General features: G+C 69.6%; 55 protein-coding genes, 1 tRNA gene and 1 other RNA gene (1 of these 57 only partly in view). 12 read left to right on the top strand and 45 right to left on the bottom strand.

Annotated elements, in window-relative coordinates; genetic code table 11:
• On the bottom strand, nt 1-2,586 hold the 5' portion of the coding sequence (locus tag QM582_RS15305; RefSeq protein ID WP_415085813.1) for an NAD-glutamate dehydrogenase. 2,088 nt of this gene lie to the left of the window's left edge; only the first 2,586 of its 4,674 coding nucleotides appear in the window; the start codon lies at nt 2,584-2,586; the stop codon falls past the left edge of the window.
• A gap of 217 nt (nt 2,587-2,803) precedes the next feature.
• Between QM582_RS15305 and QM582_RS15300 the strand changes: the two genes are divergently transcribed.
• Entirely contained in the window at nt 2,804-3,289 is a 486-nt protein-coding gene (locus QM582_RS15300; protein ID WP_415085812.1) for a DUF2505 domain-containing protein, read from the top strand.
• 90 nt (nt 3,290-3,379) lie between these two features.
• On the opposite strand, the gene QM582_RS15295 is transcribed toward QM582_RS15300, so the two are convergent.
• Nucleotides 3,380-4,504 (bottom strand): TIGR04053 family radical SAM/SPASM domain-containing protein, encoded by a 1,125-nt coding sequence (locus QM582_RS15295; protein WP_415085810.1) that lies wholly within the window; start codon nt 4,502-4,504, stop codon nt 3,380-3,382.
• A gap of 187 nt (nt 4,505-4,691) precedes the next feature.
• Between QM582_RS15295 and QM582_RS15290 the strand changes: the two genes are divergently transcribed.
• From QM582_RS15290 to QM582_RS15275, 4 genes are all read left to right on the top strand, one after another.
• Nucleotides 4,692-5,915, top strand: a complete 1,224-nt coding sequence (locus QM582_RS15290) for an MFS transporter (RefSeq protein WP_415085808.1) — start codon at nt 4,692-4,694, stop codon at nt 5,913-5,915.
• Entirely contained in the window at nt 5,890-6,627 is a 738-nt protein-coding gene (locus QM582_RS15285) for a MerR family transcriptional regulator (RefSeq protein ID WP_415085806.1), read from the top strand. Before QM582_RS15290 ends, QM582_RS15285 begins: the two co-directional genes overlap by 26 nt.
• Before the next feature lie 88 nt (nt 6,628-6,715).
• Nucleotides 6,716-7,774: an ArsR family transcriptional regulator gene (locus tag QM582_RS15280; protein WP_415085805.1), complete on the top strand. Its 1,059-nt coding sequence runs from the start codon at nt 6,716-6,718 to the stop codon at nt 7,772-7,774.
• A gap of 1 nt (nt 7,775) precedes the next feature.
• Nucleotides 7,776-8,603 carry a hypothetical protein gene (locus QM582_RS15275; RefSeq protein ID WP_415085803.1) on the top strand — a complete coding sequence of 276 codons (828 nt, stop codon included), beginning with the start codon at nt 7,776-7,778 and terminating at the stop codon, nt 8,601-8,603.
• Between the two features lie 391 nt (nt 8,604-8,994).
• On the opposite strand, the gene pruA is transcribed toward QM582_RS15275, so the two are convergent.
• From pruA to QM582_RS15245, 6 genes are all read right to left on the bottom strand, one after another.
• A complete protein-coding gene (gene pruA / locus QM582_RS15270) occupies nt 8,995-10,593 on the bottom strand; it encodes an L-glutamate gamma-semialdehyde dehydrogenase (RefSeq protein WP_415085802.1) in 1,599 nt (532 codons plus the stop codon).
• Between the two features lie 117 nt (nt 10,594-10,710).
• A complete protein-coding gene (locus tag QM582_RS15265) occupies nt 10,711-11,514 on the bottom strand; it encodes a Ku protein (protein ID WP_415085800.1) in 804 nt (267 codons plus the stop codon).
• A 181-nt stretch (nt 11,515-11,695) separates the two neighbouring features.
• The gene (locus tag QM582_RS15260; protein WP_415085798.1) at nt 11,696-11,935 is read right to left on the bottom strand and encodes a hypothetical protein; all 240 of its coding nucleotides are present in this window, start codon (nt 11,933-11,935) and stop codon (nt 11,696-11,698) included.
• A gap of 321 nt (nt 11,936-12,256) precedes the next feature.
• Nucleotides 12,257-12,832, bottom strand: coding sequence for a hypothetical protein (locus QM582_RS15255; RefSeq protein WP_415085796.1), 576 nt, complete (start codon nt 12,830-12,832; stop codon nt 12,257-12,259).
• 966 nt (nt 12,833-13,798) lie between these two features.
• Entirely contained in the window at nt 13,799-14,338 is a 540-nt protein-coding gene (locus QM582_RS15250; protein WP_415085795.1) for a DUF6912 family protein, read from the bottom strand.
• Nucleotides 14,338-15,594 carry a wax ester/triacylglycerol synthase domain-containing protein gene (locus QM582_RS15245; protein WP_415085793.1) on the bottom strand — a complete coding sequence of 419 codons (1,257 nt, stop codon included), beginning with the start codon at nt 15,592-15,594 and terminating at the stop codon, nt 14,338-14,340. The genes QM582_RS15250 and QM582_RS15245 overlap by 1 nt, the downstream gene beginning before the upstream one ends.
• 178 nt (nt 15,595-15,772) lie before the next feature.
• On the opposite strand from QM582_RS15245, the gene QM582_RS15240 reads away from it, so the two are divergent.
• Complete coding sequence (locus tag QM582_RS15240) at nt 15,773-16,264, top strand: Rv3235 family protein (RefSeq protein WP_415085791.1); 492 nt, start codon at nt 15,773-15,775, stop codon at nt 16,262-16,264.
• A gap of 111 nt (nt 16,265-16,375) precedes the next feature.
• Here QM582_RS15240 and secA read toward each other — a convergent pair whose 3' ends face one another.
• From secA to QM582_RS15220, 4 genes are all read right to left on the bottom strand, one after another.
• Nucleotides 16,376-19,171: a preprotein translocase subunit SecA gene (gene secA / locus QM582_RS15235; protein ID WP_415085817.1), complete on the bottom strand. Its 2,796-nt coding sequence runs from the start codon at nt 19,169-19,171 to the stop codon at nt 16,376-16,378.
• 266 nt (nt 19,172-19,437) lie between these two features.
• Nucleotides 19,438-20,832, bottom strand: a complete 1,395-nt coding sequence (locus QM582_RS15230; RefSeq protein ID WP_415085789.1) for a GntP family permease — start codon at nt 20,830-20,832, stop codon at nt 19,438-19,440.
• A 72-nt stretch (nt 20,833-20,904) separates the two neighbouring features.
• Nucleotides 20,905-22,539, bottom strand: a complete 1,635-nt coding sequence (locus QM582_RS15225; protein ID WP_415085787.1) for an N-acyl-D-amino-acid deacylase family protein — start codon at nt 22,537-22,539, stop codon at nt 20,905-20,907.
• Between the two features lie 9 nt (nt 22,540-22,548).
• Nucleotides 22,549-23,916, bottom strand: a complete 1,368-nt coding sequence (locus QM582_RS15220) for an amino acid deaminase (RefSeq protein ID WP_415085785.1) — start codon at nt 23,914-23,916, stop codon at nt 22,549-22,551.
• Nucleotides 23,917-24,011: 95 nt separating this feature from the next.
• Between QM582_RS15220 and QM582_RS15215 the strand changes: the two genes are divergently transcribed.
• Both QM582_RS15215 and QM582_RS15210 read left to right on the top strand, forming a co-directional pair.
• Nucleotides 24,012-24,776 (top strand): IclR family transcriptional regulator, encoded by a 765-nt coding sequence (locus QM582_RS15215; RefSeq protein ID WP_415085784.1) that lies wholly within the window; start codon nt 24,012-24,014, stop codon nt 24,774-24,776.
• A complete protein-coding gene (locus QM582_RS15210; RefSeq protein WP_415085782.1) occupies nt 24,773-25,174 on the top strand; it encodes a RidA family protein in 402 nt (133 codons plus the stop codon). The genes QM582_RS15215 and QM582_RS15210 overlap by 4 nt, the downstream gene beginning before the upstream one ends.
• A gap of 183 nt (nt 25,175-25,357) precedes the next feature.
• Here QM582_RS15210 and QM582_RS15205 read toward each other — a convergent pair whose 3' ends face one another.
• The 4 genes from QM582_RS15205 to QM582_RS15190 form a co-directional block, all read right to left on the bottom strand.
• The gene (locus QM582_RS15205; RefSeq protein WP_415085780.1) at nt 25,358-26,563 is read right to left on the bottom strand and encodes a winged helix-turn-helix domain-containing protein; all 1,206 of its coding nucleotides are present in this window, start codon (nt 26,561-26,563) and stop codon (nt 25,358-25,360) included.
• Between the two features lie 239 nt (nt 26,564-26,802).
• On the bottom strand, nt 26,803-27,516 hold the full coding sequence (locus tag QM582_RS15200) for a transposase (protein WP_415085778.1): 714 nt from the start codon (nt 27,514-27,516) through the stop codon (nt 26,803-26,805).
• Nucleotides 27,517-27,909: 393 nt separating this feature from the next.
• Entirely contained in the window at nt 27,910-28,248 is a 339-nt protein-coding gene (locus QM582_RS15195) for a P-II family nitrogen regulator (RefSeq protein ID WP_415085776.1), read from the bottom strand.
• A complete protein-coding gene (locus QM582_RS15190) occupies nt 28,245-29,612 on the bottom strand; it encodes an ammonium transporter (RefSeq protein WP_415085774.1) in 1,368 nt (455 codons plus the stop codon). Before QM582_RS15190 ends, QM582_RS15195 begins: the two co-directional genes overlap by 4 nt.
• Nucleotides 29,613-29,860: 248 nt before the next feature.
• Between QM582_RS15190 and hpf the strand changes: the two genes are divergently transcribed.
• Entirely contained in the window at nt 29,861-30,487 is a 627-nt protein-coding gene (gene hpf, locus QM582_RS15185) for a ribosome hibernation-promoting factor, HPF/YfiA family (protein WP_415085772.1), read from the top strand.
• A gap of 139 nt (nt 30,488-30,626) precedes the next feature.
• Here the strand turns inward: hpf and QM582_RS15180 are convergent, their stop codons facing one another.
• From QM582_RS15180 to QM582_RS15160, 5 genes are all read right to left on the bottom strand, one after another.
• Nucleotides 30,627-31,304, bottom strand: coding sequence for a ComF family protein (locus QM582_RS15180; protein WP_415085770.1), 678 nt, complete (start codon nt 31,302-31,304; stop codon nt 30,627-30,629).
• An 85-nt stretch (nt 31,305-31,389) separates the two neighbouring features.
• Nucleotides 31,390-33,093 (bottom strand): LpqB family beta-propeller domain-containing protein, encoded by a 1,704-nt coding sequence (locus tag QM582_RS15175; protein ID WP_415085768.1) that lies wholly within the window; start codon nt 33,091-33,093, stop codon nt 31,390-31,392.
• The gene (gene mtrB / locus QM582_RS15170) at nt 33,090-34,637 is read right to left on the bottom strand and encodes an MtrAB system histidine kinase MtrB (protein ID WP_415085766.1); all 1,548 of its coding nucleotides are present in this window, start codon (nt 34,635-34,637) and stop codon (nt 33,090-33,092) included. Before mtrB ends, QM582_RS15175 begins: the two co-directional genes overlap by 4 nt.
• Nucleotides 34,634-35,329 carry an MtrAB system response regulator MtrA gene (mtrA, locus tag QM582_RS15165; RefSeq protein ID WP_415085764.1) on the bottom strand — a complete coding sequence of 232 codons (696 nt, stop codon included), beginning with the start codon at nt 35,327-35,329 and terminating at the stop codon, nt 34,634-34,636. Before mtrA ends, mtrB begins: the two co-directional genes overlap by 4 nt.
• A gap of 174 nt (nt 35,330-35,503) precedes the next feature.
• On the bottom strand, nt 35,504-36,064 hold the full coding sequence (locus QM582_RS15160; RefSeq protein WP_415085762.1) for a YqgE/AlgH family protein: 561 nt from the start codon (nt 36,062-36,064) through the stop codon (nt 35,504-35,506).
• Nucleotides 36,065-36,160: 96 nt separating this feature from the next.
• Between QM582_RS15160 and QM582_RS15155 the strand changes: the two genes are divergently transcribed.
• Entirely contained in the window at nt 36,161-37,036 is an 876-nt protein-coding gene (locus tag QM582_RS15155; protein WP_415085760.1) for an aminoglycoside phosphotransferase family protein, read from the top strand.
• Between the two features lie 202 nt (nt 37,037-37,238).
• Here the strand turns inward: QM582_RS15155 and ssrA are convergent.
• Together ssrA and QM582_RS15145 are read right to left on the bottom strand one after the other, a co-directional pair.
• Nucleotides 37,239-37,608, bottom strand: a transfer-messenger RNA (tmRNA) gene (gene ssrA, locus QM582_RS15150).
• A gap of 51 nt (nt 37,609-37,659) precedes the next feature.
• Nucleotides 37,660-38,274 (bottom strand): DUF1707 and DUF4870 domain-containing protein, encoded by a 615-nt coding sequence (locus tag QM582_RS15145; RefSeq protein ID WP_415085759.1) that lies wholly within the window; start codon nt 38,272-38,274, stop codon nt 37,660-37,662.
• Between the two features lie 204 nt (nt 38,275-38,478).
• On the opposite strand from QM582_RS15145, the gene QM582_RS15140 reads away from it, so the two are divergent.
• Nucleotides 38,479-39,243 (top strand): maleylpyruvate isomerase family mycothiol-dependent enzyme, encoded by a 765-nt coding sequence (locus QM582_RS15140; RefSeq protein ID WP_415085758.1) that lies wholly within the window; start codon nt 38,479-38,481, stop codon nt 39,241-39,243.
• A 49-nt stretch (nt 39,244-39,292) separates the two neighbouring features.
• On the opposite strand, the gene smpB is transcribed toward QM582_RS15140, so the two are convergent.
• From smpB to QM582_RS15045, 19 genes are all read right to left on the bottom strand, one after another.
• Nucleotides 39,293-39,763, bottom strand: coding sequence for an SsrA-binding protein SmpB (gene smpB / locus QM582_RS15135; RefSeq protein ID WP_415085756.1), 471 nt, complete (start codon nt 39,761-39,763; stop codon nt 39,293-39,295).
• A 63-nt stretch (nt 39,764-39,826) separates the two neighbouring features.
• Nucleotides 39,827-41,170 carry a peptidoglycan DD-metalloendopeptidase family protein gene (locus QM582_RS15130; protein ID WP_415085754.1) on the bottom strand — a complete coding sequence of 448 codons (1,344 nt, stop codon included), beginning with the start codon at nt 41,168-41,170 and terminating at the stop codon, nt 39,827-39,829.
• 48 nt (nt 41,171-41,218) lie between these two features.
• The gene (ftsX, locus tag QM582_RS15125) at nt 41,219-42,121 is read right to left on the bottom strand and encodes a permease-like cell division protein FtsX (RefSeq protein ID WP_415085752.1); all 903 of its coding nucleotides are present in this window, start codon (nt 42,119-42,121) and stop codon (nt 41,219-41,221) included.
• Nucleotides 42,122-42,176: 55 nt separating this feature from the next.
• Entirely contained in the window at nt 42,177-42,860 is a 684-nt protein-coding gene (gene ftsE / locus QM582_RS15120) for a cell division ATP-binding protein FtsE (RefSeq protein ID WP_415085751.1), read from the bottom strand.
• 258 nt (nt 42,861-43,118) lie between these two features.
• Nucleotides 43,119-44,228, bottom strand: coding sequence for a peptide chain release factor 2 (prfB, locus tag QM582_RS15115; RefSeq protein ID WP_415085749.1), 1,110 nt, complete (start codon nt 44,226-44,228; stop codon nt 43,119-43,121).
• 57 nt (nt 44,229-44,285) lie between these two features.
• The gene (locus QM582_RS15110; RefSeq protein ID WP_415085747.1) at nt 44,286-46,577 is read right to left on the bottom strand and encodes an excinuclease ABC subunit UvrA; all 2,292 of its coding nucleotides are present in this window, start codon (nt 46,575-46,577) and stop codon (nt 44,286-44,288) included.
• 11 nt (nt 46,578-46,588) lie between these two features.
• Nucleotides 46,589-47,563: an adenosine deaminase gene (locus QM582_RS15105; RefSeq protein WP_415085746.1), complete on the bottom strand. Its 975-nt coding sequence runs from the start codon at nt 47,561-47,563 to the stop codon at nt 46,589-46,591.
• A gap of 60 nt (nt 47,564-47,623) precedes the next feature.
• Nucleotides 47,624-47,977, bottom strand: a complete 354-nt coding sequence (locus QM582_RS15100; protein WP_415085744.1) for a TfoX/Sxy family protein — start codon at nt 47,975-47,977, stop codon at nt 47,624-47,626.
• 3 nt (nt 47,978-47,980) lie between these two features.
• Nucleotides 47,981-48,352 (bottom strand): nuclear transport factor 2 family protein, encoded by a 372-nt coding sequence (locus tag QM582_RS15095; protein WP_415085742.1) that lies wholly within the window; start codon nt 48,350-48,352, stop codon nt 47,981-47,983.
• The gene (locus QM582_RS15090; RefSeq protein WP_415085740.1) at nt 48,349-48,813 is read right to left on the bottom strand and encodes an SRPBCC family protein; all 465 of its coding nucleotides are present in this window, start codon (nt 48,811-48,813) and stop codon (nt 48,349-48,351) included. The genes QM582_RS15095 and QM582_RS15090 overlap by 4 nt, the downstream gene beginning before the upstream one ends.
• The gene (locus QM582_RS15085; RefSeq protein ID WP_415085738.1) at nt 48,806-49,141 is read right to left on the bottom strand and encodes an ArsR/SmtB family transcription factor; all 336 of its coding nucleotides are present in this window, start codon (nt 49,139-49,141) and stop codon (nt 48,806-48,808) included. The genes QM582_RS15090 and QM582_RS15085 overlap by 8 nt, the downstream gene beginning before the upstream one ends.
• A 233-nt stretch (nt 49,142-49,374) precedes the next feature.
• A complete protein-coding gene (locus QM582_RS15080) occupies nt 49,375-49,656 on the bottom strand; it encodes a hypothetical protein (RefSeq protein ID WP_415085737.1) in 282 nt (93 codons plus the stop codon).
• 139 nt (nt 49,657-49,795) lie between these two features.
• Complete coding sequence (locus QM582_RS15075; protein WP_415085736.1) at nt 49,796-50,467, bottom strand: 2'-5' RNA ligase family protein; 672 nt, start codon at nt 50,465-50,467, stop codon at nt 49,796-49,798.
• Between the two features lie 160 nt (nt 50,468-50,627).
• On the bottom strand, nt 50,628-51,767 hold the full coding sequence (locus tag QM582_RS15070; protein ID WP_415085735.1) for an NADH:flavin oxidoreductase/NADH oxidase: 1,140 nt from the start codon (nt 51,765-51,767) through the stop codon (nt 50,628-50,630).
• Nucleotides 51,768-51,957: 190 nt separating this feature from the next.
• Nucleotides 51,958-52,323 (bottom strand): winged helix-turn-helix transcriptional regulator, encoded by a 366-nt coding sequence (locus QM582_RS15065; protein ID WP_415085733.1) that lies wholly within the window; start codon nt 52,321-52,323, stop codon nt 51,958-51,960.
• Nucleotides 52,324-52,420: 97 nt separating this feature from the next.
• The gene (locus QM582_RS15060; RefSeq protein WP_415085732.1) at nt 52,421-52,834 is read right to left on the bottom strand and encodes a VOC family protein; all 414 of its coding nucleotides are present in this window, start codon (nt 52,832-52,834) and stop codon (nt 52,421-52,423) included.
• A 61-nt stretch (nt 52,835-52,895) separates the two neighbouring features.
• Nucleotides 52,896-53,321 (bottom strand): helix-turn-helix domain-containing protein, encoded by a 426-nt coding sequence (locus tag QM582_RS15055; protein ID WP_415085730.1) that lies wholly within the window; start codon nt 53,319-53,321, stop codon nt 52,896-52,898.
• Nucleotides 53,322-53,386: 65 nt separating this feature from the next.
• Nucleotides 53,387-54,178: a 2,3-bisphosphoglycerate-dependent phosphoglycerate mutase gene (locus QM582_RS15050; protein WP_415085728.1), complete on the bottom strand. Its 792-nt coding sequence runs from the start codon at nt 54,176-54,178 to the stop codon at nt 53,387-53,389.
• A gap of 1 nt (nt 54,179) precedes the next feature.
• Entirely contained in the window at nt 54,180-54,530 is a 351-nt protein-coding gene (locus tag QM582_RS15045) for a MerR family transcriptional regulator (protein ID WP_415085727.1), read from the bottom strand.
• A gap of 60 nt (nt 54,531-54,590) precedes the next feature.
• On the opposite strand from QM582_RS15045, the gene QM582_RS15040 reads away from it, so the two are divergent.
• Nucleotides 54,591-55,211 (top strand): RBBP9/YdeN family alpha/beta hydrolase, encoded by a 621-nt coding sequence (locus tag QM582_RS15040; protein ID WP_415085726.1) that lies wholly within the window; start codon nt 54,591-54,593, stop codon nt 55,209-55,211.
• Here QM582_RS15040 and QM582_RS15035 read toward each other — a convergent pair.
• From QM582_RS15035 to QM582_RS15025, 3 genes are all read right to left on the bottom strand, one after another.
• Nucleotides 55,201-56,043 (bottom strand): NAD-dependent epimerase/dehydratase family protein, encoded by an 843-nt coding sequence (locus QM582_RS15035; RefSeq protein WP_415085724.1) that lies wholly within the window; start codon nt 56,041-56,043, stop codon nt 55,201-55,203. The two genes, QM582_RS15040 and QM582_RS15035, sit on opposite strands and share 11 nt — an antisense overlap.
• A gap of 47 nt (nt 56,044-56,090) precedes the next feature.
• A tRNA-Val gene (locus QM582_RS15030) sits at nt 56,091-56,167 on the bottom strand.
• A gap of 28 nt (nt 56,168-56,195) precedes the next feature.
• Entirely contained in the window at nt 56,196-56,618 is a 423-nt protein-coding gene (locus QM582_RS15025) for a DUF3052 domain-containing protein (RefSeq protein ID WP_415085722.1), read from the bottom strand.
• Between the last annotated feature and the right edge of the window lie 139 nt (nt 56,619-56,757).

Raw genomic sequence — 56,757 nt, 5'->3', positions numbered from 1 at the left:
CACCACCAGGTAGGGGTCGTCGCCGTCCCAGCGGACCACGTCCGCCGGCGGCACCACCTCACCGGCGACGATGTTGTCGGTCACGGTGAGCAGGGACGCGATGAAGACCTGGTAGCAGGCCACCCCCTCGGCCAGCCAGGCAGCCCGGTCGACGCCGGGGTCGGGCAGGTGCTGCGGCACGAAGCCGCCCTTGGCGCCGGACGGCACGATCACGCTGTTCTTCACCATCTGCGCCTTGACCAGGCCGAGCACCTCGGTGCGGAAGTCCTCTCGGCGGTCCGACCAGCGCAACCCGCCGCGGGCGACGCTGCCGAACCGCAGATGGACGCCCTGCACCCGCGGCGAGTAGACGAAGATCTCGAACATCGGCCGCGGCTCCGGCAGCAGCGCCAGCTCGCGGGGCAGCACCTTGAAGGCGTGCGCCGGGGCGTCCGGCTGGAACGCGTTGGTGCGGATCATCGCCCGCAGCACCGCCAGGAACAGCCGCAGGATGCGGTCGGCGTCCAGGCTGGCCACCTCGGCCAGCTGCTGTTCGATCCGCGCGAAGGCCTCCTCGACGGCGGCCGCCCGGGCGTCGGAGTCGGGGAACCCCTGGGCCGGGTCGAATTTGGTCCGGAAGGCGGTCACCAGGGCGGCGGCGATCTCCGGGTTGTCGTTCAGCGCCGCCGCCACGTACGGCTGGCTGTACGGAATGCCGGCCTGCACCAGGTAGCGCGAGATCGCCCGCAGCCAGGCGATCTCCTGCCAGGCCAGCCCGCCGGTGGTGACCAGCCGGTTGAACTTCCCCGATTCGGCCTTGCCCCGGTAGGTGGCGTCGAAGGTGTCGACGAAGCGTTCCTGCAGTTCGGCGCTCCAGTCCTCGCCGGCGTCCAGGTCACCGGCCAGTTTCAGGCCGAAGTCGTACAGATACACGGTCCGTCCGCGCAGCTGCAGCTCGTAGGGCCGCTCGTCGAGCACCTCGACGCCCAGCACCGACAGGTGCGGCATCGCGTCGGCCAGCGACATGTGCCGGTACGACATCACCTTGAACCGGATGTCGGCGGGATCGGACGGCCAGACCGGGCTGTACACCTGGTAGGCCAGATCGTCGTCGTCGGCCAGCCCGTTGGCCAGCACCAGGTCCTCCACGCCGACCTGGGCGGAGTATTCCTCCTTGTAGGCGTCGCTGAACTCGACCCCGCGGGCCTCACTGGCCAGGTCCCGGGCGGCGCTCTCGAATTCGTCGTCCCAGCTCCGGGTGGCGGCCTCGATCCGGGACTCCAGCGCGGCCTCGTCCAGGTCGGCGAGCAGCGGGTCGCCGTCCGGACGCTTCACCACGAAGAACAGCCGGGCCAGCACCGATTCGGTGACTCGGGCCTGGTGTTCGACCGACTCGCCGCCCAGCTCCTCCAGCAGGATCCGCTGGATGGCCTCCCGGACGTCGGTGGTGTAGCGGTCCCGGGGCAGGTAGACCTGCACCGAGACGAACCGGCCGTAGCAGCCGCGCCGGACGAACACCCGGACCACCCGGCGGTCCTTGAACTGGGCCTCCTGGGCGATCACCGGCAGCAACTCGGCGGTGCTGGCCTGGAACAGCTCGTCGCGCGGGTAGCTGTCGATCACCTGCCGGATCGCCGAACCGCCGTGGCTGTGCGGGTCGAAGCCGGACGCGGTGAGCAGCCGTTGCGCCTTGCGGGCCAGCAGCGGGATCTCCCAGACGCTCTCGCTGTAGGCGGCCGCCGCGAACAGGCCCAGGAAGCGGCGCTCCCCGACCAGCCGGCCGGTGGCGTCGTAGCGCCGGACGCCGACGTAGTCGAGATAGGCGGGCCGGTGCACCGGGGAGCGGCGGGAGTCCTTGGTCAGCACGATCAGCGCCCGGTCGCCGTCGATCGGGACGGCCCGGAACTCGTCCGCGGCGGGCTCTCCGCGCAGGATGCCCAGCCCGGTGCCGGGAACCGGCCGGTAGTCGCCGTCGGCGTCGCAGTCGGCCTCCCGGTAGCCCAGCAGCACGAAATTGCCGTCCTTGAGCCACTGCAGCAGGTCGGTCACCTCGCGGACGTCGTGCGGGCTGACCGGCTGCGGATTGTCGTTGATCAGGTCGATGGTCTCGGCCAGCCGCTGTTGCATCGGCTGCCAGTCGTCGACGGCCGCATGGACCGCCTCCAGCCCGCCGCTGAGCGCGTCGCGCAGCGGGTCGGCGAGTTCCTCGGCGGACCGGCCCAGCGGCGGGAACACCTCGACGCAGATCCACGATTCGGCGATCCGTCCGGCCCCGGTGGCCAGCCCGGTCATCGTGCCGTCGCCGTCGCGGGACACCTCGTACTGCGGATGGAACAGCGAGCGGATGCTCCAGCCGCCCCGGGTGATGTCCATGCTGACGGTGTCGACCAGGAACGGCCGATCGTCGGTGACGATCAGGATGACGGTCGAGGCGCCCGGGCGTCCGGCGTCCGGCAGCTGCACCCGCACCTTGCTCTCACCGGGCCTGCGGACCCGGCCCAGCCCCAGGTGGGCGGCGATCAGGCCGGCCACCTGGCCGGGATCGAGGGCGCCCAGCTCGCCGTCGGGAAGATGCCGGACGTAGTTCTCAGCGAACCCTTCCGGCAACCCACCGGATTGCGAATCTTTGAGCAGATCAACCAGCCGACCGGTCAAACTGTTGATCCAGTCTGACTTGGACGGATTTATTGCGGCCACATCGCCTCCTTGCCGGGACCACGTCATCGTGATCCCCACACTGTAGTAGGCGGTTGCGGCGCTGTCCCCTGCCCCCTCCGCCATCCGGCCACAGCATCGGCGAGCCGGCTACGGCACAATGGCCGGCATGCAGATCCAGGCCCGCAACGACTTCGCCGCGGACACCGTGACCACTCACGCCATGCTCACCGACCCGGCCTTCCTGACCGCCGTCTGCGTCGCCTCCGGCGACCTGGCCTACCGGGTGGACGGCGTCCCCGAGCGCACCGCGGTGGAGCGCCGGTTGGAGTCGCCGTCCGCCGTCCGCGGCCTGCTCGGCGACACCCTGACCCTGCTGCAGGACATCCGCTGGAACCCGGCCGGCCCGGACGGCGGCCGCACCGGGCGGCTGGAACTGACCGTGCAGGGCATGCCGGCCCGCGCCGAGCTCGCCATCGACCTGCGCCCCGGCGGACGCGGCACCCAGGTCGACTTCACCGGCGAGTTCACCATCAAGGTGCCCCTGGTCGGACGCTCCCTGGAGGGCAAGGCCGTCCCGGCGCTGACCGCCGGCTTCGACGTCCAGCAGCAGGTCGGCGACGACTGGCTGGCCGGACGCCGCGGCCAGAACTGACCGCCCCTCGGCCACCGCGGTACGACGGGGACGGTTCCTTTCGTCCCACTCGGTACGACGGGGACGGTTCCTTTCGTCCCACTCGGCCACTCAGGCGTGCACGGCCTCCCGGTCGGCGGCCGGTACGTACGGGCAGAGCGGATCGGATTCCAGCAGGTCACCGGTCCAGGCGTAGGCCCGGGCCCGCGAGCCGCCGCACCACTGGTTGAACTCGCAGCGTCCGCAGCGCCCGGCGAAGCCGTCCGGTTCGCGCAGCGCCCGCATGGTGGGGTGATCCCGGTAGAGGCTGACCAGCGACTCGCGCTTGACGTTGCCGACGGTCACCGGGAGGAAGCCGGACGGGGTGACGTCACCGGTGCTGGACACGAAGACGATGCCGTTGCCGTCCCGGATGCCGAAGCCGCGGGCCATCGGCGACGCCTCGATCTCGGCATCGGTGAGGCCGCGACGGCGGGCGGCCCGGGCGGCGATCCGGCGGTACTGCATGGCCTCGGTGGTCTTCACCTGGAACGGCGCGGTGCGGGACAGCCCGTTCAGCCAGACGATCAGCCGTTCCGCCTCGCCGGCGCTCACCTCGGTGAGCTGGGTGCCGCGTCCGATGCTGATCAGGAAGAACAGGCTCCAGCGCAGGATCTTCCGGGTGGCCAGCAGCTCGTAGACGGCCGGCAGGTCGGGCGCGGTGCTGGCGGTGACCAGGGTGTTGATCTGCACCGGCAGGTCCAGCCGGTTGGCCCACTCCAGCGCCTCCAGGGTGGCCTCGAAAGTACCCTCCACGCCGCGGACGCCGTCGTGGGCGGCCGGGTTCGAGCCGTCCAGGCTGAGCGAGATGGCCTGGACGCCGGCGGCCTGCACCTGCGCCAGCCGCTCCGGGGTGAGCAGCGGGGTCACCGCCGGCGCCAGCGACACCCCGATCTCGCGGGCCCGGGCCTCGTCCAGCAGCAGGTCGAGGTCGGGCCGGCGCAGCGGATCGCCACCGGTGAACACCACATGTGGCAGCGGTGTGCCGAAGCCGGCCAGGTCGTCCAGCAGATCGATGGCCTCGGCGGTGCTGAGCTCGCCCGGCGACGGCAGCGGCATCGCGGTCGCCCGGCAATGCCGGCAGGCCAGGCCGCAGGCGTTGGTCAACTCCCAGTAGACGATCATCGGTGCCCGGCGGTAGGCCCAGCCGGTGGGCTTCACGGCGCCGATGGCGTGTGGATGGGTTGACGAGACCATCTGTTTCCCCTTGTGAAGGCAGTGTGCGCGGCGCCGGTCAGGCATCGCCGCAGGTGCTGAGGAGCGTGTTGCCGACCCTCGATTCCGGTCTATCACGACGGGTCCGGCGGCGTGGCCGATCCGGGAATCGCGCCCGAACCGGGTCCGAGTTGACCTTGACGCTACGTCAACCCGCACACTCGTCTGGGTGAAGACCACGACGACCCTGCCGCTCTACTTGACCGCCACCGCGACCTCGCTGTTCGGCAACTCGGCGATCTCGATCGTGCTGCCCTGGCTGGTGCTGGAGCGCACCGGCGACCCGGCGATGGCCGGTACGGTCGCCGCGGCCAGCGCGCTGCCCGGCGCGATCGCCGCCTTCGCCGGCGGGCACCTGATCGACAAGATCGGACGCCGGCGGATGTCGGTGCTCTCCGACATCGGCTCGGCGCTGGCGGTCGCCGCGCTGGCCGTCGTCGACGCCACCCTCGGGCTGGACGTGACCTGGTTCATCGTCCTCGGCGTGCTCGGGGCGCTGTTCGACGTGCCGGGGATGACCGCCCGCGAGACACTGCTGGCCAACGTCTCGCAGACCTCCGGGGTCGCCTTGGACAAGGTGGCATCGCTGCGCGGCATGCTGTTCGGGCTGTCCTTCCTGGCCGGCCCGGCGCTGGCCGGCTGGCTGCTCGCCCTGCTGCCCGCGATCACCGTGGTCTGGCTGACCGCCGCCTGCTCGGCCCTGGCCGCGCTCGCCATCGCGGTGATGCCGCTGCTGCCGTCGGACGCCGCGCCCGGCGAGGACAACTCTCCGCTGGCCGGCTTCACCCACATCCGGCGCAGCCCTCCGCTGCTGATCATGCTGGTGGTCAGCCTGGGTTCGATGGTGCTGGTCGCACCGCTGCTCAGCGTCGTGCTGCCCGCCCACTTCGTGGCGCTGGCCGCGCCGGGCCTGCTCGGGCTCACCCTGTCGGCCTACGCGGTCGGCACCATGGCGGGCTCCGGCATCTACGGCTGGGCGTTCGCCGGACGCCGCTGGGCGGCCTGGGTGGCGGCCAACCTGCTCTACGTCGTCTCGGCGGTGCTGATCGCCACCCTGGACGGTTTCTGGCTGATCGCCGCCGGCATGGTGGCCGCCGGCCTCGGCTCGGGGCTGCTGCAGCCGATCAGCACCGTGGTGCTGACCGAGCACGTCCCGGACGCCCTGCGCGGCCGGGTCTTCGGCGCCTACTCCGCCCTCGCCATGGTGGCCAGCCCGCTCGGGCTGGGGCTGATGGCGATGGTGCTGGCCGGTGCCGATCTGCGGTTCGGCGCCTGGATGCTGGCCGCCGGCTGGGTCGCGGTGGGGGTCTACGCCCTCGTCGTGCCCGGCCTCAGGGGCTACATTCAGCCGCGACAGGAGGACGCCCATGCTGACCATCGGCCGGCTGGCTGACTACGTCGGGGTGACCCGGCGGGCGATCCGGCACTACCACGCGCTCGGCCTGCTGCCCGAGCCCGAGCGGGACGCGTCCGGCTACCGCAGCTACGACGCCCAGGCCCTGGTCGACCTGCACCGGATCAAGGTGCTCACCGACGCCGGCGTCCCGCTGTCGCGGGTGCGGGAGCTGATCGATGCCGGGCCGGACACCTTCGCCGCGGCCGTCGCCCAGATCGACACCGACCTGCAGGCCCGGATCGCGGACCTGCAGGCCACCCGGCGATCCCTGGCCGGGCTCGCCGCGCGGGGTGAGCCGTTCCTGCCGCCGCAGGTGTCCCGGATGCACGCCGAGATGCGCGCCCTCGGCGTCTCGGAGCGCACCCTGGAGATGGAGCGGGACGCCTGGCTGCTGATCCAGGTGCTGTTCCCCGACCTGATCGCGCCCTGGATCGACACCCAGCACGCGATGCTGACCGACCCGGGCTACCGCGAGCTCTACCTGCGCACCGACCAGGCCTTCGACTTCGCGCCGGACGATCCCCGGATCGAGGAGATCGCCCAGGCCACCGTCGAATGGATGATGACCTATCGCCCGCCGCCCGATCCGGCCGAGTGGAAGGACGACGCCCTCGCCCAGCAGTTGGTGGTCAACTACCGGCGTGACGCGTCCCCCGGCTGGCGCCGGCTGATGGAGCGGATGGAGGAACTGGCCCAGGACCGGCTCTGAGCGGGCCATGGGCCGCCGCTGAACTTAGCAGCGACCCCCGGCACACCTTGCTGTTCCGTTCTTTCACATGTTCCTTATACTGTGGAACATGGATGATCGTGGAACAGTCGTCGATACGATCCTGCGTCAGCTTGATGCGTTGCGCTCGGGAGCCTCCAGCCCCGACGCCCCCGGCCGATCGACCACGCCGATGGTCGATCTCGTGCTCCCGCCGGCTGGCATCACGCTGACAGTCAACGTCCGGCGGACGAGCATGACCGATCGCGCTGACGCCCGGCGGCTACCCGAACCTCGACCGGGCGACCATCCGGTCCTGATCGCCCCGTTCCTGTCACCCGCAGTCCGGGACGAACTGCGACGTTCCGGCTGGTCGTACTCCGACGCAACCGGCAACCTCCTGATTCAGAGCTCGAACCCGCTTGTCTGGATCGATCGGCTCGGCGCGAACCGCGACCCCTCCCCCGACCCGTTGAGCGGCCCACAGCGGCTGCGATCGTTGAAGGGACGCTCGGCCTCGGAGGTCATCGTCAGACTGTTGGCGAACGGCCAGGTTGCTTCGGTGCGAGAGCTCGCACGGCAGACCGAGGTAGGCGTCGCAACGGTCAGCCGAGTCGTTGAGTTCTTGCGTGACGCCGGACTGGTGGCCGATGTCCGTAGCGGGAAGATCGTGGTCTCAGACAAGCGCCGCCTGGCCCTTCGGTGGGCCGACGACTACAGCTTCACCGGAACCTTCAAGGCAAAGCGGTACTACTCGATGCTCGGCGATGAGATCGTTCTACAGCGGCTGCGGTCAGCCGCCCTGCCGGACTACGCGATCACCGGTGTACGCGCGGCCAATGACTTCATCGGCCAGAAGAACCGGGTCGGACTGTTGCCCAGCACCGACCTCTGGCTATATGTCGCCGACCTGGAGCACGCCTTGACCGTGCTCGACCTGGTCCCGGATCCTCGCGGAACGATACTCGTCGCCCAGGCCGACTTTCTGACGTCGCCCGAGAGCTACCGATCGGGTGCCTCCGAGCTTCGATCGGCCCAACCATGGCGAGTGGTCGGCGATCTGCTCTCGACTTCGGGCCGAACAGCGGCAGTGGGCGACGACCTTCTGCGTGAACTGCTGGCCAGCGGCCCTACCGGGATGGGTGTTTGAGGTGGCCATGTCGCCGTCCCCGGAGCACATCGCAGCACGACGCGTGCTTCTCGACGCGCTCACCCTGATGCAGGACCAGCTTGATGCGCTCGTCCTTGTCGGAGCCCAAGCGGTGTATCACCATGCACCACTCGGCGATCCGCGACCGACGTACACCACGGACGGCGACCTGGTCATCGATCCCGACCTGTTGGGCGAGCGCCCCGATCTGGGGGCGACGCTCACCGCAGCCGGATTCACCCTCGACCGCCACGGCAATCCGGGTCATTGGATCTCGCCCGACGGCGTTGTCATCGATCTGATGGTGCCTGCTGGATCCCTTTCGGCCAGCACTCGGCGGACGGCTCGCCTACCGGGACAAACACCGAGCACTGCCCGCCGAACCGATGGCCTCGAAGTGGCTCTGGTCGACAACGCCCGGGCGGAGCTGGCTGCGTTGGAGCCGTCCGACCACCGCCGGATCACCCTCAAGGTCGCAGGCCCCGCAGCCCTGGTGGTCGCCAAGGCATGCAAGATGAGGGAGCGCGTTCATCTCGGGAAGCCCGACCGGATCTCTAGCAAGGACGCCGGCGACCTTCTCCGCTTGATGCGGAACGTTCCACCCGCCGTCATAGGCACTCGTCTCGCCACGCTAGCGAACGTATCCACCGCGCGTGCCCAGATTGTCGATGTGGTCGACTGGCTGGACGGCCAGGCCTCAACGCGCAACTCCGACCTGCTGCGACTCGCCGTTGATGACCTGCGAACCGTCGAGCCCGCGGCCCGTGTGCGTGTGGCTACGACGACACTCCTTAGACGCCTCACCGATGCCTATCGCGCCGTGCGGTAGGCCACACGCGACGGTTGGCTCTCCGCCCGCCCTTCGACGTGTGACAGGCTTCGCCCATGGCGGACGACCGACAACCTCGCCAGCACCTTGACGAACATCGGCGCCACGCTCGGGGACCTGGGCCGATATGACGAGGCCCCCGCCACTCCAAGGAAGCCCTCGGCCACTGGGCACACCCTCGCCCATGACCATCCCACCAGGTACGCAGGCCTTGTCGCAGCCGCACGAGCGAACCTGATGCAAACCCTCCGGGCACTCGGTCGAGAGGATGAGTTCGTCCGCTACAACCTACAGCGTTCAGCGAATCCGGGGGACGGGACTCAGCTGTGAGAGCGAACTCAATCTCCGGCACGGACCAGTTGGCTTCGACAAGCTCAACCAGCGGAAGAACTCACTGCATGTGCGGGTAGCCGGTGGACGTCGGGGGCACCAGGGTCTCCTTGATGGCCCGGGGGCTGACCCAGCGCATCAGGTTCCACATCGAGCCGGCCTTGTCGTTGGTGCCGGACGCCCGCGCGCCGCCGAACGGCTGCTGGCCGACGACCGCGCCGGTCGGCTTGTCGTTGATGTAGAAGTTGCCGGCGGTGTATCGCAGCTTGTTCTGGGCCAATTCGATCGCCGTCCGGTCGGTGGCCAGGATCGACCCGGTCAGCGCGTAGGCGGACGCGGTGTCCACCAGGTCGAGCACCTTCTCGTACTCGGCGTCCTCGTAGACGAAGATGCCGAGCAGCGGGCCGAAGTACTCGGTGACGAAGATGTCCTGCTTGGGGTTGTCCGAGACCGCCAGGGTGGGACGGATGAACCAGCCTTCGCTGCGGTCGTAGCTGCCGCCGGCGACGATCTCGGCGTCCGAGCTGGCCTTGACCGCGTCGATCGCGGCGGCGAGCTTGTCGAAGGCCCGCTCGTCGATCACCGCGGAGGTGAAGTTGCCGAAGTCGCGGACGTCGCCCACCTTCAGCGCCTCGACCTGGGCGATCAGGTCGTCGGAGATGGCGTTCCACAGGCTGCGCGGCAGGTAGGCGCGGGAGGCGGCCGAGCACTTCTGGCCGGAGTACTCGAAGGCGCCGCGGATCAGCGCGGTCTTCACCACCTCGGGGTCGGCGCTCGGGTGGGCCAGGACGAAGTCCTTGCCGCCGGTCTCGCCGACGATCCGCGGGTAGGACTTGTAGCTGGCGATGTTGGCACCGACCTGCGACCACAGCCCCTGGAAGACCCGGGTGGAGCCGGTGAAGTGGATGCCGGCGAGATCCGGGTGCGCCAGCGCGACGTCCGACACCTCCTTGCCGTGGCCGGGCACCAGGTTGATCACGCCGTCCGGCAGCCCGGCGGCCTGCAGCACGTCGACGAACACCGACGCGGCCACCATCTGGGTGAGAGCCGGCTTCCACAGCACCGGGTTGCCCATCAGCGCCGCCGAGGTCGGCAGGTTGCCGGCGATCGCGGTGAAGTTGAACGGGGTGATGGCGTAGACGAAGCCCTCCAGCGGGCGGTAGTCCATCCGGTTCCACACGCCGGGGCTGTTCTGCGGCTGGTTGGCGTAGATCTCCTGCGCGAAGTGGGCGTTGAACCGGAGGAAGTCGATCAGCTCGCAGGCGGAGTCGATCTCGGCCTGCTGCACCGTCTTGCCCTGGCCCAGCATGGTGGCCGCGTTCATCCGGGCCCGGAACGGTCCGGCGATCAGGTCGGCGGCCCGCAGGAAGATCGCGGCCCGCTGGTCGAAGGGCAGCTCCGCCCAGTCGTGGGCGGCGGCGGTGGCCGCGGCGACCGCCTGCTCGGCGTCGGCATGGTTGGCCTGCTTCACCACACCCAGCACCTGGCTGTGGTCGGACGGCATGGTGACCTCGTAGCGGTCGTCACCGCGCCCGGGACGGCGCTCGGCGCCGAAGGTGCCGGTCAGTTCCAGCGGGGCGGCGGTCAACTCGGTCAGCGCGACCTCGAGTTCGGCACGCTCGGGGCTGCCGGGGGCGTAGGTCTTGACGGGCTCATTCACAGGCAGGGGCACACGGGTGATAGCATCCACGGCACGAGATTACCTCAGGCGCACAGCCACCGGTCAAGCGGTTTTCTTCGGCGTAATCGAGATGAAACGAGATAATTTCTCGTCGCCTTAGCCTGCCTTCGCAGCTTCTTCGCGTCTCTTCTTGGCTGCCTCCACCGACGCCCGCAACGCGGCCACCAGATCGACCACCTCGGCCTGCTGGGGGGCCTCGGTTTCGGTCTCGGCCATCGGCGCGCCGGCCAGCTTCGCCTGCACCACCTGTTCCAGCGCCTCGCGGTAGGCGTCGGTGAACTGGGTCGGGTCGAACTCGCCGCTCAACTGGTCGATGAACATCCGGGCCATCTCCACCTCGGCGTCGGAGACCTTGACCTCCTCGGGCGGTTCGGCGAACGAGCCGTCCCGCAGCTCGTCCGGCCACAGCATGGTGTGCATCAGCAGCAGGTCGTCCTTGGCCCGGATCAGCGCCAGCGACTCCCGCGAGCGCAGCGCCACCTTCACCACCGCGGCCTTCCCGGCGTCGGCCAGCGCGCGGCGCAGCAGCACGTAGGGCTTGGCGCCCGGGCCGTCCGCCTCCAGGAAGTAGGTGCGCTCGAAGTAGGTCGGGTCGATCTCCTCGGTGTCGACGAACTGGACGACCTCGACCGCCTTGGCGGTGGGCAGCGGCAGGTTCTCGAAATCCTCCGCCTCCAGGATCACCATCCGTCCGTCACCGGTCTCGTAGCCCTTGGCGATCTCGGTGTACGGGATCTCCTGGCCGCAGACCTCGCAGACCCGCTTGTACTTGATCCGTCCCCCGTCGGCGGGGTGCACCTGCCGGAAGGACAGGTCCTTGGTCTCGGTGGCGCCATAGACCTTGATCGGAATCGTGATCAATCCGAACGAGATCGCGCCCTTCCAGATGGACCGTGGCATGACCGCCTCCTAGGACTGCCGCTGTAGACGTCCCTAGCGTGCCGCATTCCCCCAAGTCACACCAGCACCGGGTGTGGGGAAGGAGCCCGGCCGACGCGGCCGGTCAACCGACGTTCATCCAACCATGGTGTCCCTTGCAGCCTAGAGTTCCCCCTGCTCCCGAAGCGGAGTCCGGGCTGCGCTAGCCTGCGCGTCGAGCACAGCGCCACCTCCTCAAGAAGCGCCAGACAGCGAGCCCGATGGCGACGGCGAGCAGCAGATACCACACCTCGTCGCTCCCGGGCGGGTCCGCCCACGGGCCGTAGTAGGTCCTCACACCCGCGATCACCAGAGCAAGGACCGTCGCGACTCCGCTGAAGACAGCCGTCTCGACGAGTAGCCAGATCGCCGCCACCAAGGCAACTTCAGGATTGGCCTTCATAGCCACGCTCCGAATTCCCTAGTCGCACCACATTTGAACGAGCCAGGTCCCCCCAAGCAGGCCGCTCAACTTCACCCAGCCGACGGAATGGCGACCTGAATGCGGCGCAGCGCTTGAGATTCCAGCTTCCGCAACTGCCGAAACCACGGGGGGAGCTACCTCGATCCGATAGCTGAGAACAGGCCGAAATCGGCCTTGACCTGCCCCCACGGGATTGCCGGCTCCCCTTCGGCGATCTCGGAGCGCCCGGCATGAGCTTCCTCGATGTCATCAAGGTGCTCAGCGGCCCCGATCAGCCGATCCAGATCCTCACCTCGCCCGCTATCTCCAGTCGAGCAACCACCACCATTCCCCATTTGAAACATTCTTCATTGGATCACCTGGTATTTTGACAACCTTTTTGGTTCCGAGATCGACCGCGAAGAACCCGATCGATCCCGAGAGAGACCTAGACCAACCACCGCTGCCCACTACGAAGAAGGCGACTCGCTTGGCCGAGGGATCGAACACCCCTACCGGATTCGCTTGGTCATTCTCGGGAAGAACCGCCCGTTCAACACCCCCACGAGGAACACCATTGACGAGCCAAACCGTCCCAGACTTGCGAGGTATGGTCCATACGAACAAATCGTCAGCATTCTCCATTAAGCACTTGCCCGCTGCCGTATCGAGGGCGTCGACACAACTTGACCGCGGGTCATCTGGGAGATTCCACGCCCTGATCAGCCATGGAAGGTCGAGTCTCCCGTCCTCCCTCATAGCTTGAGCCCCAATGCGGATATCCACTTCTCTCTTCGGAACCTTCACTAGCTTCCTCGTGGCGGGATCAACTGCCCAATACCTCGAATTAGATCCTTCATGCGACGCGAAATAGTAAGCCCCATCGACACCGAACATGCCTCCACTGAACGTTCGATTATAGCCGAAGTCATCTGGAGCGTCCGTCAGGAGATCGTCCGTCGTATGCACTTGACCGTCAGTGTCGATATATTGCTGACTGGAAGTTGCTAAGTACCGATAGTCAGAAGATACCATTAACCGATGCCCCGCGGCGGACCGCTCTTGTGGATCAAACCCGGCCGCAACGCCACTAGGAACATTGAAAGTAGAAAGAACGGAGCTCGAGCCGGTACCAGGGTCAACCGCGACAATCTCAACCGTACCATCATGTGCATGAGCAAGGATTATCCCGCTCGCCCGTGGAGTATCAGGGGTGGGCGACGCATCCGGCGGCACATTGGTCGGCGACACATTGGCGTCCGATGCTAGATTCGTCTCGGCTGGCGTCGGAGATGTTGTGGCGGCATTCGTGGTACACCCACACACCGCAACCACGAGACAAGTCGCTATAAATGCCTTTCGGAGTCGTTGGTCGTGGCCACGGCCGACGCGGGTGCCACGCGTAGGCCACGCAAGCCATCGGCGATCGTACGAGCGGTGGAACATGGAGCCCTCCGATGTTGATAAGTGTACGGACGCGCATGTTACGTACTCCACGTCATTCTGCCCCAGTGGGCATAGGCTGTCAAGACTCCGTCCGCCACTGGAGAGATGACCTGCGGAGGGCTTATTCACGGAGCCGAAGAAATAGATAAGGAAGATCTCGACGAATAGCTTGTCGTAATAAGGCGGCTGTCGACCCAGCGAGAGAATTGGATTGCCACATCAAATCCGATCAGGAACGGGCCGCTCGCCATGAGCGAATGTGATACCACAGGACTCACCCGCCGCCAGATCCAAGACCTGTGCCTGATGATCCACACCAAAACACCTAAGACGGAACAGCCACGCTGTCCGGGCGCCTCTGCTGGGTCTCCGATGCGAATCGAAGGATGCCGACACGACGTCGCCTGCCTCGACGACTCAGCCGCACTCACGCGGGAGATGCCCAGGTGCGACGGTCGAGTGCGAACCATGTTTGACGCGACGTGCCGGCGTGAGCAAGCGCGATTGGGTGAGGGCCGTCCACTCTCCCGGCCCATGCCAGGACAACTCCTGCTCCGCTAGGAAGTCAGCGACCCGCGGATCGTCCCAGGCGGTCTCCAAACCGACCGGACCGAGCCCGGCCAGCAGCGCGGACGCGGCGTCCGGCTCGTCGTCATCGAACAGTGCAGTGACGGCCGACCAGGGCAGCACACCGGCGTGCACCTGGCCGAACTCCGAACCTGCGGCGGGCGTCGCGGACGCCCCGGCGACCGCCACCAGGCGGCGTCCGCCGCGCAACAGGGCGACCAGGCCGGCGATGTGCAGCACAGTGTGCTCGGCGTCCTCGTCGTCGGCCGGAGTGAACCCGAACGCGGCCCGCAGCGACGCGGTCACCGCGTGCGCATCGGACGGACGGTGGCTGCCGGTCTGCGCCCAATCGGTCAGTTCGGCGGCGGTCAGCGGCACGAAGATCAGCATCAGCGCAGCCCCTGACGCAGCACGCCGAGCTCGTCGGCGACGTCCCGGACGAAGGTCGGCAGCGGCCCGGTCGCGGTGGCGGCGAAGCTGACCCGGCCGTCCAGGCTGGTGACCCCGACGGTGATGGCCTGGTCGTCGACGGTGGACGCGAAGGCGTGCAGCGCACGGACCCGCTGCTCCCCCAGCCAGCGACCGGAGCGCGGGCCGGGGACGTTGGCGATCAGCACCTCGTGCGGGCGTCCGGCGGTGACCGTCGCGGCCGCCACGGCGTGCGTGGTGGGAGGGGCGAAGCCGGCCAGGTCGATCAGGTCGGCGGCCGGCACCAGGCGGTCGGAGTCGATCCGGGCCTGGGTCAGCGTGGCGATCGCGGTCAACCGTTCGACGGCTGTGGTCGTGGTCACCGGCAGCTGGATGTACTGCGGTGCCACCAGGCAGCCCATCGCGCTGGCGCCGTCGTCGTCGACGGCCAGCGGGATCAGCGCCACCGGGTCGTGCAGAGTTCGGTCGGTGGTGATCTGCCAGCCCCGGACGCCGGCGGTCGCCATCGCCACGATCACGTCGTGCACGGTGCAGCCGGCCTGGCGGGCCACGGCGGTGATCTCGGCGAGCCCGACCTCCACCGCGGCCAGCTGGCGCGGCTCGGGCACCGTGGTGGCCTGCCGGACGCCCTGCACGGCCAGCCCGCCGATACCGGCCGCCACCTCCTGCAGGGCCTGGAACGGGTCGTTCAGGTTGCGCAGCAGGCCACCGAGACCGGCCGGCTCGTCCACGCTCGGATGCCACTCCGGCACCTCACCGGCGATCGGGGTCGGCTGCTCGTCCAACAGCTCGTGCAACAGATGCACGTTGTCGGCGCCGTCGATCAGCGCCGGGTGCGCCCGTACCACCAGCGCCCAGCAACCGCCGGGCAGACCGTCGAGGATGCTGGCGTCCCACAGCGGATGCACCCGGTCCAGGGCCGTGCCGAGCAGCCCGGCCAGCCAGGACTCCACCGACTCCCCGGGCCGCAGCGTCGCGGTGCGCAGATGCCCGGACACCTTGAAGCCGCGATCGTCCACCCAGTGCTGCAGGGGTGCACCCGACAGCTTCTGCCGGAAGCGCGGGGCGTAGGCGATCCGCTGCCCGATCAGCCGGCCCAGCTCGGACGCCGCCGGCGGCGTCCCCTCGATCACCAGCACGTCGAGCTGGTGCCACGGCTGTGCCGGCTGGTCGCGGACCAGCAGTATCGACTCGCCCATGCTCACCGGATCGGCCACGATCCCTCCTGCCCTGTGGTTTGCGGCCAGCCTAGTGCGCGGCCGCCGACGTCCGTCTCGGCGAGCGGCGTCCGGTCGGACGCCTGGCAAGGCCGGCGAGGGAGTCGTACCGGGTCGAGTTATCCACAACTTCGGTCGCGGCCGGCAATTCGGTGCCCGAGGTGGTCCACAGTGAGGCATGCCCTCCAGTACCGACGTCCTGATCCGAGCGCCGGTCGTGCTGGCGCCGGCCGTCCGGCTGGTCCAGCCGGCACTGATCGAGCCGCCGCAGCAGCCGTTGCTGCCCTGGCCGGAACCGGAACCACCGCCGGCGGTCGAGTCCCCCGGCATTCCCGACCAGGTCCGCCACCAGGTCGGCGCCCTGGTGGCGGCGCTGGTCGAGGTGCTGCGCGGACGCCGTCCGCCGCCGCACCTGGAGCCGCACGCCGGCACCGCGGTGCTGGAGTTGATCGGACGGCTGCGCGGCGAGGGAGCGCTGCCGACGATGCGGCTGAGGTCGCTGCGGCTGGATCAGCCCGCGCCGGACGTGGTCGAGGTCGCCGCGCACCTGCGGCTGGGCGAACGCTCCCGGGCCGCGGCGCTGCGCGCCGAACGGCGTCCCGGCGACCGTTGGCGGCTCACCGAACTGGAGTTGGCGCTGGACGCCGTGGTGTTGCGCAGCAGCCGCTGACCCGAACGCCACGTTGCCCTGCTTCGGCCTCTTTCACAGGGTTTGAACCAGGTGAAAGAGGCCGAAGCAGGGCAACGTCAGGCGAAGGGGCCGATCGGGACGGACCAGGGCTCAGCTGCGGCGTCCGTGGCAGAGCTTGTACTTCTTGCCCGAGCCGCAGGGGCAGGGCGCGTTGCGGCCGACGCCGGCGTACGGGTCGTCCTCCTCGTCGCGGCTGGTCACCGCCTCGCCCGACTCCGACGGCGCCGAGTACGACATCGGACGCTGCTTGTGCTCGCCGAGGCCCTTGGCCTGCACCACCGGACGCGCCTTCGGCTGCTCCTCCGGCTCCGGCTCCGCCGCCGCGTCCTCGTCGGCACTGATCGAGCCGATCAACTCGTCCAGCACCTCCGCCGACATCGGCACCCCGGCGTCATCGGTCTGCAGCCCGACCTGCGGCTGCTGCACGTTGACCTCGAGGTTGAACAGGAAGCCGACGACCTCTTCCATGAAGGCTTCCATCATGGCGTTGAACATGGCGCCGCCCTCGCGCTGGTACTCGACCAGCGGATCGCGCTGGGCCATCGCCCGCAGCCCGATGCCCTCGCGCAGGTAGTCCATCTCGTAGAGGTGTTCGCGCCACTTGCGGTCCAGCACGGTGAGCAGCACCTGACGCTCCAGCTCACGCATGGTCTCTTCGCCGAGCTCCTCCTCGCGCCGGTCGTAGGCGGCCTGTGCGTCGGCCTTGAAGTCCTCCACCAGCTCGTCCGGGGTCAACTCGACGCCCTCGTACTCGGCGCGGTCCAGGCCGACCGGGTACAGCGTCCCGATCTGGGTCCACAGCTGCTCCAGGTCCCAGTCTTCGACGAAGCCCTCAGTGGCGCCGCGGACGTACTGCTCGACCACCGAGTCGACGGTGCCGCGCAGCTGGGTCTCGACGTCGGCGCCCTCGAGCACCTTGCGCCGGTCGCCGTAGATGGCGTGCCGCTGCCGGTTCATCACGTCGTCATACTTGAGCACGTTCTTGCGCATCTCGAAGTTCTGCGCCTCGACCTGCTCCTGGGCCTGCTGGATGGAGCTGCTGACTCGCTTGTTCTCGATCGGGACGTCGTCGGGCACCTTCAGCGCCACCATCACCCAGTTGATGATGTCGGACTTGAACAACCGCATCAGGTCGTCCTCGAGGCTGAGGTAGAACCGGCTCTCACCCGGGTCGCCCTGGCGTCCGGAACGACCGCGCAGCTGGTTGTCGATGCGCCGCGACTCGTGCCGCTCGGAGCCGATCACGTACAGGCCGCCGAGCTCCACCACCTCGTCGTGCTCGGTGGCGACCTGCTCTTCGATCTCCTCGATCACCTTCGCCCACTCGGCCTCGTACTCCTCGGCGTGGGTGACCGGGTCGAGGCCCTTGTCGCGCAGCACCGCGTCGGCCATGAACTCGGGGTTGCCGCCGAGGATGATGTCGGTGCCTCGTCCGGCCATGTTGGTGGCCACGGTGACCGCGCCCCGGCGTCCGGCCAGCGCGATGATCGCCGCCTCACGGGCGTGGTTCTTCGCGTTCAGCACCTCGTTCTTGACCCCGGCCTTGGTCAGCAGCTTGGACAGCACCTCCGACTTGGCCACCGAGGCGGTGCCGATCAGGATCGGCTGACCCTTCTCATGCCGCTCGACCACGTCGTCCACGATGGCGGCGAATTTGGCCGCCTCGGTGCGGTAGATCAGGTCCTTCTGGTCGACCCGGATCATCGGCTTGTTGGTCTCGATCGGCAGCACGCCCAGGCCGTAGATCTTCTGGAACTCGCTCTCTTCGGTCTTCGCCGTGCCGGTCATGCCGGCGAGCTTGTCGTACATCCGGAAGTAGTTCTGCAGGGTGATCGTGGCGAGGGTCTGGTACTCGTCCTTGATCTCGACCTTCTCCTTCGCCTCCAGCGCCTGGTGCAGGCCCTCGTTGTAGCGGCGTCCGATCAGGGTGCGGCCGGTGTGCTCGTCGACGATCAGCACCTCGCCGTCGAGGATGACGTAGTCCTTGTCCTTCTTGAACAGTTCCTTGGCCTTGATGGCGTTGTTCAGGTAGGAGATCAGCGGCGTGTTGGCGCTCTCGTAGAGGTTCTCGATGCCGAGCCGGTTCTCCACCTCGGTGATCCCGCCCTCCAGGATCGACACGGTGCGCTTCTTCTCGTCCACCTCGTAGTGGGTGTCGCGGACCAGCCGGCCGGCGATCTTGGCGAACTCGGGGTACCACTGGTGGTTGTCCTCGGCCGGGCCGGAGATGATCAGCGGCGTCCGGGCCTCGTCGACCAGGATGGAGTCGACCTCGTCGACGATGGCGTAGTTGTGGCCGCGTTGGACGCAGTCGTCCAGGCTGAGCGCCATGTTGTCGCGCAGGTAGTCGAAGCCGAACTCGTTGTTGGTGCCGTAGGTGATGTCGGCGGCGTAGGCCTTGCGGCGCTCGGCCGGTGTCATGTGCGCCAGGATCACGCCGACGTCGAGGCCGAGGAAGTGGTGCACCCGGCCCATCTGCTCGGACTGGTACTTGGCCAGGTAGTCGTTCACCGTGACGATGTGGACGCCCTTGCCGCTCAGCGCGTTCAGGTAGGACGGCATCAGCGCCACGATGGTCTTGCCCTCACCGGTCTTCATCTCGGCGATGTTGGCCCGGTGCAGCGCCACGGCGCCCATCATCTGGACGTCGTAGGGGCGTTTGCCCAGCACCCGCCGGGTCGCCTCGCGGACGGTGGCGAAGGCCTCGGGCAGGATCGCGTCCAGGCTCTCGCCGTCGTCCAGCCGCTTGCGGAACTCGTCGGTCTGGCCGCGCAGCTCCTCGTCGCTCATCGCCTCGAAGTCGGGTTCGATCAGGGCCACCTGATCGGCGACTCGGCGCAACTCCTTGAGCTTGCGCCCGTCGCCCATGTGCAGCAGCTTGTCCAGAACACCCACGGTGGTTTCAACGCTTCCTGGTCGATGACAGTCCCGCGCCATCTTAGTGTGCTCAGCCGGCAACCTTCGCCGGGGCGGACAGCGGCCCGCCGCGGTACGACGGGGACGGTTCCTTTCGTCCCACTGGTAGTACCAGTGGGACGAAAGGAACCGTCCCCGTCGTCCCACCCTGCGGGAGCGCGACCGCCTCTATCGCCAGGCGGCCCGGCTCAACCATCGTTGAGCCGGGCCGTTGGGTCCAAGGGGTGAGCAGGTCGCTAATGGATGAAGGTGAACAGCAGCGCGGCCATCGCGAAGCCGACCACCGACAACACCGTCTCCAGCATCGTCCAGGTCTGCAACGTCTGCTTGACGCTCATGTTGAAGTACTTGGCGATGATCCAGAAGCCGCCGTCGTTGACGTGGCTGGCGATGATCGAACCGGCCGAGATCGCCATCACGATCAGCGCCAGCTGCGGCTGCGAGTACTGGCCGCTGGTCAGCACCGGCGCCAGGATGCCGCCGGTGGTGACGATCGCGACCGTCGCCGAGCCCTGGGCGATCCGCATGCCGCAGGCGATCACGTAGGCCGACACGATCAGCGGCAGGCCGGCGGCCGACAAGGTGCCCGCGACGGCCTTGCCGACGCCGGTCGCGGCCAGCACCGCGCCGAAGAAGGCACCGGCACCGACCACCAGCAGGATCATCCCGACCGGCTTCAACGACGAGCCGCTCAGCTCGCCCAGCTCCTCGGCGGTCATGCCCTGCCGGAAGCCGAGCAGCCACATCGCCATCAGCACCGCGACGGTGAGCGCGATGCCCGGGTTGCCGAAGAAGATCAGGGTGTCCCGCAGCGCGCCCTCCGGGGCGAAGATGTTGCCGAAGGTGCCGCCCAGGATCAGGATCATCGGCAGGCCGATCACGAACAGCACCACGCCGATGCTCGGCTCGTGGCCCTTGGCCTCCTCGGCCTCGGGGACGATCCGGTCCTCGGGCACCGAGACGACGACCCGCTTGCCGATCCAGGTGCCCCACACGATGCCGCCGACGAACCAGGCGGGGATGCCGCAGGCCAGACCCATGATGATGATCCAGCCCAGCTCGACGTGGAACAGGCCGGCGGCCGCGACCGGGCCGGGGTGCGGCGGCAGGAAGGCGTGGGTGATCGACAGACCGGCCAGCAGCGGCAGCGCGTACAGCACCAGCGACCGTCCGCCGCGCACCGCGGCCACGTAGATCAGCGGCGCCAGCACGAAGATGCCGATGTCGAAGAAGACCGGGATGCCCAGCACGAAGCCGGTGATGCCCATGGCGAGCGGGGTGCCCTTCTCGCCGAAGATGCCGACCAACTTGCCGAGCAGAACTTCGGCGCCACCGGATCGCTCCAGGATGGCGCCCAAGACGGTGCCGAGACCGATGATCAGGGTGATGTGGCCGAGGATGCCGGCGAAGCCCTTCTCGATCAGCGCGTCCGAACTCTTGATCGGGGTGCCGACCAGGTCCGGGATGCTGACCCCGCCGGCCAGGGCGACGACCACGCCGACGCCGACCAGCGCGATGAAGGGCTCCACCTTCAGCTTGATGATCAGGAACAGCAGGATCGCGATCCCGACGCCGGCCAGGGTGAGCAACCCTGCCGTGTCCTGGCGCAGCCAGATGAGGAAGCCGTCCATATTTCTCCGTTCAGTGGTGTGGGGTGACCGGGACGGGCGGCGCTCGTCGTCCGGACATCGGGGGGCGAGGGGTCAGCCGTCCAGGCTGGCGGTTCCCTCCGGGGTGCGGCGCAGGGCACGTCCGGCCCTGGCACCGGTGGGGACGCCGTCGGCGATCGCCGCGACGCCGTTGACGAAGACGTAGTGGATGCCGGCGGCCGGCTGCCGCGGCTCCGGGAAGGTCGCCGTGTCGGCGATCGTGGCGGGGTCGAACAGCACCAGATCGGCCGCATAGCCCTCCCGGACCAGGCCCCGCTCGACCAGCTTGAGCCGGGCGGCGGCCCGTCCGGTGAGATGGTTGACGGTCTCCTCCAGGCTCAGCAGGCCCAGCTCACGGCAGTAGTGCCCGAGGTAGCGCGGGAAGGTGCCCCAGGCCCGCGGGTGCGGCTTGCCGCCGACCAGCAGCCCGTCGCTGCCGCCGGTGTGCACCGGGTGCACCATGATCGCCCGGACGTTCTCCTCGTGGCCGACGTGCTGCAGGATGCCGGTGCCGCAGCGATCCCGGACCAGGATGTCGACGAAGGTGTCGAACGGCGCCGCACCGCGCTCGGCGGCGATCTGCTCGACCGTCTTACCGACGATGTCGGCGAGTTCCGGGTTCTGCACCCCGCTGATCTCCAGCGTCTCCCACTCGGCGATCACCCCGTGGCAGCCGTCGGATCCGTCCACCTCGAGCGCCTGCCGGATCCGGGCCAGGGTCTCCGGGTTCTGCAGCCGCTCCAGGGTGGCGTCGATGCCGCCGGACGAGCTCCAGCTGGGCAGCACAGCCGCCAGCGTGGTGGCGCCGGGCAGGTAGGGGTAGGTGTCCAGCGAGATGTCGACGCCGTCGGCCCGGGCGGCGTCGATCAGCGCCAGCAGTTCGGGCGCCCGGCCCTTGTTGAGGCCGAAGTTCATCGTGGCGTGCGCCAGGTGCAGCGGACAGCCGGTGGCGCGGCTGAGCTCGATCATCTCGGCGTAGGCCTCCAGCGCACCCTTGCCGTAGGAGCGCTGGTGCGGGTCGTAGAAGCCGCCCAGCTCACCGACGGTGGTGAGCAGCGCCTCGAGTTCGGCGGTGTCGGCGTACATGCCCGGGGTGTAGGTGAGGCCCGACGACATGCCGATGGCGCCCTGCGCCATGCTGTCCCGGGTGACCTGCTGCATCCGCTCGATCTCCTCGGGGGTGGCGGCGCGCTCGTCGAAGCCGACCACCAGCGCCCGCAGGGTGCCCTGCGGGATCAGGTAGGCGGCGTTGGTGGCGATCCGGTTGCCGTCGGCGTCCGGACGGTCCAGCCGGTCGAGGTACTCCCCCACCGTGCGCCAGTCCCAGTCGAAGTCGTCGGGGTTGGTGTTCCAGCCGGCGATCTGTTTGCGCACCCCGTCCAGGGTGCGGTCGTCCACCGGCGCGTAGGACAGCCCGTCCTGGCCGAGCAGTTCGGTGGTGACGCCCTGGCTGAGCTTGGCGTAGTGGTCGGGGTTGACCAGCAGTTGCAGGTCGGAGTGGGCGTGCATGTCGATGAAGCCGGGGCTGAGCACCAGCCCGGTCCCGTCGATCGAGGTTCCGGACGCGGTCAGCGAGCCGGGTTCGGCGATCCGGGCGATCCGGCCGCCGGCGATCTCGACGTCCGCGCGGTAGCGGGGTTCGCCGGTGCCGTCGACGACGGTGACGTTGCCGATCAGGGTGCTGGTCATCTCTCTCCCTCAGAAGAACGTGCGGACGGTGCCGACGACGGACGGGTTGGCGGGGTCTGCGGTGCCGTCGAGCACCGGCATCAGGGTCCACTTGTCGAGCGCGGTGCAGGGGTGGGACAGCCCCAGCCGCACCACGTCGCCGGGCCGGACGTCGACCTCGGCCGGGTAGGCCAGGAACGCGTGCTGGTCGTTGACCGCGGTGATCCGGGCGCCGGCCAGCGGCTGCAGCGGCGCGCCGAGTTCGCGGGCGATGCCCTGCGGGACGGGCAGGCCCTCGTCCACCGGCAGGTCGCGCTTGCCGCCCTCCAGGATGGCCAGGCCGGGCTCGGTGCGGGACACCACCCGGGCCCAGCCGTGCATCGCCGAGACGAAGGCGTCCTCGGCGTCTGGGTTCTGCCGGGAGAACGGCGAGATGCCGCGGTAGAAGCCGTCGTCGTGGATCACGTAGGCGCCGCTGCGCAGGATCACCTCGACGCCGGGTGCCGCGCACGGGCCGAGGATCTCGACCACGTCGTCGAAGTAGGCGCTGCCGCCCGCGGTCAGGATCACCTCGTCGGTGTCGTAGCCGCCGTCGGCCGCGAGCCTCTCGTGCAGCCGGCGGAAGTCGTTCAGGTAGGCCCGGACGGGGGCCAGCCCGGCCTCGTCCCAGCTGTGCGAGAGGGCGCCCTCGTAGCCGCTCACCCCGCCGAGCCGCAGCCGGGACGCGGCCCGGACGGCCTGCGCCACCTCGAGCGCGGCGTCCACCCCGCGGGCTCCGGTGCGTCCGCCGTGGCCGCCGATCTCGACCAGCACCTCCAGCGGTCCGGCGTCGGCGGCGTCCAGGACGTCCTGCAGCCGCCGCACGCCGGCCACCGAGTCGACCCAGGAGACGATCCGGGCTCCGCCGGCCACCTGGCCGGCGACCCAGCCGATCGCCTGCGGGTCGGTCAGGCTGTTGGCCAGCATCAGCACCTCGACGCCGAACCGCCGGGCCACCCGCAACTGCGCCGCGTTGGCCAGGGTGATGCCCCAGGCCCCCGCCTCCAGCTGCGCGGCCCAGAGCGCCGGCGCCATCGTGGTCTTGCCGTGCGGGGCGAGCCGGACGCCGTGCCGCTCGCACCAGGCGGCGAGCTTGGCGACGTTGCCGCGCAGCGCGGCGTCGTCCAGGGTCAGCAGCGGGGTCTGCAGATCGGACAGCCGCACCGAACCCGAGCCGAACTCGGCGGCGGTCCGGCCGTGCAGGGCGGCCGGCACCGCCTTGTGCCGCCAGTCGAGCACTTCGGTGCCGAGTTCCGCGACGGCTTTCCGGTCGATTCCGGCGCGTGGGGATTGACCCTCACCCATGACTGCTACACCCTTCTTCCAACGCCGCACCGACGTCGGCACGACGTTGCGCATTTTGCAATCTTCATTGCATTTTTGGCCTGCCCATGTCTAGCATTGGGTTTCCCCACCGTCAATAGAAATTCCTGGTCAGGTCGAGCGGAGCGCCGATGAGTCAGAGCGTGCGACGCGCCCTCGACCTGCTGTCCCGGTTGGCGTTCGGACCGGCCTCGCTGGACGAGTTGTCCCGGGACGCGCCGGTGCACAAGACCACGGTGATGCGGCTGCTGCACACCCTCGAAGCCAAGGGATTCGTGGTGCGCGATTCGCAGCAGCACTACACGCTGGGGCCGAAATTCTTCGAGCTCTCCACACTCGCCCTGGAGCAGCGCGACATCCGCGCCATCGCCCGTCCGCACCTGCTGCAGCTCGGCGTCCGGACCGGTCACACCGTGCACCTGGCCGCCTTCGAGGGGCCGGACGTGGTCTACCTGGACAAGATCGAGTCGCGGCAACCCGTCCGGATGTACTCCCGGATCGGGCTGACCGCCGCCCTGCACGCCGCGGCGGTGGGGAAGGTGCTGCTCGCCGGGCTGCCGCCGCAGCGGCGCGAGAGTGTCGCCGCCGCGCTCGCCTACCGGCCGCTGACGCCGCGGACGATCACCGACCCGGCCCGGCTGCTCGCCGAGCTGGACGCCGTCGCCGCGCAGGGCTGGGCCGTCGACCTGGCCGAGCACGAGGAGTTCGTGCACTGCGCCGCGGTCGGGGTGCACGACGCCCGGGGCCGGATGGTGGCCGCCGTGTCGTGCTCGGTGCCGTCGGTGCTGCTCGACGGCGGCCGCGACATCCATGACCTGATTCCCGACATCACAGCCTGCGCCGAGGCGATTTCCGCCGACCTCGGCTGGATCCCCACCGAAAGGACATCACCATGACCAAGGAAATCGTCTTCACTGCCGACGCGCCGGCGCCGGCCCACGTGTTCTCCCAGGGGGTGAAGAAGGGCGGCCTGTTCCAGGTCTCCGGCCAGGGGCCGATGGACCCGGTCAGCAACACCTACATCGGTGCCGGTGACGTCCGGGTGCAGACCCGGCGGACGCTGGAGAACGTGAAGGCGATCCTGGCCGCCGGCGGCTCCTCCGTCGAGGACGTCATCATGTTCCGGGTCTACCTGACCAAGCGCGAGGACTTCCCGGCGATGAACGAGGTGTACGGCGAGTTCGTCCAGGAGAACTGCCCCAGCGGCAAGCTGCCCAGCCGCACCACGGTCTTCGTCGACCTGCCGCACGAGGTGATGCTGGTCGAGATCGACGCCCTCGCCGTCACCGACTGACCCTCGGCTGGCCGGTCGTCCCGGCGCCGCTGAGCCGGCGTCGCTGGGCCGGCGCCGCTGTCAGCACATTGCCCTGCTTCGGCGTCCTTCACCTGGTTTGAACCTGGTGAAAGACGCCGAAGCAGGGCATTGTCGGATCGGACGTGGGCGAGCCCGCCGCCGGCGCCCGACCAGGGGTGGAGGTCAGCAGAGCGCGGCCAGTTCGCGGGCCAGGGTGCCCCGGTCGGCCACCGCGACGGCGTCCAGCCCCAGCCACTCCCCCATCAGGCGTAGCTCGTCGCGCAACCGGGACGCCACCTCCGCTCGCCGGGGCTCGGCCCCCGGCTCGACCCAGGCCGACTGCACCTGCAGCAGGCCCCGGGCCCGGTCGGCCTTGAGGTCGACCCGGCCCACCAGTTCGTCGTCGGCCAGGAACAGGTAGACGTAATAGCCGTAGTCACGCTGGGCTGCCGGGGTGTAGATGCCGATCCGGTAGTGCACGTCGAAGAGCTGCAGCACCCGAGGGCGATGGTGCACCAGGGTGTCGAAGGGCGCGATCAGCGCCTGCCCGGTGAGCCGCCGCGGACGCCGGGCGTCGGCAGCCAGCCAGAACTGCTGCGGCAGGCCGACCACCCGCACCGGCTCCAGGACGCCGGACGCCTGCAGCCGCTCGACCGCGTCCCGGACGGCCGGCGCACGCAGGTAGAAGTACTCGGCCAGCGCCTTCAGGTCGGCGACTCCCAGCGCGCTCGCGGCGCGGGCCAGCAGCATGTCGTAGGACTCCTGGTCGGTGGGGTCGGGGTGGGCCAGCACGGCTGCCGGCAGTACCCGCTCGGCCAGGTCGTAGCGGCGCTCGAACGCCGAGTTGCGGTTCGCCACCGCCACCGTGCCACTGTCGAACAGGTATTCCAGCACGTGCTTGGCCTCGGACCAGTTCCAGCCCCAGTGCTCCTTGCGCCGTTCTTCGGCGTTCTCGATCTGCCGCGCCGACAGCGGACCGCCCTGCGCCACATCGGCCAGCACCCGGTCGAGCAGGTCGGGTTTGACCTCCAGGATGCGGCTCAGCGCCTGGCGTTCCCGCGCCGCCCGCGACCGCATCGCCATCCGGAAGGCCGGCTGCAGCCCGACGTCCAGCAGGCAGGCGGCATGCCCCCAGTACTCGAACAGCCGGCGCGGCGCGCGTCCGGACGCCCGGTCGAGCAGCGCCGGGTCGTAACCGCCGAGCCTGCTGAACAGCGGCATGTAGTGCGCCCGCACCGCGACGTTGACCGAGTCGATCTGGAACTGCGCCACCCGGTCGATCACCTGCCGGACATGCCGCATGGTCACCGGCCCGGACGGCCGCGGCCGTCCGAACCCCTGGGCGGCCAGCGCGATCCGGCGCGCCTGGGCGATGCTGAGCGTAGCCATGGGCCGCATGCTAGTGACCGCCACCGACAGGTTTCCCGGACGACTCCGGTACGCCGGGGACGGTTCCTTTCGTCCCACTGGTAGTACCTGTGGGACGGTGGTGTGGCACGCTGGGGACGGTTCCTTTCGTCCCACCACCCAACGTCCTTTGAGCACGCAGGGACGCCATCAGCCCCGCGAACCGAACCGAAACCAGCCCTCAGACCGGCCTCACCCGGATCGGCCTCACCCCCGATCGGTCAGGCGACCTGCATGCGGGCCACAGTCGACTTCGGTCGTCCGATCACCCGCCCGATCAGGGCGTACGACAGACCGCGGGTCCTGAGTTCCCGCACCACGCGACACTGATCGGCCCGCGCGAGATCGCCGAACTCTTCCCGCGTTCGGACGCCGGACGCCGCGTGCAGCAGCTCCATCGCATCGTCGGCGTCGAACCGGGGCGGATCGAAAGGCCGACGCGGGACACCGTCGGCGGCATGCGCATCGGCCAGCTCCACCACATCCATCGCGAGCAGCTGGCCGAGGACGTCGTGGTCCAGCAGTGGCGACGTGCTGCCCAGCCAGCGCCGACTGCTCCACCGGTAGTCCTCCGGCCGCGACACCATCCCCGCCACCACCGGGTTGTTCCAGATGTAGGGAAGCAGCGTGGTGAGGTAGCCGTCGTCCTCCACCGGCTCGCTGCGGAAACGGTCCTGGAAGAGGTGCCCCACCCGTCCATACTTGCGATTGAACCGGCCGGCGTAACGCACCCCGAGTCGTTTCATCACCACACCGATCGGCTCACGATCGGCGCGCAGCACCAGGTGCACGTGATTGGTCATCAGGCAGTACGCCAGCACGGCACAGCCCGAGGCCGCCTTGGTCTCCCGTAGAGCGCGCAGGAAGTCTTCGAAGTCCTCGTCCTCCAGGAAGATCGCGTCACGATTCAGTCCGCGCATCATGACGTGATACACACAGGTCTCCGACGACCTTCTGGGTTGACGAGCCACTGGGCACCTCCGCTTCCGACGATCGCTCTGAGCGTACGAGCGAGCACGACGGTTGCGGCGAAATTTCTGCTGGCCTGTGGATAACTCCCGTTCGGACGCCGAAGGCGAGGTTCCGCTCCCCTCGTCCGGCGAACCGGGAGGGACGCGGCGGCCATAGATATCACCAGTGGGACGAAAAGAACCGTCCCCACCGTCCCACAGATATCACCAGTGGGACGAAAAGAACCGTCCCCACCGTCCCACCGAACCGCCCAGCGGGCTCCGGGCACAGGAAACGGGGCTCCGAGCGAACTCGGAGCCCCGCTGGCCACCACGCTTATTGAGAGCGGGTTCCCCCCAGCTCCTGTGATGGTTCGGTCAGACCGCGGCCAGGCCGCTTTCGCCGGTCCGGACCCGGACGACGTTCTCGACCGGAACCACCCAGACTTTGCCGTCGCCCACCGACCCGGTGCGGGCAGCACCGGCGATCACCTGGACGACCTCTTCGACCTCCGGGTCGTCGACGAGGATCTCGAGCCGCACCTTGACGATGAAGTCGATGGTGTACTCCTCGCCTCGGTAGACCTCGACGTGACCCTGCTGGCGTCCGTAGCCGGAGACCTCGCTGATGGTCATCCCGCCGACGCCGTGCCGGACCAGCGCCTTCTGGGTCTGCTCCAGCATCTCGGGCTGGATGATCGCAGTTACCAGCTTCACTTCATGACTCCCGTCTTGTCGTTCTCCGGGAAATCGTCCTTGGTCAGGACGAGGGTGTGACCCACCCGGCTGGAGTAGTAGACCGGGCTCAGGTCGTAGCCGGCCTCGCTGTGCTCGGCCAGGTCGATGCCACCGAGCTCGTCAGCGGTGGAGACCCGCCAGCCGACGGTGTGCTTGACGATCAGCGCGATGATGTAGCTCATCACGAAGGAGAACGCCATCACCGCGACGGCGCCCACGGCCTGCCGCCACAGCTGATCGAACCCACCCCCGTAGAACAGGCCGGCGACGGCCGGCTCGGCCGGGTCACCGGAGGTGGCCGGATCGGCCAGGAAGCCGATCAGCAGGGTGCCGACCACACCGCCGACCAGGTGGACGCCGACCACGTCGAGCGAGTCGTCGAAGCCGAATTTGTACTTCAGGCCCACCGCGTAGGCGCAGGCCACCCCGGCCACCAGGCCCAGGACGAGGGCGCCCACCGGGCTCACCGCACCGGCCGCCGGGGTGATCCCGACCAGGCCCGCGACGATGCCGGACGCCGCACCCAGCGAGGTGGGATGCCCGTCCCGCAGCTTCTCCACGATCAGCCAGCCGAGCATCGCGGCCGCGGTGGCGGCCAGCGTGTTCACCCAGGCCAGGCTGGCCAAACCGTTCGCGGCCACGGCCGACCCGGCGTTGAAGCCGAACCAGCCGAACCACAGCAGAGCGGCGCCGAGCATCACCAGGGTCATGTTGTGCGGCCGCATCGGCTTGGTGCCGAAGCCGATCCGCGGGCCGACCACCAAGGCCAGGGCCAGCGCGGCGGTGCCGGCGTTGATATGGATCGCCGTGCCGCCGGCGAAGTCGATCGCCTTGATCTGGTTGGCGATCCAGCCACCCACCACGCCGGCATCCTCATTGCTGAAGGCGAAGACCCAGTGCGCGGCCGGGAAGTAGACCAGCGTCGCCCACAGCACCGCGAACAGCGTCCAGCCGCCGAAGGACGCCCGGTCGGCGATCGCGCCGGAGACCAGAGCGACGGTGATGATCGCGAAGCAGGCCTGGAAGGCCACGAACGCCAGGGCCGGGTAGCTGGCCTCGGGATCGTTGGTGAGCAGGCTCTGCAGGCCCGCGAACTCCAGCGGGTTGCCGATGATACCGAGACCGCCGACGGAGTTGCCGAAGGCCATGCTGTAGCCGAAGAGAACCCACAGGACGCCGACGACGCCCATCGAGATGAAGCTCATCATCATCATGTTCAACACGCCCTTGGCGCGGACCATGCCACCGTAGAAGAAGGCGAGACCGGGGGTCATGAGCAGCACCAGGGCGGCGCTGGTCAGGATCCAGGCGGTGTCGCCCGAGTTGATCTCAAGTACTGTCATGGCGCATACCATCGCCCGTCGGTGTTTCGCCGGAGTTCGGGTCCGGTTACGCCCAGATTGCGCGGTGTTACAGCTGTGTTGCCGACCTTCTGGCGACGCACAGCCGACACCCTGGTAAAGCTCAGGTTGCATCAGTAGGTTGGATGCATGGCGCCACGGCCGCACCACCCAGATCAGGGGATGAGCCGGGCGCCGTTTGGGTTTACGCCCAGCTCACCGAGCTGGGCCCCGACGAGCAGGAGGTTGCAGTGGACGTTCTCGTCACCGGCCGGCATTGCCAGATCAGCGACGATTTCCGCGCCCGCGTCAGCGAGCGGCTGAGTGGCATCGAGAAGCTGAGGGACCGGGTCATCCGGGTCGAGGTACAGGTGTCGGCCAATCCGCACGCGCGACAACCCGACCAAGCGACCACCGTCGAGATCACCTTGCGCAGCCGCGGACCGGTGGTCCGCGCCGAGGCCAACGCGGACGAGAAGCTGGTCGCCTTCGAGCACGCCCTCGACCGGCTGAAGTCGCAGCTGCGCCGGGCCGCCGACCGCCGCAAGGTGCACCGCGGCCTGCGAGCCGGCCAGCAGTTCGGTGCGCCGCCGCCCGTCGCCGCCCCGAAGCAGGACGAGGACCGTCCGGAGATCCGCAAGATCGCCGGCCTCGAGGTGCACGGCGACGGGCCGCTGGTGGTCCGCGAGAAGCTGTTCAAGGCGACCCCGCTGACCTTGGCCCAGGCCCTCGACGAGATGGAACTGGTCGGGCACGACTTCTTCCTCTACGTCGACGCCGAGAGCGGAGCGCCCAGCGTCGTCTACCGCCGCAAGGCCTACGACTACGGCGTCATCCACCTCGACCTGGAGCCGGCGATCGGCGAGCAGAGCGCCTGAGGCTTCAACCATCGCCGGTTGAGCGTGCCGTCGGCCAAGTCCGTCGTTGGTTGAGCTTGTCGAAGCCCTTCGTCCGATCGTCGACGGGTCGCGACAAGCTCGACCGGCGGTGGGGCCGTCCCCGCTCGACCGGTGCCGCTCACCGTCCATCCAGCCGCGGTGTGGCGGCGATCACCGCCGCGCCGAGCACCCGGTGGCCGCCCCGGTCCAGGGCCGCTGCCGCCGCACCCAACGTGGCGCCGGTGGTGACGATGTCGTCCAGCAGCAGCACCTGGGACGCCGGCGCGGCCCGCAGCCGCATGCCGCGACTCCGGTTCGCCGCCCGGCCGGCGATGCTCAGGCCGACCTGATCGCGGCTGCCGGCGTCCAGGGCGAGGACCCGCCGGGCCCGGACGTCCAGACCGAGCCGGCCCAGCCGTCCGGCCGCTCGCCGGGCCAGCAGCCAGGTCAGGTCGAATCCGCGCTCGGCCACGGTGGATCGGCTGGACGGCACCGGCACCAGCAGCACCGGCCCGGTATCCCAACGCTCCCGCAGCACGGCGGCGGCGCTGCCCAGCACCAGGTCGCCCAGCAGCGGGACCAGGCCGAGCCCCTGCCGCTCCTTGCAGGCCAGGATGAGCGCCCGCAGTTCGCCGGCGTAGTCGCCGCGCGCCCAGGTGACCGGACGCCGATCGCCGGCCGGCACCGGACGCGGGATCAGCGCCCGCGCCGCGTCCGCACACCGTGGGCAGCAGACCGGGCCGGGCCGTCCGCAGCCCGCGCAGCTGCCGCCCCAGGCCAGGTCGGCGGCCGCCTCCAGCACGCTGCGCCATTCCATCGGACGAGTCTGCCGCGTCGTCACCCCGCAACGACCAGTTATCCACAGGCCACGGCGAAAAAGCTGCCGAAGAAGTCGGAACCTCTCAGGGCAGGCAGACCGCCTGCACCTTGTCCAGCCACGGCTCCCAGGTGAAGTCGTCCACGAAACGCCAGGTCTGCCCGTCCGGGCCGCGCAGCACGGCCCGGTCCGACACCCCGACCGCCAGCTGCACCGGCGTCGAGGTGTCGTTCGGGCCCAGGTCGGTGGACATCGCTCCCTCGCTGTCCAGGCTGACCACCCGCGCCATCGGGGTGCCGCCGAGCAGCACCATCAGGTCCGCGAGCCCGGCCCAGCCGACGTCCAGCGCGGGCTGCCCGCTGGGTGCCCAGGTGGCCGAGGTCAGCTCCCGCCAGCCGATGAAGCGCAGCCGGTCGCCGGTCCGCACGATCGCCGCGACGCCCAGGCTGGAACGGCCCTGGTTCTCCACCACCACCGCCACCCGGACGCCGTCCGGCGCCGGGGCGAAGCTGCGGATCCGGCCCGGCGGCAACCCGGCCGCGTCCACCGCCAGCTCCCGGCCGTCCTTGGCGGCCCGCAACCGGGCGCCTCGGGTGCGATCCAGCACCGCCCAGAGCTCGCCCTGCCGGGTCCATCGGACGCCGACGAAGTGGGATCCGCTCAGCTCCACCCGGCCGGCGCCGTCCCGGACGCCGATGCTGCGCACCCGGGTGCCGTCGTCGGTCACCACGCCGAGCACTTGCCCGTCCGGGCGCACCGCGACCGCGCTGGGCCGGTTCGTGACGCCGTTGACCGGCTGCGGCGCGGACAAGGGATCCACCCAACTGGCCCGCTGCAGGGTGCCGTCCCGGACCAGGTAGACGCCGTCGACAGCGCTGGTGGGCACCGGGGCGCCCTGCCCGAAGTCGGAGGTGGTGACCACACCGCCGGTGCCGCCGACCTCCCAGAAGGTGCCGTCGCCGCGGATCCGCAGCCCGTTCACCCCTTCCAGCGAGCTCAGCGACCAGGCCAGTTCGGCCGCCAGCCGGCGCCGCGCGTCCGTGTTCAGCCGGTCCATGTCGCCGGTCAGGTCGACGGTCGCCACGCCGGCCGCGTTCAGCGTCACCGAGGACGCCTCGAGCGCGGTCGGCAGCGCCGCCCGGTACGCGGCAGCGGCCGTCCGGTCCGGTCCGGTCAGCACGGCGCGGACGGTGGCCAGCAGGCCCGGTGTACCGGTCTGCACGAACCGGGGATCGGGCACCAGCCAGTTGCCGGTGGCGTCCCAGAAACAGACGTCGGAACGCACCCAGGTGCTGGCGAACAGCGACTGGGAGACCAGCAGCCCACGCGGCGGGCGGGAGATCCGCCACTGCAGGTCGGTGTCGCGGACCAGGCCGAAGTCGTGATGCAGGTCGGTGCTGGCCGGGGTGAAGGAGCCGTGGGTGTCCAGCGTCCCGACCAGCGGCGCGGTGAGCACCACCCCGGATTCGCTGACCTGCGGCGGATAGCCGCCGGCGTAGATCTCGACACCCGATTCCGGACGCCACTGCGCCGCCGCCTCTTCGGTGAGGAACTGCCGGGCCACCGAATAGCCCGGCTGGTAGGTGGCCATCGCGTGCAGGAAGCCTTCCACGATCAGCCCCGGCGATGCGCCCCGGGCCGGCGGCACCGGCGCGATGTCGACGCCCGGGTTGGCCTGCTGCTGGGCCGGCGAGTGCCGCTCCACCGGGCCCGCGGTCGGCACGGTCACGCAGCCGGCCAGCAGGGCCAGCCCGACGAGCACCGCCGCCGCGACCCGGAGCCGTCTCATACCGCCGCCTCCGCGTCGTCGGGAACCGCCGGCCAGGGCGAGGAGACGAAGCCCTCCCCCGCCTTGCGCGGCACGGTGAGCCGGAACTGGGCGCCCCGGCCCGGACGTCCCCAGGCGTTCAGCCAGCCGTTGTGCAGCCGGGCGTCGCCCAGGGCGATGGACAGCCCGAGCCCGCTGCCGCCCACCGTCCGGCGGCGGGCCGGGTCGGCCCGCCAGAACCGGTTGAACACCTGGTGCGCCTCCGCGGCGCTGAACCCCACCCCGTGATCCCGGACCGCCACCGCCACCGCCGCCTCGTCCCCGCGGACGTGCACGCTCACCGGTCGGCCCTCGCCGTGTTCGATGGCGTTGGTGATCAGATTGCGCAGCACCCGGCGGATCCGCCGCGGGTCGACCTCGGCCAGGCAGGGCTCCGGGGCGTCCAGCTGCAGCGGCGTCCCGTAGCGCTGGGCCAGCCGGGACTGAGCCTCCAGCTCTTCGGCCGCGATCTGGCTCAGGTCCACCTCGTCCAGGTTCAACTCGGCCGCCCCGGCGTCGAACCGGCTGATCTCCAGCAGGTCGGTGAGCAGTTCCTCGAAGCGGTCCAGCTCGGCGGACAGCAGTTCGCTGCTCCGGGCGGCCAGCGGATCGAATTCCTCGCGCTGGCCGTGCAGCACGTCCGCGGCCATCCGCACCGTGGTCAGCGGCGTCCGCAGCTCGTGGGAGACGTCCGAGACGAATTGCTGCTGCACCCGGGAGAGGTCCTCCAGCTCGGTGATCTTGCGGTCCAGCTCGGTGGCCATGTGATTCATCGAACGGGCCAGGCCGGCCAGGTCTTCGGTGCCGCGGACCGCCATCCGGTCGTCCAGGTGGCCGGCGGCGAGCCGCTCGGCGGCCAGCCGCGCGGCCCGGATCGGGCGCAGCACCTGCACCGCGATCAGGTAGACGGTGGCGACCACCCCGACCAGCACGATCAGCCCGGCCACCAGGGTGGCCCGCTGCACCACGGCCAGCGTCTCCGCCTCGGGCTGCTGGGTGAACAGGAAGTACACCGGGTAGCGGGTGCCTCCGGGCGCCGACAGCGCCGAACCGATGGCCAGGCCGGGGACGGCGGGGCGGGCGTCCGCGAACCGGATCTCGGTCGGCGTGGAATAGACGCCGTCCGAGCCGAGCACCGCACGGCGCAGCGCCTCCGGCACGCTGGCGTAGTCCAGGCCGGCCGAGCCGATGTCGGAGACCGGGCCGGCCACCACCACGTAGTACTGGTTGCCGACCGAGCCGCGGTAGGCGGCGTCCCGGGCCAGCTGGGTGAGCCGTTCGTTGATGGACGCGGTGCGCAGGTTGAGGGTGCGCAGATCGCGCTGCATTCCGTCCAACACCACGGACGCCTCGGCCAGGCTGGACTGCTTCTTGCCGTCCAGGATGCCGCGGGAGGACTGGTCCATCAGGAACCAGCCGGTGGCGGCCAGGATGGTCAGCGCGGCGACCAGGGCGGTGACGACGACCCGGAACGGCAGCGAGCGCGACCAGGGTGTGCGCCCGGTCCGCTCGACGTCGGCGTTCATGACGGTTCGCGGGAATCCCCGGCCCGGTAGCCGACACCGCGCACGGTGACGATGATCTCGGGATGCTCCGGGTCGTGCTCGATCTTGCTGCGCAGCCGCTGCACGTGCACGTTCACCAGCCGGGTGTCGGAGGCGTGCCGGTAGCCCCAGACCTCTTCCAGCAGCAGCTCCCGGCTGAACGCCTGGCGCGGACGCCGAGCCAGCGCCAGCAGCAGATCGAATTCCAAGGGGGTCAGCGGGATCAGCTCGGAGCCGCGGCGCACCGTGTGTGCGGCGACGTTGATGGTCAGGTCGCCGATGGTGAGCGTGCCGGAGTCGTCGGGAAGGTGGCGGCGCAGCCGGGTGCGGATCCGGGCCAGCAGCTCCTTGGCCTTGACCGGTTTGGCGATGTAGTCGTCGGCGCCGGCTTCGAGGCCCTCGACCACGTGGCGGGTGTCGGAGCGCGCGGTCAGCATCACGATCGGGACGCCCGAGATCGCCCGCAGGTCACGGCAGACCGCGACCCCGTCGCGGCCCGGCAGCATCAGGTCGAGCAGCACCAGGTCGGGCCGGTATTCCCGGAACGATTCCACGGCGCGCAGCCCGGAGTTGCACCAGGCGGAGTCGAAACCGCTTGTCCGCAGGACGAGTTGGACCATTTCGGCCAGAGCGGGATCGTCGTCGACCACCAGAATGCGTTGGCTGCGTTGCATGCCGTCCGACACTGGACCCCCTTGCTCGTCGACGTCCCGGACCGTGCTTGCAGTGTAGTGGGCCGGTGCCAGAGCCTCGCGGCGCGACCCGGCAGGATCCGACACCGTGTCGGATTTCCGGACGCCGTTGGCGAGGGTACGCCATTCCCGCCGCCCGGTGGGCGCGGAGCGGGATCAGTTGCGTTCCGGGGTGGAGGTCCAGCTGGCCAGCAGAGCCAGGTCGCCGCCCTGACGGCGCAGCACCCGCCGCCACAGCGTGTCGGGATCCCGGTCGTAGACGTCGGCGTAGGTGGCCCGCACCACGTGCCACCAGCCCTGCTCCAGTTCGTGTTCCAGCTGGCCGGGAGCCCAGCCGGCATAGCCCGCGAAGATCCGCAGGTCGCGGTAGGCGCCGTCGGCGATCTCCACCGGGGTGTCCAGATGCAGCAGGCCGACGGCGTCGAACAGCGACCGCCAGCCCGGCGGTTCCTCGTCCGGACGCTGCGGCGAGGCCAGGCAGATGGCGCCCTCCTGCGACACCGGGCCGCCCTCGAAGAGCACCTGCGGTTCGCTGACCAGCGGCGCCCAGGCCGGCAACGCGCTGCGCAGGTCGATGGTGGCCTCGCGGTTCAACATGACGCCCAGCGAACCCGACTCGTCGGCGTCCAGGACCAACACCACGCTCTGGTCGAAGACGCCGTCGCTGAGCTCGGTGCTGGCCACCAGGAGCACACCGGGAGTCGCTTCGACCGTCATGAAGACAGCATGCCACCGCGATCGAGGTCCGATGCGGTGGATGGGAACCAGCGGTCGCCGAGCACGCCCTCGGGCGTCCGGCTATCGTCTGCCCCTGTGACCAGCGGATGGGCACCCGACCCGAGTTGGACGCCAGTGGGCGGGGCCGAGGGCGGCGCGACCGTCGGCGTCTGGCGGACCGCCCGCAGCGACGGCCGGTGGATCGTGAAGCGACTTCGTCGGACGTCCACGGACGATTGCCGCTCGTTCACCTGGTGGCGGCGTGAGATCGCGGTCGCCGAGTCGGGCATTGCCGCCCACTTCGAGGGCCTGATCATGCCGGCTTGTCGGGTTGAGGAGGACGCGGACGGCGCCACGCTGTGGTCGAGGGAGGTAGTCAGCACAGCGATTCCGGCTGAGGTGGCCGCCTCGGCTCTGGGACGGTTCGCCTCGATCAAGCTCACCGATCCGGGATGGTTCACCGTCGGCAGGCTCCGTGATCGTGTCGCGATCGCGGCCGACATCGGGCTCGACGCCGTCGATGCGGGGACGTTCGAGCCCGGCCTGTGGCGGCTGATGGAGGAGTTGTGGACCTCGCGCGATGAAGCCCTGGAGCTGCTCGATCGGCTTCCCCAGGTGCTCTCGCACGGCGATGCGCTGCCCCGGAACCTGCTTCGCCACGATGGCGCCACCGTGACGGCCATCGACTGGGACCAACTGGGCTACGCGCCGGTGGGCGCCGATCTGGCCAGCTTCGGCATGTGGTCATCGGCACCGACGGAGACGCTGATCCGGCGCTATCTCGAGAGCAACCCGGCCGATCGATGGTCAGAGGCCCAGGTTCGGGCCGGCGTGGCGTTGACGACCGCGCTGATCGCGATCTCCCGGGTGATCAGGACGACCTCGACTCCCGGCGCCGGCGGCTACCGCGATCGGCTCCGCGGTTCGCAACCTCAGCTGGAACACGCGGCACGGCTGGTCAGGACGCGGTAGGGCTCCGGGTCGAGCAGCGTGTCGCAGACTGCCACCGCAACATCGCGCTGACCGTCGCTCAACGTGAGCGCATCGAGGCGGTTGCTCTCGCACACCTGCGCCGCCAACAGGACGCTCTCAGCCGGCAACCCGGACGACGACGCCACAGAACGCCAGAACCTCGCGCAGCAGGTAGCTGCACGAGGTTCTGATAGGGACACCTAAGTGGAGGTGGGGGGAGTTGAACCCCCGTCCTCAGAAGGTGAACCAGGACTTCTCCGGGCGCAGTTGACTAGGCGGTTTTCTCGGCTCCTACCCTCGCGTCAACACGTGGTAGCCAAGCCCAGTTCCAGTAAAGTCCCGAGCCGCCCCTGGAACCCAGGCGGCTCAGCAAGCCTTCTAAACGAGGCCAGTAACCGGACGGAAGGCTACGTCCGGGCTGACCCTTCGGTCACTGCTCAGGCAGCGAGAGCGAAGTCTGCGCGAGTGTTGTCGGCAGTTATTGGTTTTCCAAGGATCGTTAACGAGATGTCCTTGGATCCTCGGCCCGCTTCTCCTGGGACTACCGTCCCGAGTCGAAACCAGTCACCCCCTATTGAGTTGTCCGCCTGCGACCGCTGGACGCCGACGAGCGTGTCAGTCTATCAACGTTTGCGCTCGGACAAAACTTCCCACGGCACCAGGGCGCGGACCGGGTTGCGCCAGTCCTTGCCACGTCCGGCGCCGATCGCGCCCAGCACGGTGAACACGACCCAGATCACCGTCCAGATCCGGGCCACCGGATTGCCGTCGCCGGGCAGCAGCCAGCCCACCATGCTGGCCGCCAGACCCAGCGCGGAAGCCACCAACTGCCAGTTGAACGCCTTCGCCGCCTCCCGCTTGGCGTAGGAGCCGACCGGGCTGATCGCCCAGATGATCAGCGGTCCGAACAGCCAGAGCAGGAACGGCGACAGATGCGCCAGCACCGCGGTCGTGGTGCTCCGGTCAGGGCCGGTCCGCACCGGCACCACCTCCCCGGTGACCGCACCGCCCGGCTCGTAGCCACGGTGACCGTAGCTCAGCGGCTCGATCGGCAACGGGCCGTCCACGGCGGCGGCCAGTTGGTCCAGCCGGTCGGCCATGATCACCCGGGACATCCGGGCCTCGAACTCCGCGGAGGTCATCCGGCCTTGCCCGAAGGCCTCCCGCAGGCGCCGTTCGGCGCCGTCTCGGTCCTGTTTGGAAACACTGTCGACGGGAGCGAAGAAGTCGTGGGTCATGTCGTCAAGGATTCGTCGCGGGGGGCGGAGAGAGTATCGGGCGCGGCCCTGCCCGTCCCCGGAGCCGGCAGTCAGGGGTGGCCCGGCGCGGATAATCGCAGCGGCCGACAACGGGCGGGTTCCGGCACCGACTGCCGTGCCGGAACCCGCCCGTTCCGCCGAACCTCTTGGCCCGGAACGACCCGAAGGCCCTACGGTGAGCCCATGCCCAACACGCTGGATTTCGCCGAGCTCGGCGAGGGAATCGGGGACGCCGCGGCCGTGCTGCGCAACAACGCGGCGGCAGCGGGACTGGACGCCCCGGTGCCGACCTGCCCCGGCTGGACGGTTCGCGACCTGGTCACCCACCAGGGACTGGTGCACCGCTGGGCGACCGCCACCGTGCGCGGCGAGCCGGCGCGTCCGGACGCCGACGTGGCGGCCGAGGCCGCCTCTGCCGTCGACCTGCTGGAATGGCTGGACGACGGGCTCGTCGACCTGCTGAACGCGCTGGCGTCGGCGCCGGCCGACCTCGATGTGCCGTTCTTCCTGCCCGACGCTCCCCCGCCGCGGCAGGCCTGGACCCGGCGGCAGTGCCACGAGACCACCGTCCACGCCATCGACGCCATGGCGGCCAAGCTGGGCCGGGCGCCGCGGGCGTCCGAGTTGTGGGTCTCCCCCGCACTGGCCCGCGACGGCATCGATGAGCTGCTGCTCGGTTTCGCGCCCCGGGACAAGTACAGTCCGCGCGCGGCGCAGCCCTGCGACATTGCGGTGACCACCGCCGACGGGATCGGAGCCTGGACGGTGACCCTCGGCCCGGACGCCTGCACGGCCCGGGTCGGCGCGTCCGACACCGCGACGGCCCGGATCACCGGAACCGCCCGAGGAATCTACGCCGCGCTGTGGAATCGAGGCGGCGACTGGACGGTCTCCGGCGACACGGCCCTGGTCCAGTCGTTCCGGGACCAGTTGCGGGTCACCTGGTAGCTCCGGTTTACGAGGTGAGGCGAGAGGCAGGGGGCGAGCCGGGAAGTACCTACCGGCGGTTCCGGGCGGCCAGCTCGCGGGCGGCCTCCCGGTTGGCGTCACGCTCGGCGATGGTCTGGCGCTTGTCCCAGGCCTTCTTGCCGGTGCCGACGGCCAGTTCGACCTTGGCGTAACCGTCCTGGAAATAGAGCGCCAGCGGCACGATGGTCCGTCCGGACGCCGTGGTGGCGCGCTCCAGCTTCTCGATCTCGCGGCGGTGCAGCAGCAGCTTCCGGTTGCGCCGGGCGGCGTGGTTGGTCCAGGTGCCGAAGGCGTACTCGGGGATGTGCGCGTTGCGCAGCCACACCTCGCCGTCGTCCACCGTGGCGAAGGCGTCGGCCAACGAGGCCCGGCCCTGCCGCAGCGACTTCACCTCGGTGCCGGTGAGCACCATGCCGGCCTCGAATTTCTCGCCGATCTCGTAGTCATGGCGCGCCTTGCGATTCTGGGCGACCATGATCCGCCCCTTCTCTCGTGGCATCGCCGCACACTCCCCGTCCGGTTGGTGAAAGCGCTCAGACTACCAAGCCGGCAGCCGGCGCCCTCACAGCCAGTTCATCGGGTTGACCACGCCGCCGTTCACGTAGACCTGGAAGTGCAGGTGGCAACCGGTGGACAAGCCGGTGGTGCCGACGTAGCCGATCACCTGGCCCTGCCGGACCCGCTGGCCGGCGTGCACCGCCATCCGAGACTGATGCGCGTAGCCGGTCGAGACGTAGCGGCCGCGGACGATGCCGTGGTCGATCACCACGTAGTTGCCGAAGCCGCCCTGCCGGCGGGCGCTGGCCACCCGTCCGTTCGCGACGGCGTAGATCGGGGTGCCGCAGGAGGCGCCGAAGTCGGTGCCGCGGTGCATCCGCCAGATGTGCAGGATCGGGTGGTAGCGCAGCCCGAACGGTGAGCCGGCGGGGGCGTTCACCGGGCGGATGAAGCCGCGGGACGACTGCCCGCTCGGCTTGCTCGGCACGTACTTCTTTCCGGCCTTCTTCGCGGCCGCCCGCCGCTTCGCCTCGGCCGCCGCGGCCTTCTTGCGGGCGATCTCGGCGCGACGCCGGATCTCGGCGCTGATCGAGGCGTCCTGGGCCTGCAACCGGCGGTACTTGGCCTGCTCGGCGTTCAGGTCGGCCTGCGCCGCCTTCCGCGCCTTCGCCAGTTTGGCGACCTGACCGGCCACCACATTCCTGGCTGCGGCCGCCTTGGCCTGCAGCACCTTCAAGCGGGCCAGATTGGCCTCCGCCTCAGCCTTGTCGGCGGCGATCTCCTTCTCGATCGCGGCCTGGGCCTTCTGTGCCGCCTCCAACTTGGCCTGCAACTGCCGCAGCCGGGTCATCTGGGCGCTGGTCGCGTCGAAGATCGTCGTCGACCACTGCAGCCGCTGGGAGAGGTCCCCGGTGTCGGCGGAATCGAAGACCACGGTGAGACCGACCAGATCGGTCTGCTGCTGGTACGCCTCGCGGGCCGCCTGGCCCATCAGCCGCAACTGGGCGTCCACCTCGGCCTTGGCCGCGATCACGGCCTTCTTGGCCGCTTCCAGCTTGGCCCGGGCCTGCGTCAGCCGGCGTCCGATGGCGGCGTCGACAGCTTTGGCGTCCGCCACCGCATCGTTGGCGGCGGCCTGGTTGCGCTGCGCCTTGGCCAGCGCCGACTGCGCCTTGGCCAGGTTCTGCAGCGCCTTGGAGACCTCGGCCTTGGACTCGCTCACGTCCGCGCGGGACGAGACGATCGCCTTGCGGACGTCGTTGCGCTTGTCCTTCAGATCCTCAGCGCCCGCGGCTGTGCCGAGGCTGAAGGTCAGCCCGATCGCCAGCATGGCGATCAGCGGACGCAGCAGTCGCCGCGAGATGGTGAGCGGCGTGTCCTTCGTGGTTCGGCAGGTGGGGGAAGACACCTGGTTCACGATGAGGCCCCAATCGGTCGGACGAGGGCCTCGCGGTGCTCAGACCCTCAAATACTTTCGAGTGGCTATCACCGTCGGGACGACTGAGAGGACGACACCAACGGCAACGACCCCTAGCATCGCTAAACCAACGTGAGGCCAACCAATCCACTCGACACTCTTGAGTGAGGGTTGAGCCTTGTCGATGATCAGGAATTGCTGCACCGCAGCGAGCGATCCGCAGGCAAGAATCGCGCCGAACAGCGCTGCAACGAGAGATTCCAGCAGGAACGGCAGCATGATGTACCAGTTGGACGCGCCCACCAGCCGCATGATCCCGAGCTCGCGACGCCGGGAGAAGGCCGCCATCTTGATGGTGGTGGCGATCTGCAGCGAGGCGGCCAGCAAGAGCAGCAGACTCAGCCCGATCGTCGTCCACTTGGCCACGTTGAGCCACTCGAACAGCGGGTTGAGGTACTGCCGCAGGTCTTGGACGGCCTGGACGCCGGGCAGCCCGGCCACCGCCGAGACCACCCCCTCGTACTGCTCCGGGTTCTTCAGCTTCACCCGGAACGAGTCCTGCATCATCTCGAGCGTCATGTCGGCCAACACCGGGGAATCCTTGTAGACCCGCTGGAAGTCCTCCCAGGTCTCCGCCTTGCTCTCGTAGTAGACCGTCGCCACTTCGGGGTTGGTCTCCAGCGCGGTGCGGATGGTCTGCTTCTGGGCGTCCGTCGGGTCCTGACCGGGTTCGCAGTTGCGGCCGGTGGACTCCTTGACGCACAGGAAGACGCTGATCTCGATCTTGTCGTACCAGCGGCCCTTGGCCAGTTCGACCTGTTGGGCGCCCAGCAGTCCGCCGCCGAACAGGGTGAGCGAGACCCACATGGTGACGATCACCGCGAGGGTCATGGTCAGGTTTCGGCGCAGGCCGGACCAGGCCTCACGCAGGGTGTGCCGCATGGCGGGCTCCTTCGAGGATTCGGGACGGGCGGGGCAGGATCATCGCGGTGCTCATCTAGTACCCGTAGACGCCCTTGTCCTGGTCGCGGACGAGTTCGCCGTCCACCAGCTCGATCACCCGTTTGCGCATCTGGTCGACGATCGCCGAGTCGTGGGTGGCCATCACCACGGTGGTGCCGGTGCGGTTGATCTGGTCCAGCAGCTTCATGATGCCGATGCTCGTGGTCGGGTCGAGGTTGCCGGTCGGCTCGTCGGCGAGCAGGATGGCCGGCCGGTTCACGAACGCGCGGGCGATCGCCACCCGCTGCTGCTCACCGCCGGACAGCTCCTCCGGCAACCGGTTGCCCTTGCCGTCCAGGCCGACCAGCTCGAGGGTCTCCGGCACCACCTTCTTGATCGCGGAGGTCGGCTTGCCGATCACCTGCAGGGCGAAGGCGACGTTCTCGGTGACGGTCTTGCCGGGCAGCAGCCGGAAGTCCTGGAACACCACGCCGAGCTGCCGACGCAGCCCGGGCACCTTCCAGCTGTGCAGCTTGCCGAGGTCCTTGCCGGCGACGAAGATGCGGCCCTTGGTGGCCCGGTACTCGCGCAGCACCAGCCGGATGAAGGTCGACTTGCCGGAGCCGGAACTGCCGACCAGGAAGACGAACTCGCCCTTGTCGATGGTGACGTTGATCCCGGACAGCGCGGCGCGGCGCTGGCCCTCGTAGATTTTGGTGACGTCCTCGAACGTGATCACGGCGCTACTCCGGTCGGGCTCGACGATTGGGGAAGTTCCTGAGAGAAATTCAGCCGACCAGGTTGGAGTCTAGGCGAGGTGCGCGCCGGCGTCCGTCACGCCACGCCCGCTCGATCGTGCCCGGCCGGCGAGAAGGCACCGGGGAACAGACTCCGGCCGATCCAACCGCTCGCCTAACTATTTCGCGCTCGCTGAGTTCAGCGAGCGCGAAATAGTTAGGCGAGCGGTTCAGTGGGGGCCGAGTGTGCCGGCCAGAGGTCAGCGGTCGCCCTGCTGGCGGCGCCAGCGGATGCCGGCGTCGATGAAGCCGTCCAGGTCGCCGTCGAAGACCGCGTCCGGGCTGCCCACCTCGTACTCGGTGCGCAGGTCCTTCACCATCTGGTACGGGTGCAGCACGTAGGAGCGCATCTGCGAACCCCAGGAGTTGCCGCCGTCGCCCTTGAGCGCGTTCAGCTCGGCCTCGCGGTCGCGCCGGGCCCGCTCCAGCAGCCGCGACTGCAGCACCTTCATCGCGGCCACCTTGTTCTGCAGCTGGCTCTTCTCGTTCTGGCAGCTGACCACGATGCCGGTCGGCAGGTGGGTCAGCCGGACGGCGGAGTCAGTGGTGTTGACGCTCTGCCCGCCGGGACCCGAGCTGCGGAAGACGTCCACCCGGACGTCGGCCTCGGGGATGTCGATGTGGTCGGCCTCTTCGGTGACCGGCAGCACCTCGACGCCGGCGAAGGACGTCTGCCGCCGGCCCTGGTTGTCGAAGGGGCTGATCCGGACCAGCCGGTGGGTGCCCTGCTCCACGCTCAGCGTGCCGTAGGCGAAGGACGCCCGGACGGTGAAGGTGGCCGACTTGATGCCGGCCTCCTCGGCGTAGGAGATGTCGTACACCTCGGCCGGGTAGCCGTGCCGTTCGGCCCAGCGCAGGTACATCCGCAGCAGCATCTCGGCGAAGTCGGCGGCGTCCACTCCCCCGGCCTCGGACCGGATGGTGACCACCGCGTCCCGCTCGTCGTAGTCACCGTTCAGCAGGGTGCGCACCTCGAGCGCCTGGATGTCGGTGGACAGCCGGCTCAGTTCGCGGGCGGCCTCGGCCATGGTGTCGGCGTCCGACTCCTCCTGAGCCAACTCGATCAGCACGGCGGCGTCGTCGATCCGCTGCCGCAGCCCGGTCAGCCGATCCACCTCGGCCTGCAGCGCCGACAGCTTGGAGGTGACCCGCTGGGCGTTCTCCTGGTCGTTCCACAGATCGGGGGCGGAGGCCTGGTCCTGCAGCTCGGCGATCTGCTGTTTCTTGGCTTCGGGGTCGAGCACGGCCTCGATCGACGTCAGCGTCTTGTCGAGTTCGTTGAGATCGGATTGCAGATCAGCGGCAGCCACGAGGGACGAGTGTACCGTCCCGGCACTCACCGCTCGCTCGCCGAGGCTTCGACAGGCTCAACCCGCGGCGGCGGCCTGGGCCAGGGCACGTCCGGTCAACGAGGTTTCGTCGTCGACCAGCTCGTCGGGCGGGCCGGCGAACACCAGGCGTCCGCCGTCGATGCCGGCACCGGGACCGATGTCGATGACGTGGTCGGCCCGGGCGATCACCCGCAGGTTGTGCTCGACCACGACCAGGGTGGTGCCGCGCTCCAACAGGTCGTCGAACAGGTCGTTGATCCGGTCCACGTCGCTGGGGTGCAGGCCGGTGGTGGGCTCGTCCAGCACGATCCACTCCGAGCCGAGATCGGACGCGCCGGCCAGATGCCGGGCGATCAGCAGTCGCTGCTTCTCACCACCGGACAAGGTGTCCAACGACTGCCCGACGGCGGCGTAGCCGAGCCCGACCCGGTCCATCCAGCCCACCGCGGCGACGATGTCGGGACGCCCGGCGAACAGCTGGGCGACCTCGTCGGCGGTCATCGCCAGCACGTCGGCGATACTGCGTCCGTCGATCGTGACGCCCAGCGCGGTGGGGTTGAACCGGGAGCCGTCGCAGGCGTCGCACGGGGTGGCCACGTCGTCCAGGAAGGCGAGTTCGGTGGTGATGTAGCCCTTGCCGTTGCAGACCGGGCAGGCGCCCTTGGAGTTGAAGCTGAACCAGGCCGGTTCCAGCCCGGACGCCTCGCCGAACGCCTTCCGGATGCTGTCGGCGACGCCCAGGATGCTCAGCGAGGTGGACCGGACGCCGCCGCGCAGGGCGTCCTGGCCGACCACGGTGAACCGGCGTTGCTGCCGGGGCAGCTCGATCGTGGCCAGCGAGCTCTTGCCGGAGCCGGCCACCCCGGTGACGGCGGTCAGCACCCCGATCGGGATGTCCACGTCGAAACCGGTCAGGTTGCGGGCCCGCGCGTTCCGGACCGGCACCCAGGAGTGGGGCCGAGCCGGCTGTCGCTTCACCACGAGGCGTTGCGCCAGCACCCGTCCGGTGGGCGTGTCGCTGCCGGTCAGCGCCTGCGACGTCCCTTCGAACAGGATGCGGCCGCCGTCGTGCCCGGCGCCCGGCCCGAGGTCGACGACATGGTCGGCGATCCGGATCACCTGCGGGTGATGCTCCACCACCAGCACCGTGTTGCCGGCGTCGCGGAGCCGCTGCAGCAACCGGGTCAGCCGCAGCACGTCCGCCGGGTGCAGCCCGATGGACGGCTCGTCGAAGACGTAGGTCACGTCGGTGAGCGCGCCGCCCAGGTGCCGGACGATCTTGACCCGCTGCGCCTCGCCGCCGGACAGGCTGGACGACTCACGGTCGAGGCTCAGGTAGCCCAGGCCGACCGAGATCAGGGCGTCCAGGACGGTGCGGATGCCGTCCAGAGCGGGCGCCACCTCGGGAATGGTCAGCTTCTCCAGCAGGTCGTGGAGTTCGCCGACGCTGAGCGCCAGCCAGTCCACGATGGAGCGGCCCTCGATCAGGCTGGCCCGGGCCGCGGTGTTGACCCGGGCGCCGTGGCAGTCCGGGCAGGGCCGCTGGGTGGTGATCCGGTCGAGCTCCTCGCGCACCTTCTTCGAGATGTTCGCCGGCCGGTTCTTCACGTAGACGTCGCGCAGCCGGGTGACCACCCCGTCGAACCGTCCGGACGCCGGGAAGCGCGGGTCGGGATGGACCGGCTTGACGCCCTCGGCGTAGAGGAACAGGTCCATCTCTTCGGGGGTGTAGTCCCGCAGCTTCTTCGACCGATCGAAGAAGCCACAGTAGGCGAACCGCTTCCAGCGGTACACCCCGGGCCGGAAGTTCGAGAACCGGACCGGCCCCTCGTCGATGGTCTTGTCGAGATCGATCAACTCGTCCACGTCGATGTCGACCACGGTGCCGATGCCCTCGCAGGCCGGGCACATGCCCTTAGGGTCGTTGAACGAGTAGGACGCCGAGTAGCCGGCGGACGGCACTCCGGCGCGGGAGAAGACCAGCCGCAGCAGCGGCGCCAGGTCGGTGGCGGTGGCGACGGTGGAGCGGGCGTTCGGGGTGAACCGGCGCTGGTCGATCAGCACGGTGAAGGTCAACCCCGCCATCGCCTGGACGTCGGGCGCCGGCAGTTGCGGCAGCCGGGCCCGCAGGAACGCCGGATAGGAGTCGTTGACCAGCCGCTGCGCGCCGGCGGCGATGGTGTCGAGCACCAGGGACGATTTGCCGGAACCGGAGACACCGGTGAAGACGGTCAGCGCCTTCTTCGGGACCTCCAGGCTGACCTCGCACAGGTTGTTGGTGGTGGCACCGACCACGCTGATCCGGTCGGGGGCGTCCTGATCGTCCATGCCGACGAACCCTAGTGCCCCGGCCCCTCACCCAGCAGCCGGGCCTTCTCGACGTCCGAGGCGAAGCTGGCCTCGATGCTGTTGCGGGCCAGCTGGGCGATCTCGGCCTCGGACAGCGCGAACGCCTCGCGCAGGGCCGCGACCACGTCGTCCAGATAGCCGCCGAAGTAGGCCGGGTCGTCGGAGTTCACCGTCACCCGCACCCCGCGGCGCAACAGGCCGACGATCGGGTGCGCGGCCAGGTCGGGCACCACCTTGAGCCGGACGTTGGACAGCGGGCACATGGTCAGCGGCATCCGCTCGGCGATCAGCCGTTCGATCAGCTCGTCGTCCTCGACCGCGCGGACGCCGTGGTCGACCCGCTCCACCCCGAGCACGTCCAGGGCGAGCCGGACGTAGCTCGCGTCACCCTCTTCGCCGGCGTGGGCCACGGTGCGCAGCCCGTCCGCACGGGCCCGCGCGAACACCTCGGCGAAGGGCTCGGTCGGGTAGCCGAGCTCGGTGGAGCACAGCCCCACCCCCAGCAGCGGGACGCCGGAGTCGACCACCTGCTGGTAAGCGGTCGTCGCCTCCTCCGCGGGCAGATGCCGCAGGAAGGTCAGGATCAACCCGGCGCTGATGCCGTATCGCTCCTCCGCCGCGTCCAGCGCCCGGTGCACGCCACCCAGCGCCACCTCGGGCGCGACACCGCGGGCGGTGTGGGCTTGCAGGTCGAAGAACACCTCGGCCCGCTTGATGCCGGCGCGCTGCGCCCGGGCCAGGTAGGCGTCGGTGAGGTCGGCGAAGTCCTGCTCGGTCCTCAGCACCTGCATGTTGGTGTAGTACAGGTCGAGGAAGCTCTGCAGGTCGGTGAAGTCGTAGCGCGAGCGCAGATCGTCCAGATCGGCGTAGGGCAGCCGGACGTCGTTGCGTTCGGCCAGCGCGAAGATCAACTCCGGCTCCAGCGTTCCTTCCAGATGCAGGTGCAGTTCCGCCCAGGCAGTCATCGACCATCCCCTCTCGTCGTGCCCAGCTTGGCACGGCTGTCGACCCGGCGGCGCAACCTCCTACCGCTGCGCGCGGGTGGTCGCGCGATTGTGATCAAGGGCGACCGCGAGCCACTCGGACAGCCCCTGATCGGTGCCGACGGCGTCCGGGGTGACCTCCACCCAGCCGGGCCCCATCGTCCGGCCGGCGCCCATCTCGGCCTGGGCGGCGCCGGGGCGTCCGAGCAGTTCGTCGTGGTGCTCGGCGGGGACGCGGACCAGCAGGCCGCCGCTCTTCAGCGCACTGACCACCAGTTTGTCGTTGACCATGAAGGAGCGTCCGCCGAACATCGGCACCTCCCGGGTGGACGGCTCGGCCGCCAGCAGGTGCCGGAGGCGCCCGATCAGTTCGGACTGCGCGGCTGTCGCGGCCACGGCTCAGCCTTCGGACGGCGGGCCGAAGGCGAGCCGGTCGAAGATCAGCACGCTGTCGCTGATCAGGCCGTCGCGCACGGTGAAGCACTCGGCGGCGGGCGCGGTGTCGGTGACCGCGGTCTGCGGGTAGTAGAACAACGCCACCCGCGCCGTGCCGGCCCGTTCCGGATCGGCGAACTCGGCGATCTCGCCGATGCCGGTGAGCAGCGGCGCGAAGCCGGCCAGGTAGCTGCGGTAGGCGTCCTTGCCGGCCAGGTCGACCCCGGGCGCGCGGCAGGTGATGTCGTCGGCGACCAGCTCCATGGCGCGGTCGAGATCGCCGGTCGTCCAGGCCTGGTGGTACTGCCGGACGACGGTGGCTGCGGGCGTGGTCATGGTTGCTCCTGGTGGTTGCGGGTGGTTCCGTCCGCGAGCGGACGCCAGTGGTCGGGCCCGGGATCGCCGCCGGACGCCGCGATCGCCAACCGGGGCACGAAGTGCTGCCAGCCGTCCCGATGACCCGGGACCTCGGTGTCCGGCAGGCCGGAATGGGTCAGTTCGAGCCGGGTGCCCTGCGCGACGGCGGTGAGCCGGAACTCGACCGTGGAGGCGCCCTCCGGCAGCCCTGGGCTGCCGACGATGCCCCAGGAGACCCGGACGCGGCTGGGCGGTTCGACGTCCAGGTAGCGTCCCCGGATCGGATAGCCGGCGATGTCCACGGCGAAGGCGCCGCCGGGCCGCGGATCGAGGGCGGCGTGCTCCCCCATCCAGGCGGTCATGCCGGCGTCGGTGGTCAGGTACTCGAAGACCACCTCGGGCGGCGCGGCGATCTCGATCGAGGTGGTGTAGTCAGCCACGGCTAGCCTCCTCGCGGGCCTCGATCACGGACTTCAGCGCGGCCAGCTTGGCCGGCCAGAAGTCGTCCAGATACGAGCGGACCGCCGCCAGTCCGTCGGTGTTCACCGCGAACAGGTGCCGGGTGCCGTCCTTGGTGCGCCGAGTCAGTCCGGCCGCCCGCAGCACCCCGAGGTGATGGGACGCTGTCTGCTGCGACAGCCCGACCTCGTCGGCGATCTGCCCGACCGGACGCGGCCCGTTGCGCACCACCGCCAGAATGGCCCGCCGGTTCGGATCGGCCAACGCCCGCAAGGCCCGGTCCAGATCGCCCACCGGCTCCGCGATCATCGTCGGCCTCCCCCGGTCGCTCGTCGTAGCGACAGGCTAAAGCACAAGTATTCATTTGTACAGACAATCATGCGTGGATCGTGCCCAGCCGCGGCCGCCACGTCCCCGGCCGGGTCGATTGCGGACGCGGACGCGAAGAAGGGCGACACCCTCAGGTGTCGCCCTTCTTCGTGAAGAGTCTTGCGGAGTGCGCGGCGCCGCGTGGCCCGATGGCTAGCGAAGCGCCGCGGCGATCACCGGCTGGCCGGCTTGTCGGCCACCCGCACGAGCGTGAGCTGCAGGCCGACCAGGGCGATCACACTGACCCCACCGGCGATCATCGCGATCACGGACTGGGTGGCGAAGCCGGCGGCGAAGATCGCCACGGCCACGGCGATCAGGATGCCCACGGCGGCGCGGACGGCCACGGTGGTGCCACGATCGGCGAGCACGGCGGCGCGGAGGTCGGCGAGGCCGTAGTCCTCCGCCTTGGTTGCGACATCGGACGGGCGGGCGTTGATCTGCTGAGCAGACATCGGTCTGTGTGTTTCTTTCTGTGTGAGTGCAGAGCACCTGCCGTGCCCTGCACGGCGGCGTGCGCCCCTCGAACGGGGCATACCCCATATTAGTCTCTTACACCATTAATTGCAAGGTGTGCGCCCCCTGACCGCTCGATCATTCGGGCGGGGTCGACCCCGACTGCTCCGGGGCGGCACCAGGCCCGAGGCGGGCGAGGGAGATCAGCCGGGTCCCCTCGCCCGAGAGGACCTTGTCGGTCCGCACCACCTCCACCTCCCGGACGGTCAGCCGACCGAAGTTGGTATGTCCCAGATTCCTGACCCCGGTCCGCACCACACCGACCGACGGCCGCAGAAAGCGGGCGACGTTGACGAACCCGAGCAGCCGCCGTGCGGCAGGAAGCCGTATTGATGCCCGGTCCTCGACTGCGGCGCGGAGCCGCCACAACTCGCCCGAGAAGTCCCAGACCTGGGCGTACACCGATAGTGCCGTCATCGCGACGCCGCGCAGTTCCACCTGAAAGGGCGGGAAACCAGCGGCCGCCTGAGCGACCCGGTCGCCGAGCGCCTTCTCGCCGAGAGGCGAGGCGTCCAGATTCGCGACGGTGAGATGAAGGTCACTCGCCGGATACAGGTAGTGCTCCTCAATGCCGGGAATCCCGCTGGCGACACGATGCACCGCACGGCCGAGCCCTCGCGGTAGCCGGACGACGCTTGTCGTGCAGGAGAACTGAGGATCGCCGAGCACGACGATGGCCCGACCACCGATGGGACGCGAGCGCAGCCGAACCGAAGCGAATCCCAAGGCCTGAGCCGTCCTGCGCATCACATCGCCATGATGTCGCACCCGAGCCGGCTACGAGGTGGACCTGGCCACCTCCATCGTGCGTCTCTGCCCGGATCGAGCGACACGGTCCGAGCAGAACTGATCGGCGGGCGGCCGTTGGACGGCCTGCACCGCTGGACGTCCGGCGAGTTCGGCGAGGTCATCAGGAACGGGCGGAGACCGGGGTGTGCCAGTTCGCCCGCCAGAACTGCGGCGCCACGGGGATGTCGGCAGCCGGGACTCCGAGCCGCGCCGCGGCGGTCGCGGCCCAGTGCGGGTTGCGCAGGGCGGCACGACCGATGGACACGGCGTGGGCCTGGCCGGTGACCAGGATGGTCTCGGCCTGGGTGGGGTCCTCGATCATGCCGACCGTGCTGATCACCGCGCCGGTGCCGGCCAGTGCCGCGGCGATGCCGGCGGCCAAGGGAACCTGGTAGCCGGGTCCGACCGGGATGGCGGCGCCGCCGCCGAGCCCACCGGAGGAGACGTCGATCCAGGTCACGCCCTGGTCGGCGACCAGTGTGCGGGCCAGCCGGATGGACGCGTCCAGGTCCCAGCCGTTCTCGGTCCAGTCGGTGGCGCTCAGCCGGATGCCCAGCGGCTTGCTCGCCGGCCAGGCCTGCCGGACGGCGTCCACGACCTCGCGCAGCAGCCGGGTGCGGCCCCGTTCGTCGCCGCCGTAGCCGTCGGCGCGGGTGTTGGTCAGCGGCGAGTACGACTGGTGCAGCAGGTAGCCGTGGGCGGCGTGGAGCTGGACAGCGTCGTATCCGGCGGCGTCCGCGCGCCGGGCGGCCTGGACGAACGCGGCGATCACCTGGTCGATGCCGGCCCGGTCGAGTCGTTCGGGAGCGTCCAGTCCCGGGAGCACCGGCTCACCGGTGATGCCGACGGTCGCCCAGCCGCCTTCCGCGACCGGAACGGTGCCGTCGGGCTGTCCGGGAAGCCACGGATAGGTGGACGCCTTGCCGCCGGCGTGGTTCAGCTGCACGGCCGCGGCGGCACCCTGGGAGTGCAGGAACGCCACGATCCGTGCGTGCGCGGCCTGCTGCTCGTCGGTGTACAGGCCGAGATCCCGCGGCGAGATCCGTCCGCGCGCCTCGACGCCGGTCGCCTCGACCGCGACCAGACCGAACCCGCCGGCGGCGAACGCGCCCAGGTGCTGCAGATGCCATTCGGTCGGCACCCCGTCCTCCGCGGCGACGTTGTACTGGCACATCGGCGCGACGAACGCCCGATTGCGCAGGGTCAGTCCGGCGGAGTTCGGGGCGGGGATGACAACGGGTGAGAAGAGCGTTGTTGGCACTGTCTTTCGACCTCTATCTAGGTGCTTTGTGAGCATTCGGCACAGCACTCCCGGCGGTTGCGGGCTCGCTGTGGCGGCCGGTCGCCGTCGTCGGGTGATGATCCGGGGCGGTCCGGTGGCCTGCCGCAGCACCCACGGTATTGTTTTGATACCGGTTACTTCAAAGGAACCGGCAGTGGGACGCCGGGCGTCAGTCCAGGGCGCAGCCCGCGCGGCGCTGCGCCTCCTGAATCTCGGGCACGTAGGTCTCGGCCCAGTCTCGGAGAGCACACAGCGGCACCAGCAGCGAGCGCCCCAGCGAAGTCAGCGCGTACTCGACCCGGGGCGGGTTCTCCTCGCAGTCGGTGCGCGAGACCAGCCCGTCGGTCTGCAGCGCGCGCAGGGTCTCGGTCAGCACCTTCGGCGTGACGCCCTGGATCTGCGCCTTGAGCTGCGAGAACCGCATCGGCCGGTCCGCGAGCGCGGTGACCACGAAGATCGTCCACCGCGCGCCGATCCGGTTCAGCACCGTCCGGCTCGGACAGGTGGCAGCCATCACGTCGTAGGCCTTGGACACCGGGTCGTCCTCCGTGTTCGTTGCGGTCGTCAGTATCAAAACCATACCCCGGAGCGGACGTGGCCGGCGCGGTCCGCGCGTCCGGGTGCCCAGATCCCTAGTTGCCGTGCTGCTGGATCCGGATCGCGTTGCCGGACGGGTCGCGGACGCCCATGTCGATGCCGTAGAAGTGCTCGGTCGGTTCCTGGGTGAAGTCGGTGAACCCGCGTCCGCGCAGTTCGTCGTACAGGGCGCGGACGTCGTCGCAGAGCAGCACCAGTCCGCTGCCGAGAGCACCCTTGGCGATCAGTTCGCGGAGCAGTTCCGTGCTGGCCGGGTCGTGGGCCGGCGCACCGGGGGTTTCGAGCATGATCTCGGGGCCCGCCCCGCCCGGGACGCGGACGGTCAGCCAGCGGTAGTCGCCCTGTTGGACATCGTTGCCCTTCTCCAGGCCGAGTTTGTCGACGTAGAAGTCCAGTGCCTCTTCCTTGTCGAGGACGTACACGGTCACGACGTTGATCGCGGTGAGCATCTCGGTTCAGTTCTCCATTCTCCGGACTGCTCCACCGTAGGCGGCGGCCACGCCCTGCGCCTTATCCAAACCTGCTCAGTTCCGTCGCCGGCGTGCGTCCGGACGGCCGCATGGTGGCGAGTTGGACGCAGTGCGGCGTCCGGATCGGCCCGTTGGCCGCGCGGTAGGCGCTCGGGGTCTGTCCGACGACGCCCTTGAAGGTGCGGCTGAACGTGCCGACGCTGCCGAACCCGACGGCGAAGCAGATCTCGGCGATGGTGCGCGGGGTCTCTCGAAGCAGGAACATGGACCGCTCCACCCGCCGCCGCTGCAGGTACCGGTGCGGCGACTCGCCGAACGCCTGGCGGAAGGTACGGCTGAAATGGGCCGGGGATACGTGCGCGACGGCGGCGACCGCCGGCACGTCGAGCGGAGCCGGGTAGCAACGATCCATCGCGTCCCGGGCGCGGAGCAGGCGCCGGTTGCGTTCTTCGGTCTCGCGGCTCACCCCCGCAAGCCTAGAGCGGCGGTGTGCGCGAACTGCCCCGTAAGCAGGTGCGCTTCGGCGAGGGGTCACGTGCCGCCGGCGTCGGCTACCTTCTTCGCGGCCGCCCGGGCCGCGTCGGGGTCGAGGTAGCGGCCGCCGCGGGGCACCGGGTGCATCCGGTGATCGAAGTCGTAGACCAGGGGGTGCCCGGTGGGGATGTTCAGGGCGATCACCTCCGGCTCGGTGAGCCGGTCCAGCACGACGCACAGCGCTCGGATCGAGTTCCCGTGCGCGATGACGAGCACCGTCCCGCCCCGGCGCAACTCGCCGTCCAGTTGGGCGTGCCAGAGTCCACCGACGCGACCCCGCACGTCGTCGAGGGATTCGGTGGCGGTCACCGCCCGCGCCGGCAGTCCGGCGAGGGCGGGCTGTTCCCGCAGCTGCCGGATCAGCTCCTCGTCCATCGGCGGCGGCTGCCCGGTGAGGGTGCGCCGCCACCGGATGAACAGCTCCGGCCCGTAGCGGGCGAGCACGTCCGCCTTGCTGAGCCCGGTCAGGGCGCCGTAGTTGCGTTCGTCGAGCTGCCACACCGCCCGGGTCGGGATACCGGGCCTGGCGAGCGTGTCCCGCACCAGTTGCGCGGTGTCGCGGGTGCGGGTGAGCCGGGACGTGTAGATCAGGTCCGGGACGATGTCGGCGTCGGCCAGCAGCCGCGCGGCGTGCCTGGCCTCCGCTCTCCCGCGCTCGGTCAGCGGCACGTCCAGCAGCCCGGTGAACCGCCCTTCGGCGTTGTAGCTGCTCTCGCCGTGGCGCAGCAGCACCAGCCGGCCGGCAGCCGGGTCCGGCGCACTACGCGGATTCACGAAGGCTGCTGCCATCTCACCTGACCTGGGCCAGCCTGCGGAGTTGCTGCTCCCTCTGCCGGATTTCTGCCCGCCGGGCGCTGAGGCGTTGGGCCAGGGAGTCCAGTTCGGCGCGCAGGTCCGGGCACATCTCCAAGGACACCCCGTGATCGCCGCTGCGGGCACAGTCGAGGTAGCGCCGGATGAGGGAAGTGCCCATGCCGGCGGCGATCATGGCCCGGATCTGGGCGACGCGCACGATGTCGTCGTCGGAGTAGTCGCGATATCCGCCGGTGGTGCGAACCGGGACGAGCAGCCCTTGATCCTCGTAGTGCCGAAGCGCCCGTGGGCTTACCCCGGTCAGCCTGGCGAGTTCGCCGATGAGCACCGTCGTCCTTCCTGCTCGACTTGACCTTCACGCTGATGTGAAGCCGTAGCGTCCTGCGGCATGACCTCTCAAACAGCCCAGACACTAGGCACAACGCCGCATCGTGCGCTGATCTTCCACGGCTACGGTGCGACTCCCGGGGACCACTGGTTCGGCTGGCTCGCCGACCAGTTGGACGCCGCCGGCATCGCAACCATCATCCCGCCGCTGCCGGACCCGCTCAGTCCTGACCGCGAACGGTGGGACGACGCGGTGCGCGCCGCTGTCGGCGCAGTCGACGAGGGGACGGCGATCGTCGCGCACAGCCTCGGCTGCCTGACCGTGCTGCGCTACCTGCGCACTCTGCCGGGGCCGTGGCGGCTCGGCACGCTCGTGCTGGTGTCCGGATTCGTCGCCCCGTTGCCCGCGCTCCCCGAACTGGACGACTACATCGGCGACGGCTGCGACCTGACCGGCCTTGCCGAGCGCATCGACCGGCTGGCCGTCATTCGCTCGGACGACGACCCTTTCGTCCCTCCCCCGCTCACCGACCGGCTGGCGGGCCTGCTCGGCGTCGCGCCGCGCATCGTGCCCGGCGCGGGTCACTTCCTCGCCGACGACGGCGTCACGACCCTGCCCGAAGCACGTGATGCGGTCATCCCGCTGCCGCCGAGGGGCCGGCGGGCACGGTTCACAAGGTGAGGAACCCGGTGCGCCAGCTGGGGTGATCGAGCCGGAGACCGGCGCGTCGGGCTTGAGCATTGGAGACCGGCCGGCCGATGTCGCCGCAGGAGACCGAGGCCGGGGAGGGCGCGCCGACTGCCGCGGCGAAGGCCGGTACCCAGTCGTGCCCGGCTGCCGGGTCGTCGTCGACCACATTCCAGATTCCGGCGTCCCAGTCCAGCGCCGCGACTGCCGCGCGGGCGGCGTCGCCGACGTGGATGAACGAGGCCACCGTCTCGGTCGCCGGCAGCTGACCCTGCTGCGCCTGACGGCCGAACAGGTCCTGCCGTGAATACCAGGTGCCCGGGCCGTAGAGATAGCCGAAGCGCAGCACCACTCCCGCGGGGATTTCCTGTACGGCGGCCTCCAATGACTGAATCGACCGGACGACTGCCCGCCGCGGCTCGGGCGCCTCCAGATCCAACGGGTCATTCTCCCCGGCGGGTTCGCGACCCGGCCGACACACCCAGGAGATGCTCTCGGCGACCATTCGTTCCACCCCGGACCGCTGTGCCGCTTCGACCAGATGGCGGGTTCCGACGATCCGCAGCTGGGTGGTGCTGGCGCGGTCTCCGCTGCCCAGATCGGTGAGCAGGTGCAGGATCGCGTCTGGTTGGGCGCACTCCACGGCGTCCAGGACGCCGTCCCGGTCGAGGGCGTCGAGCACGACCGGGCTGGCGCCGAGTTCGGCCAGCAACCCGGTCTTCCCGGCGCTGCGGGTCGTGGCGACCACCTGATGTCCCGCGCCCGCCAGCAACGGGATGGCATTGCGACCCAGGACACCGGATCCACCGGCCACGAAGATACGCAACCCGACTCCTTCGTCCGAAGAGGTCATTGGTGTGAACAACGACGCTCTGGTGGGCGCAGAGGGACTCGAACCCCCGGCCACCTCCTTGTAAGGGAGGTGCTCTAACCAACTGAGCTATGCGCCCGCAGCCGTCCGGCGGTCCATTGTGCCAGCTAGCGCCGGATTCCCTTCGGACGGACCAACTTCTGCGCCTGCCACCCGGGCGAGACCGACGCCGGATTCGCCAGCGCCAGCCCGGCGGTCAGCGCACCCTCGGCGATGTCGGTCGGATCGACATAGTCGGGACGCCCCACCTTGGGGGTCAGCAGCCAGATGTAGCCGGTGGGTGACAGGTCGGTGAGGGCGTCCACCAGACCGTCCACCACGTCGCCGTCGCTCTCGCGCCACCACAGCAGCACCACGTCGACGGCCTCGTTCGACTCGTACAGCAGGTCACCGTCGATGGCGTCCATCACCGCATCGCGCAGCGCTTCGTCGACGTCGTCGTCCCAACCGATTTCCTGCACCGCCAGGCCGGCGCTCAGCCCGAGGGCAGCCACCTCCGTAGCGCTTGCCGAGCCGTCCGTGCTGGCCACCTGCCTACTCCCCAGTCTTATGAGACAACGTTCGTCGCGGCCTAGCCTGCCAGACTTCCGCGCCGGACGGAAAGCGCGGACACGGCAGTGGGCCGGTGACCGCAACAGCGGAACACCGGCCCACGGCGCGTTCGTTCAG

Source organism: Micropruina sp., from assembly GCF_047607385.1.
Classification (GTDB): Bacteria; Actinomycetota; Actinomycetes; order Propionibacteriales; family Propionibacteriaceae; genus Micropruina.
Note: the sequence above shows the minus strand (reverse complement) of the source record. Positions and strands in the feature narration are given on the sequence as shown.

Excerpts from the sequence above, each read along its gene's own strand:
- QM582_RS15140 (WP_415085758.1), top strand. The coding sequence starts at position 38,479 with ATGCCCAACACGCTGGATTTCGCCGAGCTCGGCGAGGGAATCGGGGAC.
- QM582_RS15060 (WP_415085732.1), bottom strand. The coding sequence starts at position 52,834 with ATGCTCACCGCGATCAACGTCGTGACCGTGTACGTCCTCGACAAGGAA.
- QM582_RS15255 (WP_415085796.1), bottom strand. The coding sequence starts at position 12,832 with ATGTTCGGTGTCGATGGGGCTTACTATTTCGCGTCGCATGAAGGATCT.
- QM582_RS15300 (WP_415085812.1), top strand. The coding sequence starts at position 2,804 with ATGCAGATCCAGGCCCGCAACGACTTCGCCGCGGACACCGTGACCACT.
- QM582_RS15080 (WP_415085737.1), bottom strand. The coding sequence starts at position 49,656 with ATGTCTGCTCAGCAGATCAACGCCCGCCCGTCCGATGTCGCAACCAAG.
- QM582_RS15215 (WP_415085784.1), top strand. The coding sequence starts at position 24,012 with ATGAGTCAGAGCGTGCGACGCGCCCTCGACCTGCTGTCCCGGTTGGCG.
- QM582_RS15110 (WP_415085747.1), bottom strand. The coding sequence starts at position 46,577 with ATGGACGATCAGGACGCCCCCGACCGGATCAGCGTGGTCGGTGCCACC.
- QM582_RS15050 (WP_415085728.1), bottom strand. The coding sequence starts at position 54,178 with ATGGCAGCAGCCTTCGTGAATCCGCGTAGTGCGCCGGACCCGGCTGCC.
- smpB (WP_415085756.1), bottom strand. The coding sequence starts at position 39,763 with ATGCCACGAGAGAAGGGGCGGATCATGGTCGCCCAGAATCGCAAGGCG.
- QM582_RS15105 (WP_415085746.1), bottom strand. The coding sequence starts at position 47,563 with ATGACTGCCTGGGCGGAACTGCACCTGCATCTGGAAGGAACGCTGGAG.
- QM582_RS15230 (WP_415085789.1), bottom strand. The coding sequence starts at position 20,832 with ATGGACGGCTTCCTCATCTGGCTGCGCCAGGACACGGCAGGGTTGCTC.
- mtrB (WP_415085766.1), bottom strand. The coding sequence starts at position 34,637 with ATGAACGCCGACGTCGAGCGGACCGGGCGCACACCCTGGTCGCGCTCG.
- QM582_RS15160 (WP_415085762.1), bottom strand. The coding sequence starts at position 36,064 with ATGACGGTCGAAGCGACTCCCGGTGTGCTCCTGGTGGCCAGCACCGAG.
- QM582_RS15145 (WP_415085759.1), bottom strand. The coding sequence starts at position 38,274 with ATGACCCACGACTTCTTCGCTCCCGTCGACAGTGTTTCCAAACAGGAC.
- QM582_RS15175 (WP_415085768.1), bottom strand. The coding sequence starts at position 33,093 with ATGAGACGGCTCCGGGTCGCGGCGGCGGTGCTCGTCGGGCTGGCCCTG.
- QM582_RS15190 (WP_415085774.1), bottom strand. The coding sequence starts at position 29,612 with ATGACAGTACTTGAGATCAACTCGGGCGACACCGCCTGGATCCTGACC.
- QM582_RS15260 (WP_415085798.1), bottom strand. The coding sequence starts at position 11,935 with ATGAAGGCCAATCCTGAAGTTGCCTTGGTGGCGGCGATCTGGCTACTC.
- QM582_RS15265 (WP_415085800.1), bottom strand. The coding sequence starts at position 11,514 with ATGCCACGGTCCATCTGGAAGGGCGCGATCTCGTTCGGATTGATCACG.
- QM582_RS15250 (WP_415085795.1), bottom strand. The coding sequence starts at position 14,338 with ATGCTGATCTTCGTGCCGCTGACCGCCGCCGAACTGACCGATTGGGCG.
- QM582_RS15180 (WP_415085770.1), bottom strand. The coding sequence starts at position 31,304 with ATGGAATGGCGCAGCGTGCTGGAGGCGGCCGCCGACCTGGCCTGGGGC.
- QM582_RS15205 (WP_415085780.1), bottom strand. The coding sequence starts at position 26,563 with ATGGCTACGCTCAGCATCGCCCAGGCGCGCCGGATCGCGCTGGCCGCC.
- QM582_RS15085 (WP_415085738.1), bottom strand. The coding sequence starts at position 49,141 with ATGATCGCGGAGCCGGTGGGCGATCTGGACCGGGCCTTGCGGGCGTTG.
- QM582_RS15240 (WP_415085791.1), top strand. The coding sequence starts at position 15,773 with ATGCCCTCCAGTACCGACGTCCTGATCCGAGCGCCGGTCGTGCTGGCG.
- QM582_RS15040 (WP_415085726.1), top strand. The coding sequence starts at position 54,591 with ATGACCTCTCAAACAGCCCAGACACTAGGCACAACGCCGCATCGTGCG.
- ftsX (WP_415085752.1), bottom strand. The coding sequence starts at position 42,121 with ATGCGGCACACCCTGCGTGAGGCCTGGTCCGGCCTGCGCCGAAACCTG.
- QM582_RS15280 (WP_415085805.1), top strand. The coding sequence starts at position 6,716 with ATGGATGATCGTGGAACAGTCGTCGATACGATCCTGCGTCAGCTTGAT.
- QM582_RS15295 (WP_415085810.1), bottom strand. The coding sequence starts at position 4,504 with ATGGTCTCGTCAACCCATCCACACGCCATCGGCGCCGTGAAGCCCACC.
- QM582_RS15285 (WP_415085806.1), top strand. The coding sequence starts at position 5,890 with ATGCTGACCATCGGCCGGCTGGCTGACTACGTCGGGGTGACCCGGCGG.
- QM582_RS15210 (WP_415085782.1), top strand. The coding sequence starts at position 24,773 with ATGACCAAGGAAATCGTCTTCACTGCCGACGCGCCGGCGCCGGCCCAC.
- QM582_RS15225 (WP_415085787.1), bottom strand. The coding sequence starts at position 22,539 with ATGACCAGCACCCTGATCGGCAACGTCACCGTCGTCGACGGCACCGGC.
- QM582_RS15095 (WP_415085742.1), bottom strand. The coding sequence starts at position 48,352 with ATGACCACGCCCGCAGCCACCGTCGTCCGGCAGTACCACCAGGCCTGG.
- mtrA (WP_415085764.1), bottom strand. The coding sequence starts at position 35,329 with ATGCAACGCAGCCAACGCATTCTGGTGGTCGACGACGATCCCGCTCTG.
- QM582_RS15220 (WP_415085785.1), bottom strand. The coding sequence starts at position 23,916 with ATGCGCAACGTCGTGCCGACGTCGGTGCGGCGTTGGAAGAAGGGTGTA.